The 56,386-nt window shown below is 71.3% G+C and carries 52 protein-coding genes, 1 tRNA gene, 1 other RNA gene and 1 pseudogene (2 of these 55 running past the window's edge); 41 read left to right on the top strand and 14 right to left on the bottom strand.

The features are described from left to right. The 7 genes from ssrA to ACZ6C6_RS05265 all read left to right on the top strand — a co-directional run. Positions 1 to 352: a transfer-messenger RNA gene (gene ssrA, locus ACZ6C6_RS05295) on the top strand; it begins 36 nt to the left of the window's first position. 210 nt (positions 353 to 562) lie between these two features. Continuing rightward, positions 563 to 952, top strand: a complete 390-nt coding sequence (locus ACZ6C6_RS05290) for a hypothetical protein (protein ID WP_469199180.1) — start codon at positions 563 to 565, stop codon at positions 950 to 952. 72 nt (positions 953 to 1,024) lie between these two features. Then, on the top strand, positions 1,025 to 3,151 hold the full coding sequence (locus ACZ6C6_RS05285) for a bifunctional polysaccharide deacetylase/glycosyltransferase family 2 protein (RefSeq protein WP_469199354.1): 2,127 nt from the start codon (positions 1,025 to 1,027) through the stop codon (positions 3,149 to 3,151). Beyond that, positions 3,148 to 4,392 carry an acyltransferase family protein gene (locus ACZ6C6_RS05280; protein ID WP_469199178.1) on the top strand — a complete coding sequence of 415 codons (1,245 nt, stop codon included), beginning with the start codon at positions 3,148 to 3,150 and terminating at the stop codon, positions 4,390 to 4,392. The genes ACZ6C6_RS05285 and ACZ6C6_RS05280 overlap by 4 nt, the downstream gene beginning before the upstream one ends. 129 nt (positions 4,393 to 4,521) lie before the next feature. Then, positions 4,522 to 5,853: a nitrate/nitrite transporter gene (locus ACZ6C6_RS05275; protein WP_469199177.1), complete on the top strand. Its 1,332-nt coding sequence runs from the start codon at positions 4,522 to 4,524 to the stop codon at positions 5,851 to 5,853. Positions 5,854 to 5,982: 129 nt separating this feature from the next. Then, a complete protein-coding gene (locus ACZ6C6_RS05270; RefSeq protein ID WP_469199352.1) occupies positions 5,983 to 7,152 on the top strand; it encodes a uroporphyrinogen-III synthase in 1,170 nt (389 codons plus the stop codon). A gap of 22 nt (positions 7,153 to 7,174) precedes the next feature. Continuing rightward, positions 7,175 to 7,747 (top strand): GNAT family N-acetyltransferase, encoded by a 573-nt coding sequence (locus tag ACZ6C6_RS05265; protein ID WP_469199175.1) that lies wholly within the window; start codon positions 7,175 to 7,177, stop codon positions 7,745 to 7,747. Between the two features lies 1 nt (position 7,748). On the opposite strand, the gene ACZ6C6_RS05260 is transcribed toward ACZ6C6_RS05265, so the two are convergent. Further along, positions 7,749 to 8,288, bottom strand: a complete 540-nt coding sequence (locus ACZ6C6_RS05260) for a GNAT family N-acetyltransferase (protein WP_469199173.1) — start codon at positions 8,286 to 8,288, stop codon at positions 7,749 to 7,751. A gap of 105 nt (positions 8,289 to 8,393) precedes the next feature. Here ACZ6C6_RS05260 and ACZ6C6_RS05255 point away from each other — a divergent pair, with 105 nt between their 5' ends. From ACZ6C6_RS05255 to ACZ6C6_RS05245, 3 genes are all read left to right on the top strand, one after another. Then, on the top strand, positions 8,394 to 10,775 hold the full coding sequence (locus ACZ6C6_RS05255) for a HelD family protein (protein WP_469199171.1): 2,382 nt from the start codon (positions 8,394 to 8,396) through the stop codon (positions 10,773 to 10,775). A 416-nt stretch (positions 10,776 to 11,191) separates the two neighbouring features. Beyond that, positions 11,192 to 12,625 carry an NAD-dependent malic enzyme gene (locus tag ACZ6C6_RS05250; RefSeq protein WP_469199169.1) on the top strand — a complete coding sequence of 478 codons (1,434 nt, stop codon included), beginning with the start codon at positions 11,192 to 11,194 and terminating at the stop codon, positions 12,623 to 12,625. Positions 12,626 to 12,978: 353 nt separating this feature from the next. Beyond that, positions 12,979 to 13,260, top strand: a complete 282-nt coding sequence (locus ACZ6C6_RS05245; RefSeq protein ID WP_017237029.1) for an HU family DNA-binding protein — start codon at positions 12,979 to 12,981, stop codon at positions 13,258 to 13,260. A gap of 93 nt (positions 13,261 to 13,353) precedes the next feature. On the opposite strand, the gene murA is transcribed toward ACZ6C6_RS05245, so the two are convergent. Beyond that, the gene (gene murA / locus ACZ6C6_RS05240; RefSeq protein ID WP_073964959.1) at positions 13,354 to 14,694 is read right to left on the bottom strand and encodes a UDP-N-acetylglucosamine 1-carboxyvinyltransferase; all 1,341 of its coding nucleotides are present in this window, start codon (positions 14,692 to 14,694) and stop codon (positions 13,354 to 13,356) included. 275 nt (positions 14,695 to 14,969) lie between these two features. Between murA and ACZ6C6_RS05235 the strand changes: the two genes are divergently transcribed. From ACZ6C6_RS05235 to ACZ6C6_RS05170, 14 genes are all read left to right on the top strand, one after another. Further along, entirely contained in the window at positions 14,970 to 15,530 is a 561-nt protein-coding gene (locus ACZ6C6_RS05235; RefSeq protein WP_018100784.1) for a YqgE/AlgH family protein, read from the top strand. A gap of 29 nt (positions 15,531 to 15,559) precedes the next feature. Then, positions 15,560 to 15,847: a DUF3039 domain-containing protein gene (locus ACZ6C6_RS05230; protein WP_026171211.1), complete on the top strand. Its 288-nt coding sequence runs from the start codon at positions 15,560 to 15,562 to the stop codon at positions 15,845 to 15,847. A gap of 234 nt (positions 15,848 to 16,081) precedes the next feature. Further along, the gene (locus ACZ6C6_RS05225) at positions 16,082 to 17,386 is read left to right on the top strand and encodes an extracellular solute-binding protein (protein ID WP_469199166.1); all 1,305 of its coding nucleotides are present in this window, start codon (positions 16,082 to 16,084) and stop codon (positions 17,384 to 17,386) included. 2 nt (positions 17,387 to 17,388) lie between these two features. Beyond that, entirely contained in the window at positions 17,389 to 18,336 is a 948-nt protein-coding gene (locus ACZ6C6_RS05220) for a carbohydrate ABC transporter permease (protein WP_469199164.1), read from the top strand. After that, on the top strand, positions 18,333 to 19,169 hold the full coding sequence (locus ACZ6C6_RS05215) for a carbohydrate ABC transporter permease (protein ID WP_469199162.1): 837 nt from the start codon (positions 18,333 to 18,335) through the stop codon (positions 19,167 to 19,169). The genes ACZ6C6_RS05220 and ACZ6C6_RS05215 overlap by 4 nt, the downstream gene beginning before the upstream one ends. Positions 19,170 to 19,173: 4 nt before the next feature. Next, entirely contained in the window at positions 19,174 to 20,808 is a 1,635-nt protein-coding gene (locus ACZ6C6_RS05210; RefSeq protein ID WP_469199160.1) for a beta-N-acetylhexosaminidase, read from the top strand. A gap of 306 nt (positions 20,809 to 21,114) precedes the next feature. After that, positions 21,115 to 22,011 (top strand): FAD binding domain-containing protein, encoded by an 897-nt coding sequence (locus ACZ6C6_RS05205; protein ID WP_469199158.1) that lies wholly within the window; start codon positions 21,115 to 21,117, stop codon positions 22,009 to 22,011. Beyond that, positions 22,008 to 23,549 (top strand): (2Fe-2S)-binding protein, encoded by a 1,542-nt coding sequence (locus ACZ6C6_RS05200; protein WP_469199156.1) that lies wholly within the window; start codon positions 22,008 to 22,010, stop codon positions 23,547 to 23,549. Before ACZ6C6_RS05205 ends, ACZ6C6_RS05200 begins: the two co-directional genes overlap by 4 nt. Then, on the top strand, positions 23,546 to 25,882 hold the full coding sequence (locus ACZ6C6_RS05195) for a xanthine dehydrogenase family protein molybdopterin-binding subunit (RefSeq protein WP_469199155.1): 2,337 nt from the start codon (positions 23,546 to 23,548) through the stop codon (positions 25,880 to 25,882). Before ACZ6C6_RS05200 ends, ACZ6C6_RS05195 begins: the two co-directional genes overlap by 4 nt. 121 nt (positions 25,883 to 26,003) lie before the next feature. After that, the gene (locus ACZ6C6_RS05190; protein ID WP_469199153.1) at positions 26,004 to 26,411 is read left to right on the top strand and encodes a hypothetical protein; all 408 of its coding nucleotides are present in this window, start codon (positions 26,004 to 26,006) and stop codon (positions 26,409 to 26,411) included. Position 26,412: 1 nt separating this feature from the next. Next, positions 26,413 to 28,137, top strand: coding sequence for an alpha/beta hydrolase (locus tag ACZ6C6_RS05185; protein WP_469199151.1), 1,725 nt, complete (start codon positions 26,413 to 26,415; stop codon positions 28,135 to 28,137). Next, positions 28,134 to 28,718: a hypothetical protein gene (locus tag ACZ6C6_RS05180; RefSeq protein WP_469199149.1), complete on the top strand. Its 585-nt coding sequence runs from the start codon at positions 28,134 to 28,136 to the stop codon at positions 28,716 to 28,718. The genes ACZ6C6_RS05185 and ACZ6C6_RS05180 overlap by 4 nt, the downstream gene beginning before the upstream one ends. 8 nt (positions 28,719 to 28,726) lie before the next feature. Beyond that, the gene (locus ACZ6C6_RS05175; protein ID WP_469199148.1) at positions 28,727 to 29,293 is read left to right on the top strand and encodes a hypothetical protein; all 567 of its coding nucleotides are present in this window, start codon (positions 28,727 to 28,729) and stop codon (positions 29,291 to 29,293) included. 38 nt (positions 29,294 to 29,331) lie between these two features. Beyond that, on the top strand, positions 29,332 to 29,868 hold the full coding sequence (locus ACZ6C6_RS05170) for a hypothetical protein (RefSeq protein WP_469199146.1): 537 nt from the start codon (positions 29,332 to 29,334) through the stop codon (positions 29,866 to 29,868). 55 nt (positions 29,869 to 29,923) lie between these two features. Here ACZ6C6_RS05170 and ACZ6C6_RS05165 read toward each other — a convergent pair. Further along, positions 29,924 to 29,995: transfer RNA gene (locus ACZ6C6_RS05165), tRNA-Cys, on the bottom strand. A gap of 184 nt (positions 29,996 to 30,179) precedes the next feature. Here ACZ6C6_RS05165 and ACZ6C6_RS05160 point away from each other — a divergent pair. From ACZ6C6_RS05160 to ACZ6C6_RS05145, 4 genes are all read left to right on the top strand, one after another. Continuing rightward, entirely contained in the window at positions 30,180 to 31,643 is a 1,464-nt protein-coding gene (locus ACZ6C6_RS05160; RefSeq protein WP_469199144.1) for an MFS transporter, read from the top strand. Between the two features lie 179 nt (positions 31,644 to 31,822). Continuing rightward, complete coding sequence (locus ACZ6C6_RS05155; protein ID WP_469199142.1) at positions 31,823 to 33,604, top strand: DEAD/DEAH box helicase; 1,782 nt, start codon at positions 31,823 to 31,825, stop codon at positions 33,602 to 33,604. A 433-nt stretch (positions 33,605 to 34,037) separates the two neighbouring features. Then, the gene (locus tag ACZ6C6_RS05150) at positions 34,038 to 34,679 is read left to right on the top strand and encodes an IclR family transcriptional regulator (RefSeq protein WP_018100771.1); all 642 of its coding nucleotides are present in this window, start codon (positions 34,038 to 34,040) and stop codon (positions 34,677 to 34,679) included. Between the two features lie 102 nt (positions 34,680 to 34,781). Beyond that, the gene (locus tag ACZ6C6_RS05145; RefSeq protein ID WP_469199140.1) at positions 34,782 to 35,555 is read left to right on the top strand and encodes a YlbL family protein; all 774 of its coding nucleotides are present in this window, start codon (positions 34,782 to 34,784) and stop codon (positions 35,553 to 35,555) included. Positions 35,556 to 35,568: 13 nt separating this feature from the next. On the opposite strand, the gene ACZ6C6_RS05140 is transcribed toward ACZ6C6_RS05145, so the two are convergent. Genes ACZ6C6_RS05140 through ACZ6C6_RS05120 form a run of 5 tightly spaced genes read right to left on the bottom strand, consistent with a single transcriptional unit; the run spans position 35,569 to position 39,793 of the window. Then, a complete protein-coding gene (locus ACZ6C6_RS05140; protein WP_469199138.1) occupies positions 35,569 to 36,546 on the bottom strand; it encodes a glycine betaine ABC transporter substrate-binding protein in 978 nt (325 codons plus the stop codon). Beyond that, the gene (locus ACZ6C6_RS05135; RefSeq protein ID WP_469199136.1) at positions 36,543 to 37,418 is read right to left on the bottom strand and encodes an ABC transporter permease; all 876 of its coding nucleotides are present in this window, start codon (positions 37,416 to 37,418) and stop codon (positions 36,543 to 36,545) included. The genes ACZ6C6_RS05140 and ACZ6C6_RS05135 overlap by 4 nt, the downstream gene beginning before the upstream one ends. Next, positions 37,415 to 38,665 carry a betaine/proline/choline family ABC transporter ATP-binding protein gene (locus ACZ6C6_RS05130; protein ID WP_469199134.1) on the bottom strand — a complete coding sequence of 417 codons (1,251 nt, stop codon included), beginning with the start codon at positions 38,663 to 38,665 and terminating at the stop codon, positions 37,415 to 37,417. The genes ACZ6C6_RS05135 and ACZ6C6_RS05130 overlap by 4 nt, the downstream gene beginning before the upstream one ends. Next, complete coding sequence (locus ACZ6C6_RS05125; protein ID WP_018100766.1) at positions 38,658 to 39,305, bottom strand: ABC transporter permease; 648 nt, start codon at positions 39,303 to 39,305, stop codon at positions 38,658 to 38,660. The genes ACZ6C6_RS05130 and ACZ6C6_RS05125 overlap by 8 nt, the downstream gene beginning before the upstream one ends. Positions 39,306 to 39,319: 14 nt before the next feature. Continuing rightward, complete coding sequence (locus ACZ6C6_RS05120; RefSeq protein ID WP_469199132.1) at positions 39,320 to 39,793, bottom strand: Lrp/AsnC family transcriptional regulator; 474 nt, start codon at positions 39,791 to 39,793, stop codon at positions 39,320 to 39,322. A gap of 130 nt (positions 39,794 to 39,923) precedes the next feature. Here ACZ6C6_RS05120 and hppD point away from each other — a divergent pair, with 130 nt between their 5' ends. Then, entirely contained in the window at positions 39,924 to 41,069 is a 1,146-nt protein-coding gene (gene hppD, locus ACZ6C6_RS05115; RefSeq protein WP_161210500.1) for a 4-hydroxyphenylpyruvate dioxygenase, read from the top strand. A gap of 82 nt (positions 41,070 to 41,151) precedes the next feature. On the opposite strand, the gene ACZ6C6_RS05110 is transcribed toward hppD, so the two are convergent. Continuing rightward, a complete protein-coding gene (locus ACZ6C6_RS05110) occupies positions 41,152 to 42,831 on the bottom strand; it encodes a tetratricopeptide repeat protein (protein WP_469199130.1) in 1,680 nt (559 codons plus the stop codon). A gap of 97 nt (positions 42,832 to 42,928) precedes the next feature. Between ACZ6C6_RS05110 and ACZ6C6_RS05105 the strand changes: the two genes are divergently transcribed. Continuing rightward, positions 42,929 to 44,296: an FAD-binding oxidoreductase gene (locus ACZ6C6_RS05105; RefSeq protein ID WP_469199128.1), complete on the top strand. Its 1,368-nt coding sequence runs from the start codon at positions 42,929 to 42,931 to the stop codon at positions 44,294 to 44,296. Between the two features lie 20 nt (positions 44,297 to 44,316). On the opposite strand, the gene ACZ6C6_RS05100 is transcribed toward ACZ6C6_RS05105, so the two are convergent. Further along, positions 44,317 to 44,793, bottom strand: coding sequence for an SsgA family sporulation/cell division regulator (locus ACZ6C6_RS05100; RefSeq protein WP_469199126.1), 477 nt, complete (start codon positions 44,791 to 44,793; stop codon positions 44,317 to 44,319). A 208-nt stretch (positions 44,794 to 45,001) separates the two neighbouring features. On the opposite strand from ACZ6C6_RS05100, the pseudogene ACZ6C6_RS05095 reads away from it, so the two are divergent. Continuing rightward, a pseudogene (locus ACZ6C6_RS05095) lies at positions 45,002 to 45,097 on the top strand (DUF2510 domain-containing protein); the annotation flags it as partial. On the opposite strand, the gene ACZ6C6_RS05090 reads toward ACZ6C6_RS05095, so the two are convergent. Then, entirely contained in the window at positions 45,085 to 45,402 is a 318-nt protein-coding gene (locus ACZ6C6_RS05090) for a hypothetical protein (protein WP_469199364.1), read from the bottom strand. The pseudogene ACZ6C6_RS05095 and the gene ACZ6C6_RS05090 sit on opposite strands and share 13 nt — an antisense overlap. A gap of 190 nt (positions 45,403 to 45,592) precedes the next feature. Here ACZ6C6_RS05090 and ACZ6C6_RS05085 point away from each other — a divergent pair, with 190 nt between their 5' ends. Together ACZ6C6_RS05085 and ACZ6C6_RS05080 are read left to right on the top strand one after the other, a co-directional pair. Further along, entirely contained in the window at positions 45,593 to 46,159 is a 567-nt protein-coding gene (locus ACZ6C6_RS05085; protein WP_469199350.1) for an RDD family protein, read from the top strand. Positions 46,160 to 46,235: 76 nt separating this feature from the next. After that, complete coding sequence (locus tag ACZ6C6_RS05080; RefSeq protein WP_469199124.1) at positions 46,236 to 46,898, top strand: RDD family protein; 663 nt, start codon at positions 46,236 to 46,238, stop codon at positions 46,896 to 46,898. 25 nt (positions 46,899 to 46,923) lie between these two features. Here ACZ6C6_RS05080 and ACZ6C6_RS05075 read toward each other — a convergent pair whose 3' ends face one another. After that, complete coding sequence (locus ACZ6C6_RS05075; RefSeq protein WP_469199122.1) at positions 46,924 to 47,211, bottom strand: hypothetical protein; 288 nt, start codon at positions 47,209 to 47,211, stop codon at positions 46,924 to 46,926. Between the two features lie 369 nt (positions 47,212 to 47,580). Here ACZ6C6_RS05075 and ACZ6C6_RS05070 point away from each other — a divergent pair, with 369 nt between their 5' ends. After that, positions 47,581 to 49,977 (top strand): immune inhibitor A domain-containing protein, encoded by a 2,397-nt coding sequence (locus ACZ6C6_RS05070; protein ID WP_469199120.1) that lies wholly within the window; start codon positions 47,581 to 47,583, stop codon positions 49,975 to 49,977. Positions 49,978 to 50,101: 124 nt separating this feature from the next. Further along, entirely contained in the window at positions 50,102 to 50,440 is a 339-nt protein-coding gene (locus ACZ6C6_RS05065) for a hypothetical protein (protein ID WP_469199118.1), read from the top strand. Between the two features lie 17 nt (positions 50,441 to 50,457). On the opposite strand, the gene ACZ6C6_RS05060 is transcribed toward ACZ6C6_RS05065, so the two are convergent. Together ACZ6C6_RS05060 and ACZ6C6_RS05055 are read right to left on the bottom strand one after the other, a co-directional pair. Then, on the bottom strand, positions 50,458 to 51,042 hold the full coding sequence (locus ACZ6C6_RS05060) for a nicotinamidase (protein WP_469199116.1): 585 nt from the start codon (positions 51,040 to 51,042) through the stop codon (positions 50,458 to 50,460). Between the two features lie 100 nt (positions 51,043 to 51,142). Next, entirely contained in the window at positions 51,143 to 52,471 is a 1,329-nt protein-coding gene (locus ACZ6C6_RS05055; RefSeq protein ID WP_469199114.1) for a nicotinate phosphoribosyltransferase, read from the bottom strand. Between the two features lie 90 nt (positions 52,472 to 52,561). Between ACZ6C6_RS05055 and clpS the strand changes: the two genes are divergently transcribed. The 6 genes from clpS to ACZ6C6_RS05025 form a co-directional block, all read left to right on the top strand. Continuing rightward, positions 52,562 to 52,876, top strand: a complete 315-nt coding sequence (gene clpS, locus ACZ6C6_RS05050) for an ATP-dependent Clp protease adapter ClpS (RefSeq protein ID WP_073964985.1) — start codon at positions 52,562 to 52,564, stop codon at positions 52,874 to 52,876. Between the two features lie 43 nt (positions 52,877 to 52,919). Then, on the top strand, positions 52,920 to 53,504 hold the full coding sequence (locus ACZ6C6_RS05045; RefSeq protein ID WP_469199112.1) for a DUF2017 domain-containing protein: 585 nt from the start codon (positions 52,920 to 52,922) through the stop codon (positions 53,502 to 53,504). Between the two features lie 317 nt (positions 53,505 to 53,821). Beyond that, the gene (locus ACZ6C6_RS05040) at positions 53,822 to 55,270 is read left to right on the top strand and encodes an amino acid permease (RefSeq protein ID WP_469199110.1); all 1,449 of its coding nucleotides are present in this window, start codon (positions 53,822 to 53,824) and stop codon (positions 55,268 to 55,270) included. 92 nt (positions 55,271 to 55,362) lie between these two features. Next, positions 55,363 to 55,794 (top strand): M67 family metallopeptidase, encoded by a 432-nt coding sequence (locus ACZ6C6_RS05035; protein ID WP_469199108.1) that lies wholly within the window; start codon positions 55,363 to 55,365, stop codon positions 55,792 to 55,794. Positions 55,795 to 55,917: 123 nt separating this feature from the next. After that, the gene (locus ACZ6C6_RS05030; protein WP_265547502.1) at positions 55,918 to 56,043 is read left to right on the top strand and encodes a putative leader peptide; all 126 of its coding nucleotides are present in this window, start codon (positions 55,918 to 55,920) and stop codon (positions 56,041 to 56,043) included. A 125-nt stretch (positions 56,044 to 56,168) separates the two neighbouring features. Then, positions 56,169 to 56,386 carry the 5' portion of a MoaD/ThiS family protein gene (locus tag ACZ6C6_RS05025; RefSeq protein WP_018105612.1) on the top strand. It continues 61 nt past the right edge of the window, so the window shows 218 of its 279 coding nt (coding positions 1-218); the start codon lies at positions 56,169 to 56,171; the stop codon falls past the right edge of the window.

Raw genomic sequence — 56,386 nt, 5'->3', positions numbered from 1 at the left:
GGGAAGCGAGTCGAGGAAGCGGCAATGATCTCGTAAACCATATGTCGCAACCAATAATCGCCAATTCCAAGCGCGATTCCTCCGCCTTCGCCCTCGCTGCCTAATTAGCAGCTAAGCGAAGACTCTGCGGAGTGTCAGCCCGGGGGTGATCCCGACCCGGATCCTGGCATCATCAAGGGATCTAAACTTCTGAGTCCGGTCACGGGTCTCAGAAGGAAATCAAACAGTGACTGGGCCTGTCGGAGGCTTGTCCGCGTGACCTCCGAGGCCGAGAAAAGCGTAGCGGACTGCACTCGGAGAAGCCCTGGTTCTGCACCGTTGGACGCGGGTTCGATTCCCGCCATCTCCACAAATTCCCATGTGAGCGAGGACCCCGCTGCCACCGGCAGCGGGGTCCTCGCTGTTTGTGCCGCCGGGTGTGCCCGGAGGCCGGGGGTGCGCTACATTCATGGCCCGGGTGCACTGTGGTAGGGGGCGCGTGGACGAGTGGGGGCCCGTCCTGCGACACACGACAGGGGCAGTTGCGCGCACCCGTTCCTGAGTGGGGGAAGTGCGTACACCAGTGGAAACTTGGCGTGAAGGTGCCCATGCGGGGCACACACACGAGCCGAACGAAGTAACGATCCAGCTGGACGGAATCGGACGGCAGCTCTCCGAGCTGCTACCGGAACCATCCGCTCCGGACGACTCCGACGGCCCCGTCTTCGTGGACGAGAGCGGCCGGCGCGGCAAGACGCTGCGACGGCTCGGCTGGGTGCTGGCCGCGGTCTTCGTCTGTTACGCGGTGACCCTGGTCGTCGCCGTGCTCGGCGGCAACTCCAGCGCCCCCTTCCTCCCGCTCTCCAACCAGGAACAGCAGGACACGGGCAGCACCGATCCCACGGCTCCGGACGCCGGGCTTCCCGCCGGCGGGTCCCCGGCCCCCGCGCAAGAACAAGAAGGCGCCAACTAGATGACCACCCCTGCCCCCCGGGGCAGGCGCAACTCCCACCGGAAGAAGCAGACCCGCCGGCGCAGACTCCCCATGCGCTACATGCTGCCGCTCCTCTTCCTCGTTGCCCTGCTCGCCATGCTGATGCTGCGTGGCTACGTGCACAGCGAAATCATGGCCGACTTCCGCGTCCGGCCCCCCGTCGCGACCGACCGGGTGCCCGAGCAGGTACTGGAGGGCGGGCCGGTCATCGACGCGCGCTCCACCACCGAGCCCGCGAAGACCCTGCGCATCCCGGACCACCGGATCGTGCTGACCTTCGACGACGGCCCGGACCCGGAGTGGACGCCGAAGGTGCTGGACGAGCTGAAGAAGTACGACGCCCACGGCGTCTTCTTCGTCACCGGCACCATGGCCTCGCGCTACCCGGACCTGGTCGAGCGCATGGTCGAGGAGGGGCACGAGGTCGGGCTGCACACCTTCAACCACCCCGACCTCTCCTACCAGTCCACCGGCCGCATCGACTGGGAGCTGTCCCAGAACCAGCTGGTGCTGGCCGGTGCGGCGGGCATCCGCACCTCGCTCTTCCGGCCGCCCTACTCCTCGTTCGCCGACGCCATGGACAACAAGTCCTGGCCGGTCACGCAGTACATCGGCAGCCGCGGCTACCTCACCGTCGTCAACAACACGGACAGCGAGGACTGGAAGCGGCCGGGCGTCAAGGCGATCATCGACCGGGCCACGCCCAAGCACGGCAAGGGCGCGATCATCCTGATGCACGACTCCGGGGGGAACCGGTCCCAGACCGTCACCGCCCTGGGGAAGTTCCTGCCGAAGATGCAGAAGCAGGGATACACGTTCGACAACCTCACGCGCGCCCTCGGCGCGCCCAGCGCGCACACCCAGGTCACCGGTTTCGACCTGTGGAAGGGCAAGGCGTTCGTCTGGGCGGTCGGCGTCTCGGAGCACATCACCGATGTGATGGTGGCCGGGCTCGCCGTGATCGGCGTGCTGGTCTTCGCCCGCTTCGGGCTGATGCTGGTGCTGTCCTTCATCCACGCGCGCCGGGTCCGCGGAAGCGGCTTCCGCTGGGGCGAACCCGTCACCGGCACGGTGACCGTCCTGGTGCCCGCGTACAACGAGAAGAAGTGCATCGCGAACACGGTGCGTTCGCTCCTGGCAAGTGACTATCCGGTCGAAGTCATCGTGATCGACGACGGTTCCACGGACGGCACCGCGGACATCGTCCAGCGGATGCGGCTGCCCAACGTCCGGGTGGTGCGCCAGCGCAACGCGGGCAAGCCCGCCGCCCTGAACAACGGCATCGCGCACGCCCGCAACGACATCATCGTGATGATGGACGGCGACACGGTCTTCGAGCCGACGACCGTCCGCGAGCTGGTGCAGCCCTTCGGCGACCCGCGCGTCGGGGCCGTCGCCGGCAACGCCAAGGTCGGCAACCGCGACTCGCTGATCGGCGCCTGGCAGCACATCGAGTACGTGATGGGCTTCAACCTCGACCGCCGCATGTACGACGTGCTGCGCTGCATGCCCACCATCCCCGGCGCGGTCGGCGCCTTCCGGCGCGAGGCCCTGGAGCGGGTCGGCGGCATCAGCGAGGACACCCTCGCCGAGGACACCGACGTCACGATGGCCCTGCACCGGGACGGCTGGCGCGTCGTCTACGCGGAGAACGCCCGCGCCTGGACCGAGGCTCCGGAGACCGTGCAGCAGCTCTGGTCGCAGCGCTACCGGTGGTCGTACGGCACCATGCAGGCGATCTGGAAGCACCGCCGCGCGGTCATCGAGCGCGGGCCCTCGGGCCGGTTCGGCCGCGTCGGACTGCCGTTCGTCTCGCTGTTCATGGTCGTCGCCCCGCTGCTCGCCCCGCTCATCGACGTCTTCCTGTTGTACGGGCTCGTGTTCGGGCCCACCGAGAAGACCGTCGGCGCGTGGCTCGGCGTCCTCGCGGTGCAGCTGGTCTGTGCCGCGTACGCCTTCCGGCTCGACCGGGAGCGCATGACCCATCTGCTCTCGCTGCCCCTCCAGCAGGTCCTGTACCGGCAGCTCATGTACGTGGTGCTGCTCCAGTCCTGGATCACCGCTCTCACCGGCGGCCGGCTGCGCTGGCAGAAGCTGCGCCGTACCGGGGTCGTGGACGCACCCGGTGCGATGCCGTCCCAGCGGGCGCGCACCCACGAGCGGAGGCCCGTCGCATGACGTACCCGGAACAGTCGTACGGAAAGCCGCACGCGGACGACCGGACCATGGCGCTGCGCGTGGTGCTGCCCGCCCCCGCCGCCGAGCCCGTCCCGGCCGACGAGCCGGCCCCCGCGCCCGCCAGGGCGGGCCGGGACCGCTATCTGGACCTGCTGCGGGCCATCGCGCTCGTCCGGGTCGTCGTCTTCCACCTCTTCGGCTGGGCCTGGCTCACCGTCGTGTTCCCGTCCATGGGCGTCATGTTCGCCCTGGCCGGATCGCTGATGGCCCGCTCGCTGGCCCGGCCCGCCTGGAGCGTGATCCGCTCCCGCGTACGCAGGCTGCTGCCGCCCATGTGGGCGTTCGCGGCCGTCGTCGTGCCCGTGGTCTTCGCGCTCGGCTGGAAGCCGGTGCGCGAGGAGGGCATCTGGTGGTTCCTCAAGCTGGGCTGCTACATCCTGCCGGTCGGCACCCCGCCCTTCCCCTGGGAGAACGGCTCCGAGGGCGGCTGGCTGGAAACCTCCTGGGCCGAGCAGGGCATAGGGCCGCTCTGGTACATCCGCGCCTACCTGTGGTTCGTGTTGGCCTCCCCGCTGCTGCTCAAGGCGTTCCGGAAGCTGCCGTGGGTGACACTGCTCGCCCCGATCGGGCTCACCGCCGTCATCGGCACCGGACTCGTCACCGTGCCGGGTGCGACCGGTGAGGGTCTGGTCGACTTCGCGGTGTTCGGCTCCTGCTGGATCCTCGGCTTCGCGCACAACGACGGGCTGCTGAAGACCGTCCCGCGCTACCTCGCGGTGTCGCTGGCCGCGATGCTCATGGCCTTCGCGCTGTGGTGGGGCGCCCACCACCTCACCGAGGAGGGCTGGAACCTGGACGAGATCCCGCTCGCCCAGGCCACCTGGTCGCTCGGGTTCTGCATGATCCTGCTCCAGTACGCCCCCTCCTGGCGGGAGCTGCCGGGCCGGCTGGCCGGGTGGGACAGCCTGGTCACCCTCGCCAACAACCGGGCGGTGACCATCTACCTCTGGCACAACATGCTGCTGATGGCCACCTTCCCGATCATCGACCTGCTGTGGGACGTGCCCTGGGTCGGCGACCACCTCGGCACGTACATCGACCGCGCGGACAACGCCCTCGCGCTGATCATCGTCTGGCCGCTGATCGGACTCATGATCCTCGCCGTCGGCTGGGTCGAGGACCTCGCCGCAAGGCGTCGTCCCAGGCTCTGGCCCAACGGCGCCTCCCGCGTCCGTACATGACCACGCTCTCACCGGGCCGCACCCGGCCCGGTGAGAGCAAGGTTGCCCACAGGTCACCTCGCGGCACGGCACCGAAACGCGCGCTTCCTAGGTTCGGGACGACACCCCGACCACCCGTGGAGGCGCGTGATGGCAGGCCGTTGGATCGAGCACTGGGACCCGGAGGACGAGACCTTCTGGAGGGACACCGGCGAGCGCATCGCCCGCCGCAACCTCTGGTTCTCCGTCCTCTCCGAGCACATCGGCTTCTCCATCTGGACCCTGTGGTCGGTGATGGTGCTCTTCATGGGGCCCGAGTACGGGGTCGACCCGGCCGGGAAGTTCTTCCTGATCTCCACCGCGACCCTGGTCGGCGCCGTCGTCCGGGTGCCGTACACCTTCGCGGTCGCCCGGTTCGGTGGCCGGAACTGGACGGTGTTCAGCGCGCTCACCCTGCTCGTGCCGACGATCGCCGCCCTCGTCGTGATGGAGCCGGGCACCTCGTACGGCACCTTCCTCGCCGTGTCCGCGCTCACCGGCATCGGCGGCGGCAACTTCGCCTCGTCCATGACGAACATCAACGCCTTCTTCCCGCTCCGCCGGAAGGGCTGGGCGCTCGGACTCAACGCGGGCGGCGGCAACATCGGCGTACCCGTCGTGCAGCTCGCCGGGCTCCTGGTCATCGGGACGGCGGGGGCCACGCATCCCCGGATCGTGCTCGCCGCGTACATCCCGCTGATCCTGCTCGCCGCCTGGTGCGCCGCGCGCCACATGGACAACCTGGCGCCGGTGCGCAACGACACCGGGGCCGCGAAGGAGGCGGTGCGCGACCGGCACACCTGGATCATGGCCGTCCTCTACGTCGGCACCTTCGGCTCCTTCATCGGCTACAGCTTCGCCTTCGGGCTCGTCCTCCAGACCCAGTTCGGAAGGACCCCGCTCCAGGCGGCCTCGCTCACCTTCATCGGCCCGCTGCTCGGCTCGCTGATCCGCCCGGCCGGCGGCTGGCTCGCCGACCGGTACGGCGGGGCCCGCATCACCCTCGTCAACTTCGCCGCCATGGCCGCCGCGACCGGCGTCGTCGTATACGCCTCCGAGATCGCCTCGCTCACGGTCTTCCTCATCGGCTTCACCGCCCTGTTCGCGCTGTCCGGGCTCGGCAACGGGTCGACGTACAAGATGATCCCGGGCATCTTCCACGCCCGGGCCATCGCCCAGGGGCTGCGCGGCGAGGAGGCGGCGGCCCGGGGGCGGCGGATCTCCGGCGCCGCGATGGGGCTGATCGGAGCGGTCGGCGCGCTCGGCGGCCTCGCCATCAACCTGGCCTTCCGGCAGTCCTTCCAGACCTCGGGCACGGGCACGGCGGCCTTCTGGTCCTTCCTCGCCTTCTACGCGGTGTGCTCGGCGCTCACCTGGTCGGTATATCTCCGCCGCGCCGCGGCCCTGCCGGCGCAGCCCCGCCTCGGCCATGCCGGGGTGTGATGATGGACGGCCGGTGCCGGGCGACGTAACGAGCGGGAAATACAGCCGAACCGGGTCTGTCACGCGGCGTTGGCAGGCTCGGTCCTCCGCACCATCGAGCAGCAGCGGGACGAGAGCCGGGTAGACCTCATGCACGACGGACAGCACGACGACCGACAGCACGACGACGCGGCGCACGGGCCCCTCGCGGGCTTCACGGTCGGGGTCACCGCCGCACGCCGGGCGGAGGAGCTGGGCACGCTGCTGCGGCGCCGGGGCGCCACCGTGGTGCACGCGCCGGCCCTGCGGATCGTGCCGCTCGCCGACGACGGCGAACTGCTCGCCGCCACCGAGCAACTGGTCACCGACAGGCCCGACGTGGTCGTCGCCACCACCGCGATCGGCTTCCGCGGCTGGATCGAGGCGGCCGACGGCTGGGGCATCGGCGACCGGCTCCTGGAGACCCTGCGGGGCGTCGAACTCCTGGCGCGCGGCCCCAAGGTGAAGGGCGCGGTCCGCGCCGCCGGGCTGACCGAGGCGTGGTCCCCGGCCTCCGAATCCATGGCCGAGGTCCTGGAACGGCTCCTGGAGGAGGGCGTACGGGGCCGCCGCGTCGCGCTCCAGCTGCACGGCGAACCCCTCCCCGGCTTCGTGGAGTCGCTGCGCGAGGCCGGTGCCGAGGTGGTCGGCGTCCCCGTCTACCGCTGGATGCCGCCGGAGGACCTCGCACCCCTGGACCGGCTCCTCGACCTCACCGCCGCCCGCGCCCTGGACGCGCTGACCTTCACCAGCGCCCCGGCGGCGGCCTCGCTGCTCGGCCGCGCCGAGGAACGCGGACTGCTCACCGAGGTCGTCGCGGCGCTGCGCGGCGACATCGTGCCGGCCTGCGTCGGTCCGGTCACCGCCGTGCCGTTGCAGGCCCGCGGCATCGACACCGTCCAGCCCGAGCGCTTCCGGCTCGGCCCGCTCGTCCAGCTGATCTGCCGCGAGCTGCCCGCCCGCGCCCGTACGCTGCCCGTCGCCGGACACCGCGTCGAGATCCGCGGCCACGCCGTCCTGGTGGACGACGAGCTGCGCGCGGTCCCGCCCGCCGGGATGGCCCTTCTGCACGCCTTGGCCCGGCGTCCCGGCTGGGTGGTCTCGCGCGCCGACCTGCTGCGCGCCCTGCCCGGCAGCGGCACCGACGAGCACGCGGTCGAGACGGCCATGGCCCGGCTCCGCACCGCGCTCGGGGTGCCCCGGCTGATCCACACGGTCGTCAAGCGCGGCTACCGGCTGGCGCTCGACCCGGCGGCGGACGCCAAGTACGCGGGGGCCTGACCGGGCGGATAGCGTGCCGGACATGATCCTCGATGCTCATCCGCTCCACGCCGGGATACGGCTGCGCCCCACGACCATGGCCGACGCCGCCTCCCGCGCCGAGGCGCTGACCCGCAGCCGTGCGTACATGCGGCCGTGGGAGCCCGTGCGCCCCGATTTCTTCTACTCCGAGGAGGGCCAGCGCGAGCGGCTGGCGGGGCTGCTCGCCGACCGGGAGACGGGGCGTGCGATGCCCTGGGTGCTGAGCGACGCCGAGGACCGGGTGGTCGGCGGGTTCGACCTCAACACGATCGTGCTCGGCCCGTTCCGCAGCGCCTCCCTGGGCTACTGGGTGGACGTGGAGTACGCGGGCCGGGGCCTGGCGACGGCCGCCGTGCGCCGGATCTGCGAGCTGGCCCGCGACGGACTGCGGCTGCACCGGATCGAGGCGAGCACCGTACTGCACAACACGGCGTCCCAGCGCGTCCTCGCCAAGTGCGGGTTCGAGCAGTTCGGGGTGGCGCCGCGCTACCTCCACATCGACGGCGAGTGGCGCGACCACCGCCTCTTCCAGCGCATCCTGCACGACGGCCCGGTGACCGGGGCGGAGGACTGAGCTAAGCGGGGCGCGTGTGGCGGTGGCCCTCGCGCGGCCACGGCGGGGACGGCGGCAGCACCCCGGTGAGCGCGTACCCGGCCTTCTCCGCGACCCGGCACGACGCCGTGTTGTCGACCTGGTGCAGCAGTTCCAGGCGTACGAGCCCGGCCTCGGCGAACACCTCGGACGCCCAGCCGGACAGCGCTTCGAGGGCGCGCGGGGCGATGCCCCGGCCCCGGGCGGGTGCGACCGTCCAGTACCCCACCTCGGCCGAGGGCGCGCCCGGCTCCGGGAACGACAGGGCGACGTTGCCCACCGGGCCCGGTCCGAGTTCCGTGTCCACCACCGCGAAACTGTGCCGCAGTCCGGTCGCCCGGCCCTCCTCCTGGGCCCGCAGCCAGTGCGCGGCCGCCTCCTCGTCCGCCACCGGCGCCCGCGAACCGGCCTGGACGGCGGGGTCGCGGTACGCGTCGAGGAGCACTCCCAGGTCACCCGGCTGCCAGGGGCGCAGCACCAGGGAACCGGCCGACAGACGGGCAGGGCGCGTGTGGGCGTTCACCCGCTCATCGTACGAGTGGGTTCGAACGGCCCCCCGCCAGGTGCGCGAAGGCCCCCCGTCGCATAGGGTTGACGGCTGCCCAGTGCACGTCAGAAGGGGGCCTCGGTGGCCGCGCAGGATGCCGCTGTCGATTCGCTGCGGGACCGGGAAATCGGTGTCGAGCAGGAACATCTCGACCGGGTGTACCACCGCCTTGAGGAGAAGATCCACGAGGCGGAATTTCTCATGGACGACGCCGTCAAACGCGGCCAGGTCGGGACGCCGGGGGCGCTCGCCGAGCGCGACGCCCAGGTGTTCCGCGCCGGAATCCACCTCAACCGGCTGAACAGCGAGTTCGAGGACTTCCTCTTCGGGAGGATCGACCTCCTGCTCGGCAAGGACGGTGAACGCGGCCCGGACGGCGCGTACACCTCCGTCGAGCCGGCCGACGACGTCGTGCGCGAGGACGGCACCGCGGACATCGCCGAGACGCTGCACATCGGCCGGATCGGGGTCCTCGACTCCGACTACGCGCCGCTCGTCATCGACTGGCGGGCCCCGGCCGCGGCCCCGTTCTACCGCTCGACCCCCAAGGAGCCGGGCCGGGTGGTCCGCCGCCGCGTCATCCGCTCCAAGGGCCGCCGGGTCCTCGGCGTCGAGGACGACCTGATGCGCCCCGAGCTGACCGCGTACCTGGACGGCGAGAAGCTCCCGGTCGTCGGCGACGGCGCCCTGATGGCCGCGCTCGGACAGGCCCGCAGCCACACCATGCGGGACATCGTCTCGTCCATCCAGGCCGAGCAGGACCTCGTCATCCGGGCCCCCGCCGCCTCCGTCACCGAGGTCTCCGGGGGCCCCGGCACCGGCAAGACCGCGGTCGCCCTGCACCGCGCCGCGTACCTGCTCTACCAGGACCGGCGGCGGTACGCGGGCGGCATCCTCGTCGTCTCGCCGACGCCCCTGCTGGTGGCCTACACCGAGGGTGTGCTGCCCTCGCTCGGCGAGGAGGGCCAGGTCGCGATCCGCGCGGTCGGCTCGCTTTCCGACGACGCGGCGGGGCCCGACGGCGCCACTGCCTACGACGAGCCCGCCGTCGCCCGGATCAAGGGTTCCTCGCGGATGCTCCCGGTGCTCCGCAAGGCGGCCCGCGGTGCGCTGGAACAGCCCGCGCCCCAGCCCGCCCCCGCCGGCGGACAGCTGGAGTTCGGTGCGGCCGAGGAGGCGCCGCAGCAGCCCGCCGGGACGCCGACCCGGCTGCGCGTGGTCGCCTTCGGCGCCCGGGTCGAGCTCCAGGAGGACGAGCTCCGGCGCATCCGCAACAACGTCCTCGGCGGGACCGCCCCGGTCAACCTGCTGCGCCCGCGCGCCCGCCGGCTGCTGCTCGACGCGCTGTGGAACCGCTCCTCCGGCCGGGGCCGCTACACCGACCCGGAGCTGGCGCAGGAGCTGCGCAGCTCCTTCGACGAGGACGTGTCCACGGAGACCCCGTTCATCGAGTTCCTGAACGCCTGGTGGCCCGAGCTGACCCCGCGCGGGGTGCTCGCCGCGATGGCCGACGAGAAGCGGCTCGCCCGGTGGGCGCGGCGCACGCTCAACCAGGGGGAGGTGCGCCGGCTCGCGCGCTCCCTCAAGCGCCTGGACGCCGCCGGGCAGGGCCCGCTCTCCGTGCACGACGTGGCGATCCTGGACGAGCTGCACACGCTGCTCGGCACCCCGAGCCGCCCCAAGCGCAAGCGCGAGGCGGACCCGCTGGACCAGCTCACCGGCCTGGAGGAGCTGATGCCCCGCCGCGAGGAGACCCAGTGGGAGCGCGCCGAACGGCTCGCCGCCGAGCGCACCGAGTACGCCCACGTCATCGTGGACGAGGCTCAGGACCTCACGCCCATGCAGTGGCGGATGGTCGGCCGGCGCGGCCGGCACGCCACCTGGACGATCGTCGGGGACCCGGCGCAGTCCTCCTGGTCCGACCCGGACGAGGCGGCCGCCGCCCGTGACGAGGCGCTGGGCAGCCGCCCCCGCCGGAACTTCACGCTGACCGTCAACTACCGCAACCCGGCCGAGATCGCCGAGCTGGCCGCGAAGGTGCTGGCCCTCGCCATGCCCGGCATGGAGTCCCCGGCCGCCGTCCGCTCGACGGGCGTGGTCCCGCGCTTCGAGACCGTACGCGGCGACGACCTGGCCGGGACCGTGCGCGAGGAGGCCCGGCGGCTGCTCGCCGAGGTGGACGGGACGGTCGGCGTCGTCGTGGCGATGAACCGGCGCGCCCAGGCCCGGGAGTGGCTGGCGGAGCTGGGGGGCCGGGTGGTGGCGCTCGGCAGCCTGGAGGCCAAGGGGCTTGAGTACGACGCGACGGTGGTCGTCTCGCCGGCCGAGATCGCGGACGAGTCCCCGGCCGGGCTGCGCGTGCTGTACGTGGCGCTGACCCGGGCGACCCAGCAGCTGACCGTGGTGTCGGGGGAGCGGGACCTGCCGGACGAGAACGGGGTGCCGGACCTGCTCAGGGACTGAGAGGGGGAGCGCGAGGGGGCCGATTCCGGTCAACCCGCGCTGCGGGAATCGCTTTTCCAGGTGATTTGTTAGCCTGGGTGTGGCACCGGCTCGATCCAAGCCCCCGGGCCCAACCTTAGTCGCTTCGAGCGACCACTTGCCGCGAGGCGAGCATGGCGGGCCGGTGTCGTCAACGTAAGAAGAGGCCCGCGTCACCTTCCGGTGGCGCGGGCCTCTTCGCGTTCCCGGGACGTTCCCGGGGAGGGGTTCCGCTGTGCCGCACTCTCTCGTATGGTGGAAAAAACTTTCCGCGCTGCGACAGTCATTAACGGCTACTCGTCGGTAGGTGCGAATATCGGAAGGCGTGTCCGCTGCCGGGCCTGCTCGGGCTTCGGACGCGCGTAGCAATGAAGCTAAGGAAAGCGAAGGACTCGGCCATGGCAACGGCGCCCAGCGTCTCGTACTCGATGACGGTCAGGCTGGAGGTGCCCGCGAGCGGCACCGCGGTCTCCCAGCTCACCACGGCCGTGGAGTCCTCCGGCGGGTCGGTCACCGGCCTCGACGTGACCGCTTCCGGCCACGAGAAGCTGCGGATCGACGTCACGATCGCCGCTTCATCCACCGCGCACGCCGACGAGATCGTCAAGGGGCTGCGCGACATCGACGGCGTCGTGCTCGGCAAGGTCTCCGACCGTACGTTCCTCATGCACCTCGGCGGCAAGATCGAGATGGCGTCCAAGCACCCCATCCGCAACCGGGACGACCTCTCGATGATCTACACCCCCGGTGTGGCCCGGGTCTGCATGGCGATCGCCGAGAATCCCGAGGACGCCCGCCGCCTCACCATCAAGCGCAACTCCGTCGCAGTCGTGACGGACGGCTCCGCGGTGCTCGGCCTCGGTAACATCGGCCCGAAGGCCGCGCTGCCCGTCATGGAGGGCAAGGCGGCCCTCTTCAAGCGCTTCGCCGGCATCGACGCGTGGCCGATCTGCCTGGACACCCAGGACACCGACGCCATCGTCGAGATCGTCAAGGCCATCGCGCCCGGCTTCGCCGGGATCAACCTGGAGGACATCTCCGCGCCGCGCTGCTTCGAGATCGAGGCCCGGCTGCGCGAGGCCCTGGACATCCCCGTCTTCCACGACGACCAGCACGGCACGGCGATCGTCGTCCTGGCCTCGCTGACCAACGCGCTGCGCGTGGTGGGCAAGGCCATCGGGGACGTGCGCGTCGTCATGTCCGGCGCCGGAGCGGCCGGTACGGCCATCCTGAAGCTCCTCATCGCGGCGGGCGTCAAGCACGCCGTCGTCGCCGACATCCACGGCGTGGTGCACTCCGGCCGCGAGGACCTGCGGTCCGCCGACCCGGACTCGCCGCTCTGCTGGATCGCCGACAACACCAACCCGGAGGGCATCACCGGCACCCTCAAGGAGGCCGTGGTCGGCGCCGACGTCTTCATCGGCGTCTCCGCCCCCAACGTGCTGGACGGGGACGACGTGGCGGCCATGGCGGACGGCGCCATCGTGTTCGCGCTCGCGAATCCGGACCCCGAGGTGGACCCGGCGATCGCCCGCCGCACCGCCGCCGTCGTGGCCACCGGCCGCTCGGACTTCCCGAACCAGATCAACAACGTGCTGGTCTTCCCCGGCGTCTTCCGGGGCCTGCTCGACGCCCAGTCGCGCACGGTCAACACGGACATGATGCTCGCCGCCGCGCGGGCCCTGGCCGGCGTGGTCGCCGAGGACGAGGTGAACGCGAACTACATCATCCCGTCGGTCTTCAACGACAAGGTCGCCGGTGCGGTCGCCGGAGCCGTCCGGGACGCCGCGCGGGCCGCCGGAGTCACTGTGACGGCGCCCACGTCCGTCTGAACACGGCGCGTCGCGGGTCGCGGCGCCCCAAACGCCCCTTTAGGGTGGGCGGGCGACGCGTCCCGCAGAGCCCCGCACCCGCTGCGGCAGGCTCTGGGGGAGTCGACGGGACGTCACCACGACGAGGCAGTGGTGCTGTTCGCGCGGCTCCCGGAGGGTGCCGGATTGGCTTTCCCGCCGCAGGTGGGGGCAGGATGCTTCCTCAAGGACTACGTCCAGGGGAGACCCCACAGGGCGCGAGGTCTACCGGACCCTCTCAAGGGCGGACCCGGGTACGGGGACTGTCCGAGGGCCCTGGCAGCATCGGCTTCGATCTCACGCCTCACAGGCAAGAAGAACACGGGAGTAACAACATGAACCGCAGTGAGCTGGTGGCCGCCCTGGCCGACCGTGCCGAGGTGACCCGCAAGGACGCCGACGCCGTGCTGGCCGCTCTCGCCGAGACCGTCGGTGAGGTCGTCGCCAAGGGCGACGAGAAGGTCACCATCCCCGGTTTCCTGACCTTCGAGCGCACCCACCGTGCCGCTCGCACCGCTCGTAACCCGCAGACCGGCGACCCGATCAACATCCCGGCCGGCTACAGCGTGAAGGTCTCCGCGGGCTCCAAGCTCAAGGAAGCCGCCAAGGGCAAGTAAGACCCCTGGGTACGACGAAGGGCGGCCACCCCACCTGGGGTGGCCGCCCTTCGGCATTCGGCCCTCCAGCGGCCGCTGAGGCCGCTCGGCCGGTCAGACCAGCGAGCCGCCCGGCAGCTCCACCTTGGCGCCCAGCTTCTCCAGCTTGTCCATGAAGTTCTCGTAGCCCCGGTTGATCAGGTCGATGCCGTGCACCCGGGAGGTGCCCTGGGCCGCGAGGGCGGCGATCAGGTACGAGAAGCCGCCGCGCAGGTCCGGGATGACCAGGTCCGCGCCCTGGAGCTTCGTGGGGCCCGACACGACCGCGGAGTGCAGGAAGTTGCGCTGTCCGAAGCGGCAGTCCGAGCCGCCCAGGCACTCGCGGTAGAGCTGGATGTGCGCGCCCATCTGGTTCAGCGCGGAGGTGAAGCCGAGCCGGGACTCGTACACCGTCTCGTGGACGATGGAGAGGCCCGCGGCCTGCGTCAGCGCGACCACCAGCGGCTGCTGCCAGTCCGTCTGGAAGCCGGGGTGCACGTCCGTCTCCAGCGCGATCGCGTTGAGCGCGCCGCCCGGGTGCCAGAAGCGGATGCCCTCGTCGTCGATCTCGAAGGCGCCGCCCACCTTGCGGTAGGTGTTCAGGAACGTCATCATCGAGCGCTGCTGCGCGCCCCGGACGTAGATGTTGCCCTCGGTCGCCAGCGCGGCGGACGCCCAGGAGGCGGCCTCCAGGCGGTCCGGGATGGCGCGGTGGGTGTAGCCGTCGAGGCGGTCCACGCCGGTGATCCGGATGGTCCGGTCGGTGTCCATCGAGATGATCGCGCCCATTTTCTGCAGGACGCAGATCAGGTCCTCGATCTCCGGCTCCACGGCCGCGTTGGACAGCTCCGTGACGCCCTCGGCGAGCACCGCGGTCAGCAGCACCTGCTCGGTGGAGCCCACCGAGGGGTACGGCAGCCGGATCTTGGTGCCGCGCAGCCGCTGCGGGGCCTCCAGGTACTGCCCGTCCGCCCGCTTCTCGATGGTCGCGCCGAACTGGCGCAGCACGTCGAAGTGGAAGTCGATCGGACGGCCGCCGATGTCGCAGCCGCCGAGCCCCGGGATGAACGCGTGGCCCAGGCGGTGCAGCAGCGGACCGCAGAACAGGATCGGGATGCGCGAGGAGCCCGCGTGGGCGTCGATGTCGGCGACGTTGGCGCTCTCGACGTGCGTGGGGTCCAGGACCAGTTCGCCCGGCTCCTCGCCGGGGCGGACCGTCACGCCGTGCAGCTGGAGCAGCCCGCGCACCACGCGTACGTCGCGGATGTCGGGCACGTTGCGCAGCCGGCTGGGCCCGCTGCCGAGCAGCGCGGCGACCATCGCCTTGGGCACCAGGTTCTTGGCGCCTCGGACGCGGATCTCGCCCTCCAGCGGGGTTCCGCCGTGGACAAGCAGGACATCGTCTGTGCCGGTCATGAATCTCGCGTTCCGGAGTGGTCGGGCAGGGGGCCAAACGAAAGGGTAATGGCCCCGCACCCCCGTTCCGTAGGGGAACGGGTGGTGTACGAACGTCATGAATCCGCCACAACACGCTCTGCTGCGCGGGACTTGCGGAGGGTCACCGTCCGGATCGCCGGCCGGGCCGTGCGCTCCTCGTGCACCCGTGCGCCCTGAGCTGCGCTCGGGCACCGAGCGCGACGAGCACGTCACTTGGCCCCCGCCGCGGCCGGAGATGCGGGATCATTTCTGCCATGACCGAGGTGTCCTCGCTCACAGGGCGGCTGCTCGTGGCCGCGCCCGCCCTGGCGGACCCGAACTTCGACCGCGCGGTCGTGCTGCTCCTCGACCACGACGAGGAGGGCTCCCTCGGCGTGGTCCTCAACCGCCCCACGCCGGTGGGCGTCGTGGACATCCTGGCGGCCTGGGCCGGGCTGACCGGAGAGCCGGAGGTCGTCTTCCAGGGCGGACCGGTCTCGCTGGACTCCGCCCTCGGGGTCGCGGTGATCCCGGGCGGCGAGGGCCCCCTCGGCTGGCGCCGGGTGTACGGGGCGATCGGCCTGGTCGACCTGGAGGCGCCGCCCGAGCTGCTGGCGGCGGCCGTGGGATCGCTGCGGATCTTCGCGGGGTACGCGGGCTGGGGGCCGGGACAGCTGGAGCGCGAGCTGTCCGAGGGTGCCTGGTACGTCGTGGAATCGGAGCCCGGTGACGTCTCCTCGCCGCGCCCGGAGGGGCTGTGGCGTGCGGTCCTGCGCCGGCAGCGCAGCGAACTGGCCATGATCGCCACGTATCCGGACGACCCTTCGCTGAACTGATGTCCCGTTCTTCAGTACGCTTGGCCTTTATGAGCACTCTTGAGCCCGAGCGCGGGGCAGGTACCGGAACCCTCGTGGAGCCGACGCCGCAGGTGTCGAACGGGGACGGCGACCACGAGCGCTACGCCCATTACGTCCAGAAGGACAAGATCATGGCGAGTGCCCTGGAGGGCACCCCCGTGGTCGCACTGTGCGGCAAGGTCTGGGTACCGGGGCGCGACCCCAAGAAGTATCCGGTCTGCCCGATGTGCAAGGAGATCTACGAGTCCATGGGCGCCGGCGGCGACAAGGGCAAGGGCGGCAAGGACAAGAAGTAGCGGCCACCGGTACGGCCCGCAGCTGAAGGTCCGGGAGACCCCCGGGGTGCGCGTCCGCGCGCCCCGGGGGTCTTTCGCGTGCCGTTGCACGGGCTGCTCCGCCAGGTCACAGAGTGGTGCAGACGTGGTTCAGACCACTTGTCGCCGCCCCGGACCCCGCCTACTCTCCTGCCTGTTGTGCAGAACGAAATGTGCGTTGCACATTCTGCAACGCTGACCGGTAGGGGTTCCCGGATGAAGTTCTCTGCCCGAATCGCCGCCCCGGCCGCGGCGCTCGTCCTGGCGGGCCTCACCGCCACCGCCTGCGCGCCGCAGACCTCCGACACCGGAGCCAAGGGCGACGAGAAGACCGGCACGCTGCGTGTCTGGCTGTTCCAGGAGGTCGGCAACAAGCCGAAGGAGAAGGTGGTCGACACCGCCGTCGCCGCCTTCAGGAAGGCCCACGAGGGTGCGGAGGTCGAGATCGAGTACATCCCGGTCGAGACCCGCGCCCAGCGCGTCAAGGCCGCCTTCAACGACCCGAAGAGCGCCCCCGACCTCATCGAGTACGGCAACACCGACACCGCCGGGTACGTCAAGGACGGCGGACTCGCCGACATCAGCTCCGAGTTCGGCGCCTGGGCCGACGCCAAGGACACCGACCCGGCCGCCAGGCAGTCCGTGACGGTCGACGGCAAGGTCTACGGCGCCCCGCTCTTCGTCGGCGTACGCGCGCTCTACTACCGCACCGACGTCTTCGCGGACCTGGGCATCGAACCGCCCAAGTCCCAGGCCGAACTGATCTCCACCGCCAAGAAGATCCATCAGAAGAAGCCGGACCTGTACGGGCTCGCCGTCGGCGGTGCCTACACCTACGGCGCGATGCCGTTCATCTGGGCCAACGGCGGCGAACTGGCCGGCCGGGACGGCTCCTCGTACAAGTCCGCCATCAACAGCGCGAAGGCCCGCAAGGGCATCGAGGCGTACACCTCGCTCTTCGGCGCCGGCAACTGCCCGCCCGCCAAGTGCGCGGCCATGGGCGGCAACGCGACCGTCACCGCCTTCGCGTCCGGCAAGGCCGCCATGGCCATCGGCGGCGACTTCAGCCACGCGGCCGTCGAGGCCGGCAGCGTCAAGGGCAAGTACGCGGTGGTCCCGCTGCCGGGCGTCGCCGAGGGCTCCATAGCGCCCGCGTTCGCGGGCGGCAACAACATCGGCGTGCTGAAGAGCAGCGGCCACCGCACCCTGGCCGTCGACCTGATGAAGGAGCTGACCGGCAAGGCGTCCCAGGCCCGCATGTTCGACGCGATGGGCTTCCTGCCGACCTACACCGACGTCCGCGCCGCCGCCGCGGAGCGCGAGCCCTTCGTGGAGCCCTTCGTCAAGACGCTCGGCGCCGGGGCCAAGTTCGTCCCCGCCTCCCCGGCCTGGGGCCAGATCGACTCCTCGCTGATCCTGCCCACGATGTTCCAGGAGATCGTCAGCGGCCGTAAGGACGTGGCGAAGGCGGCCGACGACGCCGCGCAGAAGATGGACGCGGCGTTCGCCGAAGCGGGCTGACGATGACCGCGAACAGCACGGCGTACAAAGCGTCCCCCACGCCCCGCCCGCGCCGCCGGCCCGCATCCCCGGCCCGGCGGCCGGGCTGGACCCCCTGGCTCTATCTGCTGCCCGCGCTCGTCCTGCTCGGCGGGCTGCTGGTCTACCCGATCTACCAGCTCGGCCTGATCTCCTTCCTGGAGTACACCCAGGCCCAGGTCAGCGGCGGCGAACCGGCCACCTTCCAGGGGTTCGGCAACTACACGACCCTCTTCGGCGACAGCCAGTTCTGGCAGGTCCTCCTCGCCACCGTGGTCTTCGCCGCCGCCTGCGTCCTGGCCACCCTGCTCGTCGGCTGCGCCCTCGCCGTCCTGCTGACCCGGATCCGGGCCGTGCCCCGGCTCGCCCTCATGCTCGCCGCGCTCGGCGCCTGGGCGACGCCCGCGATCACCGGGTCGACCGTCTGGGTCTTCCTCTTCGACGCCGACTTCGGCCCGGTCAACCGGATCCTGGGGCTCGGCGACCACTCGTGGACGTACGGGCGCTACAGCGCCTTCACGCTGGTGCTCCTCGAAGTCCTGTGGTGCTCGTTCCCGTTCGTGATGGTCACCGTGTACGCGGGCATCCGGGCGATCCCCTCCGAGGTCCTGGAGGCGGCCGCCCTGGACGGGGCCTCGCAGTGGCGGACCTGGCGCTCCGTCACCGCGCCGATGCTGCGGCCGATCCTGACCGTCGTCACCATCCAGTCGGTCATCTGGGACTTCAAGGTGTTCACCCAGATCTACGTCATGACCAACGGCGGCGGGATCGCCGGGCAGAACCTGGTGCTCAACGTGTACGCGTACCAGAAGGCGTTCGCCTCCTCGCAGTACAGCCTCGGCTCCGCGATCGGCGTCGTGATGCTGCTGATCCTGCTCGCCGTGACGCTCGTGTACCTGCGTCTCGTACGCCGTCAGGGGGAGGAACTGTGAGGCTGTCCGTCCGCCGGCCCGGCCGGCTCGCCGCCGAGGCGGCCGCGCTGCTCATCGCCGCCGCCGTCGCCTTCCCGCTGTACTGGATGGTGCTCTCCGCCCTCAAACCGGCGGGCGAGATCCAGTCCGCGCACCCCAGGCCGTGGACCCTCGCGCCCTCCCTGGACTCCTTCCGGCGGGTCTTCCAGCAGGAGGACTTCGGGCGCTACTTCCTCAACAGCCTGCTCGTCGCCGGGACGGTCGTCGTCGCCTCCGCGCTCATCGCGTTCCTGGCGGCCACGGCGGTCACCCGGTTCCGGTTCCGCTTTCGGACCACGCTGCTGATCATGTTCCTGGTCGCGCAGATGGTGCCGGTCGAGGCGCTGACGATCCCGCTGTTCTTCCTGATGCGGGACTTCGGCCAGCTCAACACGCTGGGCTCGCTGATCCTGCCGCACCTGGCGTTCTCGCTGCCGTTCGCGATCTGGATGCTGCGGGGCTTCGTACGGGCCGTGCCGGACGCGCTGGAGGAGGCCGCGTACATCGACGGGGCGAGCCGCACCCGCTTCCTGTGGCAGATCCTCTTCCCGCTGGTCTTCCCCGGCCTGGTGGCGACGAGCGTCTTCTCGTTCATCTCCACCTGGAACGACTTCCTGTTCGCGAAGTCGTTCATCATCAGCGACACCTCCCAGTCGACGCTCCCGATGGCGCTGCTGGTCTTCTTCAAACCCGACGAGAACGACTGGGGCGGGATCATGGCAGCCTCGACGGTGATGACCGTGCCCGTGCTGGTCTTCTTCGTACTCGTACAGCGACGCCTGGTCTCCGGACTCGGCGGAGCGGTTAAGGACTGACGTCATGGCCATGGAACTGATCCCGGCGCCCCGGAGCGCCGACGACCGGGGGCGCTGTGGATTCGTCCTCGACGCGTCCACCGTCATCGCGGCGGCCCCCGGCACCGGGACCACCGAGCGCTGGCTGCGCGCCACCCTGGGCGCCGCCTTCGGCCTGTCCCTCGCCCCCGGCCCCGAGGACGCCCCGCGCGCCGTCGTGCTGCGCACCGACGCCACCCTGCCCCCCGAGGGCTACCGGCTGACCACCACGTCCGACGAGGGCGTCGTCATCACCGGCGGCAGCCCCGCCGGGGTCTTCTGGGGCGCCCAGACCCTGCGCCAGCTGCTGGGACCCGAGGCGTTCCGCCGGGCGCCCGTGGGCGGGGCCGCCGTCCACGGCTTCGGGTTCACCGACATCGAGGACGCGCCCCGCTTCGGCTGGCGCGGTCTGATGCTCGACGTGGCACGGCACTTCATGCCCAAGGACGACGTCCTGCGCTACCTCGACCTGCTCGCCGCGCACAAGCTGAACGTCTTCCACTTCCACCTCAGCGACGACCAGGGCTGGCGCGTCGAGATCAAGCGGTACCCGCGCCTCACCGAGGCCGGCGCCTGGCGTCCCCGTACCAAGTACGGGCACCGGGCCTCCGAGCTGTGGGACGAGACCCCGCACGGCGGTTACTACACCCAGGACGACATCCGCGAGATCGTCGCCTACGCCGCGGCCCGGCACATCCGGGTCGTCCCCGAGATCGACATCCCCGGCCACTCGCAGGCCGCGATCAGCGCCTACCCGGAGCTCGGCAACACCGACGTCATCGACACCTCTGCGCTCGGCGTCTGGGACAACTGGGGCGTCACACCGAACGTCCTGGCCCCCACCGACCACGTCCTGCGCTTCTACGAGGGCGTCTTCGAGGAGCTCCTGGAACTCTTCCCGCCGGAGACCTCGCCGTTCGTCCACGTCGGCGGCGACGAGTGCCCCAAGGACCAGTGGAAGCAGTCGCCCGCCGCGCAGGCCCGCATCAAGGAGCTCGGCCTGGCGGACGAGGACGAGCTCCAGTCCTGGTTCATCCGCCACTTCGACACCTGGCTCACCGAACGCGGCCGCCGCCTCATCGGCTGGGACGAGATCCTGGAGGGCGGCCTCGCGCCCGGCGCCGCCGTCTCCTCCTGGCGCGGCTACGCGGGCGGCATCGCGGCGGCCGAGGCCGGGCACGACGTGGTCATGTGCCCGGAGCAGCAGGTCTATCTGGACCACCGTCAGCACGGCGGCCCCGACGAGCCGATGCCCATCGGGTACGTCCGCACCCTGGAGGACGTCTACCGCTTCGAACCCGTGCCGCCGTCCCTGAGTGAGGAGGCGGCCCGGCACGTCCTCGGCACCCAGGCCAACGCCTGGTCCGAGGTCATGCAGAACCGGGCCCGCGTCGACTACCAGGTCTTCCCCCGCCTCGCCGCCTTCGCCGAGGTCGCCTGGTCCGCCCTGCCCGCCCCGGACGACCGGGACTTCGCCGATTTCGAGCGCCGCATGACCGCCCACTACGCCCGGCTCGACGCCCTCGGCGTCGGCTACCGGCCGCCGTCCGGACCGCTGCCCTGGCAGCAGCGCCCCGGCATCCTCGGACGCCCGATCGAGGGGGCACCCCCGAACGTGTGAGCCCGGCCCCGACCCGCTCTCCCGCCACCACGGCCCCTGCGACCGTGGTGGCGGCGGCGTTTTCCGAGTGCCGCCCCTGGCAACGGAGAAAGCCGTACGGACATGAGGAAGACCGGCAAAGGGTGCGCACCCCCGAACTGGCCTGAAACCGGGACCATTACCCTGAACCTTGACCGATACGCCCTTCGCGGACCTGCGCGTCGGGCCGGTCCGAAGATGTGCCAGAGTTGCCACGTCCGGGCTTCGAGCACGTACCGTACGGCGAAACAGGCGGGAGCGCCGGGACACCGGGAAGGGGCAGCTGGGTTGACCACGCACGCACCGCAGGCGACGCAGTCCGTGACGCTGCCTGCCTCGCTGGACGAGGCGGTGGCGGCACTCGGCGCCATGCCGGCCGCCGTCCCCGTGGCAGGCGGCACGGACCTGATGTCGGCCGTCAACAAGGGGCTCCTGCGCCCCTCCGGTCTGGTCGGACTCGGCCGGATCAGCGAGCTGCGCGGCTGGCACTACCAGGACGGGCACGCCCTGCTGGGCGCCGGCCTGACCCACGCCCGCATGGGGCGGCCCGACTTCGCGGCCCTCATCCCCGCACTCGCCGCCTCCGCACGCGCCGCCGGACCCCCGCAGATCCGCAACGCCGGCACGCTCGGCGGCAACATCGCGACCGCCGCCCCTACCGGGGACGCGCTGCCGGTGCTCGCCGCGCTGGAGGCCGAGCTCGTCGTCGCCGGACCCGGCGGCGCCCGCCGCGAGATCCCCGTGTCCCACCTGCTGGCCGGCCGCGAGATGCTGGAGCCCGCCGAGCTGATCGGCTTCGTCCGGGTGCCCCTGCTGCACGCCCCGCAGGTCTTCCTCAAGGCCACCGGCCGCACCGGCCCGGGCCGCGCCACCGCCTCCGTCGCGGTCGTCCTCGACCCGGCCCGGCGCGGGGTGCGCTGCGCGGTCGGCGCCATCGCCCCGATGCCGCTGCGCCCCCTGGAGGCGGAGCACTGGATCGCCTCGCTGATCGACTGGGACGGGGCGCGCGGCCTCGCACCCGACGCGCTGGCCGCCTTCGGCGAGTACGTCGCGGCAGCCTGCATCCCGGACCAGGAACCACCCGCCGACGGGGGAGAGGCGCCACCGCTGCCCCCCGCCGTACTGCACCTGCGGCGCACCGTCGCCGCGCTCGCCCGACGCGCGCTGGGGAGGGCACTGTCGTGAGCAAGGAGAACCCCGCCGAGCAGCAGCACGGCGGCTGGCAGCCGACCCCGCAGGGCGGCGACTACGACGGCGAGGCGACCGCCTTCGTCCAGCTGTCTCCGGAGGACCTGGCGGACATCCCGCTGGCCGCGCCCGGCCACGGCTACACCCCGCCGATGATCCTGCCGCTGACCCCTGCCGCCGACCGCGACCCGGCGGCCGCCGGCAACTGGGTCGTCCGGACCCCGGAGCAGCAGCCCGGACAGCCCGCGCCCGACGCGGTCCACTGGCCCGACCCGAACCAGCAGTCCGGCTACGGCTACCCGCACCCCGAGGAACAGCAGCACACCGGCTCGTACCAGGAGCCGTACGGTACGGACCCGGCAGCCACGGGCCAGTGGGCCGTGGACACCTCGTCCTGGCCGGCCCCGGCCGCCCCGCTGTCCGACGACTCCGGCGAGCTGTACACCCCGCCCCCCGTCGCCGACTGGTACGCGGACCGCCCGGCCACGCTGCCGGGCGGCGCCCCGGCGCCCTGGGCGGTGCCGGACGCGGCCGGGGCCGCGGAGCCGCAGGCGGGTGACCCCGCCGATGCCGCGGGCGACGCGGGCGCCGGCGTCCCGGCCGATGGGCTGTCAGGCGTACCGGCCGATGGAACGGTGGGCGTCACGGCCGACGCCCTGGCCGGAGGCCCGGCCGACACGCCCGCCGGTGCCCCTGCCGAGAGCGCTCCCGAGGCGGCGGAGCCCGCCGACGGCGAGCGGCCCGCCCCCGGCCCGGAGGCGGAGGACGTCGCGGCGGCGCCCGGCGCCGAGCCGGTCTCCGAGCCCGTGCGGGCGGCTCCCGACCTGGAGGGCCAGGACGAGGAGCCCGTCGCGGACGCGGGCGCCGAGGCCGACGCGGACCACGGCACAGCGGCGCCCCCGGCGCCCGACGCCCCGGAGGGGCCCCCGCTGCCCAGCGAGCACCCCGCCGCCTCGTACGTGCTGCACGTCAACGGCGTCGACCGGCCGGTCGCGGACGCCTGGATCGGCGAGTCCCTGCTCTACGTGCTGCGCGAGCGCCTCGGCCTCGCCGGGGCCAAGGACGGCTGCTCGCAGGGCGAGTGCGGTGCCTGCAACGTCCAGGTGGACGGGCGGCTCGTCGCCTCCTGCCTGGTCCCCGCCGCCACGACCGCCGGCAGCGAGGTGCGTACGGTCGAGGGCCTGGCCGTCGACGGCGAACCGTCCGACGTGCAGCGGGCGCTGGCGGACTGCGGCGCCGTCCAGTGCGGCTTCTGCATCCCCGGCATGGCGATGACCGTCCACGACCTCCTGGAGGGCAACCACCGCCCCAGCGAGCTGGAGACCCGGCGGGCGCTGTGCGGCAACCTCTGCCGCTGCTCCGGCTACCGGGGCGTCCTGGACGCGGTCAACGAGGTCATCGCGGGCCGCGCCGCAGCCGCCGAAGCCGCCGAGGAGACGGGGGCCGGCGAGTCCGAGGAGCCCCGCATCCCGCACCAGGCGGCTCCGGGCGCCGGTAGTGTGCAGGCCCACCAGCAGGACGGAGGCATGGCGTGAGCAACGACGCGGCCGGCGCCACCCCCACGACGATCAGCATCCCGTCGCCGGCCGGCCCGGGCGGACCCGAGGCCGAGCGGCCGCGGCTCGGCATCGGCGCCTCGCTGCCGCCGGCCGACGCCCGCGCCAAGACCGAGGGCACCTTCCCGTACGCCGCCGACCTGTGGGCCGAGGGCCTGCTCTGGGCGGCCGTCCTGCGCTCCCCGCACGCGCACGCGCGCATCCTCTCCATCGACACCTCGGCCGCCGCCGAGATGCCCGGGGTGCGCGCGGTCGTCACCCACGAGGACGTCCCGGGCGAGGCGCTGTACGGCCGCAGGGTCGTGGACCGCCCCGTCTTCGCCGCCGACCTGGTCCGCCACCACGGCGAGCCGATCGCCGCCGTCGCCGCCGACCACCCGGACACCGCCCGGCTCGCCGCCGCCGCGATCGCCGTCGAGTACGAGGTGCTGGACCCGGTCACGGACCCGGAGAAGGCGTTCGAGGCCGAGCCCCTGCACCCCGACGGCAACCTCATCCGCCACATCCCGCTGCGCTACGGCGACCCGGAGGCGGCCGGCGAGGTCGTCGTGGACGGGCTGTACCGCATCGGCCGCCAGGACCCCGCCCCGATCGGCGCGGAGGCCGGGCTCGCCGTGCCCCGCCCGGACGGCGGCGTCGAGCTGTACACCGCGTCCACGGACCCGCACACCGACCGCGACCTGGCCGCCGCCTGCTTCGGCCTCGAACCGGAGCGGGTCAAGGTCGTCGTCACCGGAGTGCCCGGCGCGACGGGCGACCGCGAGGACCCCGGCTTCCAGCTGCCGCTGGGCCTGCTCGCCCTGCGCACCGGCTGCCCGGTCAAGCTCGCCGCCACCCGCGAGGAGTCCTTCCTCGGCCACGGCCACCGCCACCCGACCCTGCTGCGCTACCGCCACCACGCCGACGCGGAGGGCCGCCTCGTCAAGGTGGAGGCCCAGATCCTGCTGGACGCGGGCGCCTACGCGGACGCCTCCTCGGAGTCGCTGGCCGCCGCGGTCGCCTTCGCCTGCGGCCCGTACGTCGTCCCGCACGCCTTCATCGAGGGCTGGGCCGTCCGCACGAACAACCCGCCCTCGGGCCATGTCCGGGGCGAGGGCGCGATGCAGGTCTGCGCCGCCTACGAGGGCCAGATGGACAAGCTGGCCGCGAAGCTGGGGATCGACCCGGCCGAGCTGCGCATGCGCAACGTGCTGGCCACCGGCGACATCCTGCCGACCGGGCAGACCGTGACCTGCCCCGCCCCCGTCGCCGAACTGCTCACCGCCGTCCGGGACCACCCGCTGCCCGCCCTGCCCAAGGACGCCCCGGAGGACGACTGGCTGCTGCCGGGCGGCCCCGAGGGCGCGGGCGAACCGGGCGCGGTGCGGCGCGGCGTCGGATACGCGCTGGGCATGGTCCACATGCTGGGCGCGGAGGGCGCCGACGAGGTGTCCACGGCTACGGTCCGGGTCCAGGATTCGGTCGCCACCGTCATCTGCGCCGCCGTCGAGACGGGCCAGGGCTTCTCCACGCTGGCCCGGCAGGTCGTCCAGGAGACCCTGGGCGTCGAGGAGGTGCACGTCGCCTCCGTCGACACCGACCAGCCCCCGGCGGGCGCGGCCACCCACGGCCGGCACACCTGGGTCTCCGCCGGTGCGGTCGAACGCGCCGCGAAGATGGTCCGCACCCAGCTCCTCCAGCCCCTGGCGCACAAGTTCGGGATGTCCACGGAGCTGCTCCAGATCACGGACGGCAAGATCACCTCGTACGACGGGGTGCTCTCCACGACCGTGGCCGAGGCGCTGGACGGCAAGGAGCTGTGGGCCACCGCCCAGTGCCGCCCGCATCCCACCGAGCCCCTGGACGGGTCCGGGCAGGGCGACGCCTTCGTGGGCATGGCGTTCTGCGCGGTCCGCGCGGTGGTGGACGTCGACATCGAGCTGGGCTCGGTCCGGGTGGTCGAGATGGCCGTCGCCCAGGACGTCGGCCGCGTCCTCAACCCGTCCCAGCTGGCGACCCGTATCGAGGCGGGCGTCACCCAGGGCATCGGCGCCGCCCTCACCGAGAACCTCCGCACCGCCCGCGGCCTGGTCCGCCACCCGGACCTCACCGGCTACGCCCTGCCGACCTCGCTGGACGCGCCGGAGATCCGCATCGTCAAGCTGGTCGAGGAGCGGGACGTGGTCGCCCCGTTCGGCGCGAAGCCCGCGTCGGCGGTCCCGGTCGTGACCTCCCCGGCCGCGGTGGCGGCGGCCGTCCGCGCCGCGACCGGCCGCCCGGTCAACCGCCTCCCGATCCGCCCCCAGGCGGCGGTCGCGGCCCCGAAGGGCTGACGCGGCGCCGTTCCCTTGCCTCCAACCCCCGGTGGCGTGCGCTGAGTTGAGTACGCGTACTCAACTCACCGCACCCCACCGGGGGTTAGTGTGTGGCGCACCTGCGACCGAGGGGGGAAGCATGGCCACGCCGATCACCGGCGGCACGCAAGGACTCTGGATCGACCCAGACCAGGTGGGAAAGGCGGCAGCCGCCGCCGACAAGGTCGCCGAGGACATACCCGGCGACATCAAGGGCCTGTTCGCATCGACGGACGTGGCGGTGGCGGGGCTGGCGGGCTTCGAGTCCGCCCCCGCGCTCGACGAGTGCCTGGAGGCGTGGACGAAGGCGTTGCGCGCGCTGGCGGGCCTGGTGGGGGGCGCCGCGGACGCGGTCCGCGGCTCGAACAACGGCTTCGCGGACGACGACCGGCAACGACGGGACGCGTTCCTCGGCCCCTACGCGCCGGGCGCCGCGCCGCCGGACATGTACTACACGCCGCACACCCCGGACCTCACCACGCCGCCGTCGGCGAACGGGGGGCGCTGAGATGCGGCTTCCGGAACTCCGTGACGCGGAGCCCCTGCTGATGACCGGCGCGGGCGACTCCTGGGCCGCGCTGGCGGACAAGATCACCACACGGGCCGGTGAGTTCGGCGCGTATCTCCACCGCCCCCTCGTGCAGGAACAGGTGTGGGGCGGGCTCACCGCCGAGACCGCCGCCGAACGGCTCGGCCGGATCCGGTGGTACATGAACATCGCCACGACGGAGCTCGACAGCGTTTCCACGGTGCTGCGGGCCTGCGGTGAGGAACTACTGAACCAGCAGGACCTGCTGAAGGCCGCGCTCGCGGACGCGTCGGGCGCCGGCTACAAGGTCGCCGACGACGGCACGGTCACGGCCCCGGCCGTCGACACCGCCCACATGGCCCCGGGCGATGTCGGGATGATGCACCGCGACCAGGCGGCCCGGGCCCAGGAGTACGCCGACCGGATCGCCGAGGCGTGGCACGGGGCGCAGGCGGCGGACAAGGAGTACGCGGCGAAGATCAGGCTCTTCACGGCCGCGGCCAACCGGTGCGCCAAGGGCGACTGGTCCCACCTCGCGGTCGAGCTGGCGACGGTCGGCGGGATCGAGAACGAACTCCTGACACACCTCGGCATGCCGGACGCGAAGGCCCCGGCCGACGCCGTCCACACCTGGTGGACCTCGCTCTCGCCCGCCCTGCGCGGCGAGCTGATCGAGGACTACCCGCAGCTGCTCGGCAACCGCGACGGCATCCCGGCGGCCGACCGGGACCGGGCCAACCGCTTGTACCTGCCGACGCTGCTGGACAGCCTGGAGACCGACTACGCGGGGTCCTCGGGGGACGAGGCGGCGGCGCTGAAGGACAAGATCGAGGGGGTGAAGGGGATCCAGCAGCAGCTCAGCCTGGAGCGTGAGTATCCCCTGTTGCTGCTGGGCCTCGGCGACGAGGGCAACGGCCGGGCCATCGTGTCGTTCGGCAACCCGGACACGTCGCAGAACGTGTCGGCGTACGTGCCGGGGCTGAACACGAAGCTGAGTGGTCATTTCGCCTCGTCGGACGTGGAGCGCGCCTGGAACGTGGCGAGGGTCGCGAACGGGGAGTACCCGGGGTCCTCGACCGCCTCCGTCGTCTGGCTCGGCTACGACGCGCCCCAGCTGGACGGCTTCCAGTGGTCGTCCACCGATGTCATGCGCGAGGGCGATGCCAAGGCCGGCGCTCCGGCCTACAACAGCTTCCTGAGCGGCATCCATGCCACGCATGAATCCGGGTCGCCGCATGTGACGGCCATCGGCCACTCGTACGGCTCCCTGACCGTGGGCCAGGCCACCCAGCTACCCGGTGGAATCCCCGCCGACGACGTGGTCCTCGTGGGTAGTCCGGGCACCGGCGTCGACCACGCCAGGGATCTGGGCGTGGGCGCCGAGCACGTCTACGTCGGTGCGGCGAAGAACGATCAGGTCACCCATCTGCCTTCGCAGGAGGATGTGATGTTCTCCGGTCCTTTGAACAAGGAGGTCGGATCCGGTTCCAACTGGTTCGGCACCGACCCGGCCGGAAGAGACTTCGGAGGGCACCACTTCAGCGTCGCCGACGGCCCGGACACCGGACTCGTGGGGCTCGTGACCGGAAATCTTCCGGCTCATTCCCTCTACTTCAGTGACACGGAGGGCGGCGATTCCTTGTACAACATCGCGAGTGTCGTGGCCGGTCACGGCGACGCGATCAAGACGACGGTGCCGAGGTGACGCGTACGAGCGGCGCGGTGCGGCTGTTGGTGTGTGTGCTCCTGACCATGGTGCTCACCGCTTGTCAGGGCGGCAGGGAGAAGGAAGAACCCAAGATGGACATGCAGCAGGCGGGGGAACGCGCCGAGGAGATTCTGGACGGCACGATAGGCGCGATCCAGCCAGCAGTGAAGTGGGCTCGCGGCCTCACGGGGGAAACGGCATGCGACGCAGGCTTCAGTGAGCCGACCGGCACGACGAGCATCACCCGGAGCAGGAACGTACTCACCGTGGTTTCCCGGCAGCGGCGCGGAGAGCTGTTCGAAATGATCCAGCGGTACTGGGAACGGCAGGGCTTCCGGGACTTCGACGTCGACTCCGCCGAGGACATGCCGCGGACCCGCGCCAAGTCCCCCGACGGGCTTATCGTCATCCTCTCCGCCGGTGAAATCGGCAACGTTTCCGTCACCGCCGGTTTCGCTTGCGCGAAGGACTCGCCGATGACCTATCCGAAGGGGACACCGAGTCGCCCCGGGGGGCCGACCAAGTCGGAGCGAATCCCTCACGAACACTCGTCCTACTGGTCCGCCACCGGCTCATGAGGAGGTCGGTGTGGCTGCTGCTCGGGTGCGTGCTTCTGGCCGTGGCACTCACCGCGTGCTGGGGCGGCGCGGGCAGGGAAGAACCCAAGATGGACATGCAGCAGGCGGGGCAGCGCGCGGAGGAGCTCCTCGATGACACGATGGAGGCCATCCAGCCACCGGTGAAATGGGTGCGAGGGTCGACGTTTGAATCGCCGTGCAGCACCGGCCTCAATGAGCCGACCGGAACGACGACCGTCGTGCGAAGCAGGAACATTCTCACCGCGGTCTCCGAGCGGCGACGTGATGAATTGCTGAAGATGGTGCAGCGGCACTGGGAAAAGCGAGGAGCCGGGGACTTCGACATCCGCTCCGGCGAGAAGAGGCCACAGATCCGGGCCACGACTGCCGACGGGCTGACCGTGACGCTTTACGTCGGCAATGTGGGCAATGTGTATATCCGTGCCGGATTCGGGTGTGCGCAAGACTCCGCGATGACGTATCCGGAAGGGACGCCCGGCCACCCCGGAGGGCCGGACGAGCCGGAGCGGATACCCCACGAGCATTCGGCCTACTGGTCCGCCACCGGCTCATGAAGGGACCGGTGCGGCTGCTCGGGTGTGTGCTCCTGGCCATGGTGCTCACCGCATGCTGGGGCGGCGTGGGCAGGGAAGAACCCGAGATGGACATGCAGCGGGCGGGGGAGCGCGCGGAGGAAATCCTGGACGGCACGATGGCGGCGATCCAGCCGTCGGTGAAATGGGTCCGCGGTACGCCATCGGAATCGACGTGCAGCACGGGCCTCAATGAGCCGACCGGGACGACGACCGTCATGCGCGGCAGAATCATCCTCACCGCAATATCAAAACACCGGCGCGGCGCATTGCTGGCGATGATCCAGCGGTACTGGGAGAGGCAAGGGTTCCGGGACTTCGACGTCGACCGCGACGAGAAGATGCCGCAGATCCGGGCGACAGCTGCCGACGGACTCACCGTGGCCCTGGGCGTCGGCGATATCGGCAATGTCTACATCGATGCCGGGTACGGATGCGTGCGGGACTCCGAGATGACCTACCCGAAGGACACACCCGGTGTGCCCGGGTCGTCGGCGACGACGGTGGGGATTCCCCGGGAGTACTCGGCCTACTGGTCCGAGACCGCACCGCACTGACCCCGCAACGACGAACCGCCCGCCCCCTGGAGCAAGGGGGCGGGCGGTTGTCCGGAGACCGTGACCGGATTCGAACCGGTGTAACTCGAGTTGCAGTCGAGCCCCTGAGCCTCTCGGGCACACGGTCCTGCGTGGTGTCGCTGAACCGACCGTAGGCCCGGCCGCGCGGGGCGCTCAAGGGTTCCGGCGGGCGTGCAACGCGACTGCCATACGCCGTTCACGATCGCGGCAGCCGTCCTAGGTCCAACGGCCGAGGGCAGGGCCGACCACCGACAGGGTTCATCAGGGGTTTCGCCCCTTACCCTTGGCTCATGACCGCCCTGGAACCGCGCGACGCCGATGTCCCGCGCCTCATCGAAGACGTCGACGTCCCCGCCCCGGAGGGGCCCGTGCTGCCGGAGGGCATTCTCGGGCGGACGTACCGGGCGCTCAGCATCGGCATCGTCTCCGTGGTGTTCCTGATCGCCTTCGAGGCGACCGCCGTGGGGACCGCGATGCCGGTCGCCGCGCGTGAGCTGCACGGCATCCCGCTGTACGCGTACGCGTTCTCGGCGTACTTCACCACCAGCCTCTTCGCCATGGTGCTGTCCGGGCAGTGGGCCGACCGGCGCGGGCCGCTCGCCCCGCTCGCCACCGGGATCAGCGCCTTCGCGGCGGGGCTGCTGCTGTCCGGGACCGCGGGCTCGATGTGGATGTTCATCGCGGGCCGCGCCGTCCAGGGGCTCGGCGGCGGGCTGGTGATCGTCGCGCTGTACGTGGTGATCAGCCGCGCCTACCCGGAGCACCTGAGGCCGGCGATCCTGGCCGCGTTCGCCGCGAGCTGGGTCATCCCCTCGGTCGTCGGGCCGCTCGCCGCCGGAAGCGTCACCGAGCACCTGGGCTGGCGCTGGGTCTTCGTCGGCATCCCGGTCCTGATCGTCTTCCCCCTCGCGCTCGCGCTCCCGGAGATCCGGCGCATGGCGTCCGGCCCGGCGGACCCGGAGGCGCCGGTGGAGGCGTACGACCGCCGGCGCATCGCGCTCGCGCTGGGCATCTCGCTGGGCGCCGGGCTGCTCCAGTACGCCGGCCAGGAGCGGAACTGGCTCTCGCTGCTGCCGGTCGCCGCCGGGGTCGCGCTGCTCGTCCCCGCGATCCGGGGGCTGCTGCCCGGGGGCACGTGGCGCGCGGCGCGCGGGCTGCCCGCGGTGGTGCTGCTGCGGGGCGTCGCGGCCGGGTCGTTCATCGCCGCCGAGTCGTTCGTCCCGCTGATGCTGGTCACCCAGCGCGGCATGTCCCCGACCCTGGCGGGCCTCTCCCTGGCCGCCGGCGGCGGCACCTGGGCTCTGGGCTCGTACGTGCAGTCCCGGCCCCGCCTGGAACCGCACCGCGAGCCCCTGATGGTCGGCGCCATGGTCCTGGTCGCCCTGTCCATCGCGGCGGCCCCGGCCGTGCTCATCACCTCCGTGCCGGTCTGGACCGTGGCCGTCGCCTGGGCCTTCGGCTGCTTCGGCATGGGCGTGGTGATCGCCTCCACCAGCGTGCTGCTCCTGAAGCTGTCCGCCCCCGAGGAGGCCGGGGCCAACTCGGCCGCCCTCCAGATCTCCGACGGCCTCTCCAACGTCCTCCTGCTGGCCGCGGGCGGCGCCGCCTTCGCGGCCCTGGGCGGCGGCACGATGGACGTCACGGAGAAGGCCGCCACCACCTCCCACCCGTCAGCCTTCGCGGTCGTCTTCTTCCCGATGGCGGCGGTGGCCCTGGCGGGGGCGTGGGTGGCGGGACGGGTGCGGGAACGGTGACCGGGCGCCGTACGGCAGCCGCCGTGTGAGAGCCGTCGCACTTGCGTGTGCGGTGGCGCGGTACGCCGTGGTGCGGGGCAGTCGCACCGGTAGGGTGGCCCGGTTGTCGTATCGCGTGCGGAGCCGCTCCGGCCCGCGCGGACAGCGCCCACGTACCCGAGAGACCCGAACCGGAGACCGTGACTACTACCGCCTCCCACCACCTCTCACCCGCCTTCCCCGGCCGCGCCCCGTGGGGCACTGCCGGAAAGCTGCGAGCCTGGCAGCAGGGGGCCATGGAGAAGTACATCCAGGAGCAGCCGCGCGACTTCCTCGCCGTCGCCACCCCCGGCGCGGGGAAGACCACCTTCGCGCTGACCCTCGCGTCCTGGCTGCTGCACCACCACGTCGTGCAGCAGGTCACCGTCGTCGCGCCCACCGAGCACCTGAAGAAGCAGTGGGCCGAGGCGGCCGCCCGGATAGGGATCAAGCTGGACCCCGACTACAGCGCCGGTCCGCTGAGCAAGGAGTACCACGGGGTCGCCGTCACCTACGCGGGCGTCGGCGTCCGCCCGATGCTGCACCGCAACCGGTGCGAGCAGCGCAAGACCCTGGTCATCCTGGACGAGATCCACCACGCCGGTGACTCCAAGTCCTGGGGCGAGGCGTGCCAGGAGGCCTTCGACCCGGCGACCCGGCGGCTCGCCCTCACCGGCACCCCCTTCCGGTCGGACACCAACCCGATCCCCTTCGTCGTGTACGAGGAGGGCAACGACGGCATCCGGCGCTCCTCCGCCGACTACACCTACGGCTACGGAAACGCCCTGGCCGACGGCGTCGTGCGCCCGGTGATATTCCTCAGCTACAGCGGCAACATGCGCTGGCGCACCAAGGCCGGCGACGAGATCGCGGCCCGGCTCGGCGAGCCGATGACCAAGGACGCCATCGGGCAGGCGTGGCGCACCGCCCTGGCGCCCACCGGCGACTGGATCCCCAATGTGCTGAGCGCGGCCGACAAGCGGCTCACCGAGGTCCGCAAGGGCATCCCGGACGCGGGCGGGCTCGTCATCGCCACGGACCAGGAGTCGGCACGCGCGTACGCCAAGATCCTGAAGAAGGTGACCGGCGAGTCGGCGACCGTCGTCCTCTCCGACGAGAAGGCCGCCTCGAAGAAGATCGACAAGTTCAGCCAGGACGACTCCCGCTGGATGGTCGCCGTCCGCATGGTGTCCGAGGGCGTCGACGTGCCGCGCCTGGCCGTCGGGGTGTACGCGACCACCATCTCGACCCCCCTCTTCTTCGCCCAGGCCGTCGGCCGCTTCGTGCGCTCCCGCAGGCGCGGCGAGACCGCGTCCGTCTTCGTCCCCACCATCCCGATGCTCCTTGAGTTCGCGAACGAGATGGAGGTCGAGCGGGACCACGTCCTCGACAAGCCCAAGAAGGGCAGCGACGAGGAGAACCCGTTCGCCGAGGAGGACAAGCTCCTCGCCGACGCGGAGAAGCTGGAGGACGAGGAGACCGAGGAGCAGCTGCCCTTCGAGGCCCTGGAGTCCGACGCGGTCTTCGACCGGGTGCTCTACGACGGCGCCGAATTCGGCATGCAGGCGCACCCGGGCAGCGAGGAGGAGCAGGACTACCTGGGCATCCCCGGGCTCCTCGAACCCGATCAGGTCCAGCTGCTGCTCCAGAAGCGGCAGACCCGGCAGATCGCGCACAGCCGGCAGAAGCCCGCGTCCGAGGCCGACCTGCTGGAGAAGCCCGCCCAGGACCGCCCGGTCGTCACGCACAAGCAACTCCTCGGCCTGCGGAAGCAGTTGAACACCATGGTCTCCGCCTACACCCACCAGAGCGGCAAGCCGCACGGCGTGATCCACACCGAGCTGCGCCGCGTCTGCGGCGGACCGCCGAGCGCGGAGGCCACCGCCGGGCAGATCGAGCAGCGGATCAAGAAGGTCCAGGAGTGGGCCACCCGGATGCGCTGACCCGCGTACGGCGTACAACCGGCCCCGGCACCCTCGCGCAAGGGTCCCGGGGCCTTGTCGATCAATGAATCGGCCGAAAAATTTTCACGGTGAGTTAACCGTGGTTCACATCCGGTCTACGGAGCGTCGCGGGAGAGTCGGCCGACATGGACGCGCGTAGATGTGCGACGAACCGCCCGCGCGCCGCTGACCGGCACTTATGCTCGTACGGCGCAACCGGGTTTTTGAGGCAGACCGGATTCTGGACGAGGGCTTCCGCTGAGCGGACTCGCTCGCTACTGTCCAAAAAATGTGAACGCCCCGTGGCAACGCCGCCGCGGAGCGCAGCCGGTGCCTTGGCCAGGCCGGCGGCCTCTCCGTGCGTCGCCCCGGGACCGGTGGCGCACATCCCACGAGACCAGCCGCGGCCGCTCACCACGGAGGAGGGGGCGTCGTGACCGCGGAGACCTCCCAGACGCTCGACAGAGGACTGCGTGTCCTCAAACTGCTCGCCGACACCGACCACGGCCTGACGGTCACCGAGTTGTCCAACAAACTCGGTGTGAACCGCACCGTGGTCTACCGCCTGCTCGCCACGCTGGAGCAACATGCCCTGATCCGCCGCGACTTGGGCGGCCGGGCGCGAGTCGGCCTCGGCGTCCTGCGCCTGGGCCGCCAGGTCCACCCGCTCGTCCGGGAGGCGGCGCTTCCGGCGCTGCGCTCGCTGGCCGAGGACATCGGGGCCACCGCCCACCTCACCCTGGTCGACGGCTCCGACGCGCTGGCGGTCGCGGTGGTCGAACCGACCTGGACCGACTACCACGTGGCCTACCGGGCGGGCTTCCGCCACCCGCTGGACCGGGGCGCCGCAGGCCGGGCCATCCTCGCCGCCCGCCAGAAGCCGGTGGGCGAGACCGCCTTCACCCTCACCCACGGCGAACTCGAAGCGGGCGCGAGCGGTGCGGCGGCCGCGCTCATGGGCGTGACGGGGGTGGAGGGCAGCGTCGGCGTCGTCATGCTGGCGGACTCCGTCCCCGAGCGGGTGGGGCCCCGGGTGGTGGACGCGGCCCGGGAAGTCGCCGACGCGTTGCGCTGAGAAACCCAGCCCGTCCGGCGTTCGAGGACGGAACCGGTTGGCCGGGGGCCGGCGCCCCCGGTGGCCGGGAGCGGCGGGCGGGCCGCACGTTAGATTGGACCGGTGTCCAGACAGCGCCTCGCCCTCGCCGCCCTCCCCGTAGTCGCCCTCCTCGGCGCAGCCGCCTTCGCGCCGCTGCCGTTCACGCTGGCGCAGCCCGGGACGACCGCGGACGTGCTCGGGGACGACCAGGGCACCCCCGTGATCAGCATCGAGGGCACGCCCACCCGCCCCACCAAGGGCGAGCTTCGGATGACGACGATCGTGGCGACGGGCCCGAAGACGGACGTCGGCATCGGGGACGTCGTGGACAGCTGGTTCCGTACGGACCGGGCCGTGCTGCCCCGCGACTCCGTCTATCCGACGGGCGGCTCCGAGAAGGAGATCGAGAAGCACAACCTGGACGACATGACGAAGTCCCAGGACGCCGCCGTCGACGCCGCCCTGAACTACCTGGACCGCAAGCCCGGCTCGGTCGACGTCACCCTGCACCTGGCGGACGTCGGCGGCCCCAGCGCCGGGCTGTTCTTCGCGCTCGGCATCGTGGACAAGCTGGACGGCGACGGCTCGGGCGGCGACCTCACCGGCGGCCGCACCATCGCGGGCACGGGCACCATCGACGCGGACGGCAAGGTCGGCGCGGTCGGCGGGGTCTCGCTCAAGACGCAGGCCGCCCGGCGGGACGGGGCGACCGTCTTCCTCGTACCGAAGGCGGAGTGCTCCGAGGCGAAGTCCGAGCTGCCGAAGGGCCTGCGCCTGATCCCGGTCACCACGCTGAAGGACGCCGTGAACTCGCTGCGGGCCCTGGACCACGGCGGGCGCATCCCCAGCTGCTGACCCGGCGGGGCCGTCAGCCCTCCTTGATGAACCCCTCCTCGATCAGCCAGTCCTTCGCCACCTCGTGCGGGTCCTGCCCGTCGACGTCCACCCGGGCGTTCAGCACCTGGGCGACCTCCGTGTTCAGCCGTTTGCTGAGCGGATCGAGGAGGCCCGCGATCTCCGGGTACCTCTCCAGCGTCGGGGTGTGGACGACGGGCGCCGCGTTGTAGTTGGGGAAGAAGTGCTTGTCGTCCTCCAGCACCTCCAGGTTCATCGCCTTGATCCGCCCGTCCGTGGTGAAGACCTCGCCGAGCAGGCAGGAGTCGGACTTGGAGACCTGGGTGTAGATGATCCCGGCGTCCATCTTCTTGATGTTGGACGCCGGCAGGGACATCCCGTACGCCTTCTCCATGCCGGGCAGCCCGTCGTCGCGGGAGGCGAACTCGTTCTCGACGCACACCGTCACCGCCGACGGGTTCTTCTTCGCCAGGGCGGCGACGTCGGAGAGCGTCTTCAGGTGGTACTTGGCGTTGTTCCTGGCGCTGATGGCCAGCGCGTACGTGTTGTTGAGGGTGGACGGCCGGAGCCAGGTCACCCCGTTCTTCAGGTCCGCGTCGCGCACCGCCTTCCACTGCTCCATCGGGTCCTTGATCGGCTTGGCGTGCCCGAGGTACGTGATCCAGCCGGTGCCCGTGTACTCGTACTCGGCGTCCGCGTCGCCCTGGATGACCGCCTCGCGGGCGCTGATCGAGCTCGGCAGGTTCGTCCGGTCCAGGACCTCCGCCCCGGCCGCCTTGAAGATCAGCCCGATCATCTGGCCCAGGATGATGTTCTCGCTGAAGTTCTTCGAGGTGACGGTCAGCGACGCGCCGTCCAGCGGCTGCCCCTGCCCGACCGACCCGGGCACCACGTCGTCCACCATCGGCGACCCGCTCTTCAGCCCGCACCCGGCCAGCACCAGGGACAGCGCCGCCCCTGCCGCGAGCGTCCCACGCGTCCGCGTCCTCATCGCCCCACCTCCAGTCCGCGCGGGGTCAGCGCCACCTCGGCCAGCGAGGCCAGCCAGTCCACCAGCAGCGCCAGCACCACCGTCAGGACCGAGCCCAGGACCAGGACCGGCATGCGCTGGGTCTGGATGCCCGAGGTGATCAGGTCACCGAGCCCGCCGCCGCCCCCGAAGGTCGCCAGGGTCGCCGTGCCCACGTTCAGTACGAGCGCGGTCCGGACCCCGGCGAGGATCAGCGGCACGGCGAGGGGCAGCTCGACCCGGGTCAGCGTGCCCATGGCCGACATCCCGATGCCGCGCGCGGCCTCCACCATGTTCGGCTCGATCGCCTTGAGACCGGCGACCGTGTTGGACAGCACCGGCAGCACCGCGTAGATCACCATGCCGGTGATCGCGGTCGAGGGGCCGATGCCGAGCCAGATCACCAGCAGCGCCAGCAGACCGATCGCCGGGGTCGCCTGCCCGATGTTGGCGATCGCCGTCACCACGGGGGCCGCCCTGCTCAGCCCGCGCCGGGTCAGCGCGATGCCCAGCGGAATGGCGATGATCAGCACCCAGAAGGTGGAGATCGCGGTCAGCTTCACGTGCTGCCACCAGCGCACCTCGACGGTGTCACCGGCGATCGAGTTCTCCGCGATCGAGTCCAGGTGCACGTTCTCGATCCAGACGTACGTGAGGACGAGGACGACCGCGAGGACCGCCGGGAGGACCACCAGCTTCCGCCAGGTGATCCGCCGCGCCGGCTTCGTCGCCCGCGGGGCGGGCTGCTGTTCCGCCTCCGCGTCCGCCTCCTCGTCGCGGAAGGCATGCCCCTTCACATCGTGCTCGCCCGGCGGCCGTGCGCGGGAGGAGCCGGAGGGGGAGTCGGGGGTCATGCGCCCGCACCGCCCTCCAGCTCCTCGGCGGTCTGGTGGACGCGCAGCTCCTCCAGGTCGTGCTGGTGCTCGATGGCGGCCAGCCGGTCCGCCTCCAGGAGCTCGTGCACCGAGTTCATCAGGGTGTGCATGTCCACGACCCCGGTGAACTCACCGCGCCGCCCGGTCACCGCGACCCGCCCGCCGCTGTCGGTGAGCACGGCCTCCAGCGCGTCGTGCAGGGTCGCGTCCCGGGTGACCGTGTCGTGGACCAGCTGCCCGGCGCGCGCCAGGGAGCCCCGCGCCCGCATCAGGTCGCCGCGCCGCAGCCACTTGTACGGGCGGCCCCGGCGGTCCAGCATCAGCAGCTCGTTGTGCGAGCCGCTGCGCAGCTTGTTGAAGATCGACTGGAGCGGGTCGTCCACGGTCACGGTCGGGAAGTCCGCGATCTCCACCTCCCGGACCCGGGTCAGGTTGAGCCGCTTCAGCGCCGCGCCCGCGCCGACGAATCCGGAGACGAAGTCGTCGGTCGGGTTGGTGAGGATGGCCTCCGGTGTGTCGAACTGCGCGATGTGCGAGCGCTCGCGCAGCACGGCGATCCGGTCGCCCAGCTTGATCGCCTCGTCGAAGTCGTGGGTGACGAAGACGATCGTCTTGTGCAGCTCGTGCTGGAGCCGGATCAGCTCGTCCTGGAGGTGGTCGCGGGTGATCGGGTCGACCGCGCCGAACGGCTCGTCCATCAGCAGCACCGGCGGGTCGGCGGCCAGGGCCCGGGCCACGCCCACGCGCTGCTGCTGCCCGCCGGAGAGCGCGCGCGGATAACGGCCGTGGAACTCGCGGGGGTCGAGCCCGACCAGGTCGAGCATCTCCTCCACCCGGTCCTTCACCCGGGACTTGGACCAGCCCACCATCTTCGGGACCAGGGCGATGTTCTCGGCGACCGTCATGTGCGGGAAGAGCCCGGACGACTGGATCGCGTAACCGATCTTCCGGCGCAGCTTCACCGGGTCGATGTCGGTGACGTCCTCGTCGTCGATCCGGATGCGGCCCGAGGTGGGCTCGATCAGCCGGTTGATCATCTTCAGCGTGGTGGACTTCCCGCAGCCGGACGGGCCCACGAAGATCACGGTCTCGCCGGCCTTGATCTCCATGGAGACGTTCTCCACGGCCGGGTTCGGGTTGCCCGGGTAGCGCTTGGACAGGTTCTCCAACTGGATGGCGGCGCCGGAGGTGGCCACCGGCTCCGGCAGGGTCTGGGTCTCAGACACGGATCCCCCTCGGGATGGTGAGCCGGCCCAGCAGGACGTACGCGGCGTCGAAGAGCAGGGCGAGGATGACGATGCCGAGCGTGCCCGCGAGCACCTGGTTGATCGCGTTGGCGCTGCCCAGCGAGGCGATGCCCCGGAAGATCTCGTTGCCGAGGCCGGGCCCGGAGGCGTACGCGGCGATGGCGGCGATCCCCATCAGCATCTGCGTGGAGACCCGGATGCCGGTCAGGATCGGCGGCCAGGCCAGCGGCAGCTCCACCTTGAACAGCCGCGCGGTCCGCGACATGCCGATGCCCTTGGCCGCGTCGACCAGGGCCGGATCGACGCCGCGCAGGCCCACGATCGCGTTGCGGACGACGGGGAGCAGCCCGTACAGCGTCAGCGTGATCACCGTCGGGGCGACGCCCAGGCCGACCAGTGGGATGAGCAGGCCGATGGCGGCGAGCGACGGGATGGTGAGCACGGTCGCCGTCGAAGTGATCGCCACCGAGGAGCCCCAGCCGCTGCGGTAGCTGACGACTCCGATCAGGACCCCGAGGACGGTGGCGATGACCATGCACTGGAAGACCGCGCTGACGTGCTGGAAGGCGTCGGTGAGCAACTGCTGATGACGGTTGGCCACGTACTCCCAGAAGCTCACCCGTCCTCCTCTGCTCAGTCGGTGTCCCGCGCCGCCTGTTCCACGAGCGGGATGACGCGCAGCGGCACGGGGTTCTCCATCACGATGGCCGTGGAGGCCCGGACAATGCCATCAAATCCGACAACCCGGTCGATCACCCGCTGGAGATCCGCGTTGGAACGGGCCACGAGCCGGCACAGCATGTCCCCGTGCCCGGTGGTGGTGTGCAGTTCGAGGACCTCCGGGACGCCGCTCAAGTGGGCCCGTACGTCGGCGCCTTGGCCCTGTTTGATCTCCAGCGTCGCGAACGCGGTGACCGGGTAGCCGAGGGCCGCCGGATCGACGTCCGGGCCGAATCCGCGGATGGCGCCATCCGACTGAAGGCGGTCCAGGCGCGCCTGCACCGTCCCGCGCGCCACGCCCAGCCTGCGCGATGCCTCCAGGACACCGATCCTGGGCTCACGCGCGAGCAGCACGATGAGCCGTCCGTCGAGTCGGTCGATCCCCATGTCGGCCTCCGGGTCGGTGTGATGGGCACCATGTACAGATAGTCCGGCCATCATGGCCAACCGCTGTACACATTGACCAGTGATTATGCGAACTGTTGCGCACCTTGCGGAGTGGCGGGAACCTCTGGGCATGACAGAGACGATGCACAGCACCCCCGAGACGTCCCGGCAGGCCGACCCCTTCCCCGTCAAGGGGATGGACGCCGTCGTCTTCGCCGTGGGCAACGCCAAGCAGGCCGCGCACTACTACTCGACCGCCTTCGGCATGAAGCTGGTGGCCTACTCCGGCCCCGAGACCGGCAGCCGCGAGACCGCGAGCTACGTGCTGACCAGCGGCTCCGCCCGCTTCGTCCTCACCTCCGTCGTGAAGGCGTCCTCCGACTGGGGCCACTTCCTGGAGGACCACGTCACCGCGCACGGCGACGGCGTGATCGACCTCGCCATCGAGGTCCCGGACGCCCGCGCGGCGTACGCGTACGCCGTCGAGCACGGGGCCACCGGCATCGAGGAGCCGTACGAGACGAAGGACGAGCACGGCACCGTCGTGCGCGCCGCCATCGCCACCTACGGCAAGACCCGCCACACCCTGGTCGAGCGCTCCGGTTACGACGGCCCGTACCTGCCCGGCTACGTCGCCGCCAACCCGATCGTCGAGCCGCCGGCCAAGCGCTTCTTCCAGGCCATCGACCACTGCGTCGGCAACGTCGAGCTCGGCAGGATGAACGAGTGGGTCGCGTTCTACAACAAGGTGATGGGCTTCACGAACATGAAGGAGTTCGTGGGCGACGACATCGCCACCGAGTACTCCGCGCTCATGTCCAAGGTCGTCGCCGACGGCACGCTCAAGGTCAAGTTCCCGATCAACGAGCCGGCCATCGCGAAGAAGAAGTCTCAGATCGACGAGTACCTGGAGTTCTACGGGGCCGCCGGTGTCCAGCACATGGCGCTCGCCACGAACGACATCGTCGCCTCGGTCAAGGCGATGCGCGCCGCCGGTGTGCAGTTCCTGGACACCCCGGACTCCTACTACGACACGCTCGGTGAGTGGGCCGGGGAGACCCGGGTGCCGGTCGAGACCCTGCGCGAGCTGAAGATCCTCGTGGACCGCGACGAGGACGGCTACCTGCTCCAGATCTTCACCAAGCCGGTCCAGGACCGCCCGACCGTCTTCTTCGAGATGATCGAGCGCCACGGCTCCATGGGCTTCGGCAAGGGCAACTTCAAGGCCCTGTTCGAGGCGATCGAGCGCGAGCAGGAGAAGCGCGGCAACCTCTGACGCGTTCGGACCCGAGCGAGGGGCGGGCCGCTTCCCGGCCCGCCCCTCCGTCCGTACGCCGCCCCGGACGGCCGCTGCTTCGTCAGCGAACGGCCGCCGCCGGTGCCGCTGACGGCTGTACGGGGGCCTGCGCGACGGCCGCCGCGGGCGCCGGACCCCCATCGGGCGCGGGCTGCTGCCCTGGCCCGGGATCCTGCGGTGCGGGGGCCTCGGGTGCGGGAGCCTCGGGTGCGGGAGCCGGGGGCTCGGGGGCCGGGGGCGGCCGCATGTCCGCCGGGCCGCCCGCCGGGGGCTCGCCCAAGGCGTCCAGCGCCTCCCGGGCCAGCGGCGCGTCCAGCGGCGAGAACTTCGGGTTGGTCCGCAGCGCCCCCTCCAACTGGCGGCGCGCCGAGCCGTAGTCGCCCAGCGCGCGCTGCACCATGCCCAGGTGGTACGCGTACGAGGCGTTCTGCCCGCCCGAGTCCACCGCCCGCTGCGCGTACTCCAGCGCCCCGTCCGAGTCGCCCGACCGGTGCAGCGCCCAGCCCAGCGCGTCCGCCACCGCCGGGCTGCGGTGGCCCCGCTGCCACTCGGCCCGCAGCAGCTCCACCGCCGCGTCCGCGTCGCCGTGCGCGGCCTCGAAGCGGCCCAGGAGCAGTGACTCGTCCACGCCCCGCGCCTTGCCCCGCTCCAGGGCCGCCCGCAGCTTCTCGTACTGGCCCACCGAGTCGCCGTCGAGCCCCAGCGACTCGTAGAGCTCGCCCAGTTCGAGGAGATGGTCCGGGCGCGGCGACTTCGCCAGGGCGGCCTGGTAGTCCCGTACGGCCTCGTCGGTGCGTCCGAGGGCCGCCAGCGCGCGGGCCCGCCCGGCGAGCGAGGGCTGGTGGCCCTTCTCGACGCGCAGCGCCGCCCCGTACTGCGCCACGGCCTCCTTCGGCTCGCCCCGCTCCCAGGCCAGGTCGCCCAGCCTGGACAGGCAGGCGGCCTTCTCGGCGGGCGTCTTCGCCCGGTTCGCCGCGTCCTGCGCGGTGGCGAGGGCGTCCTCTCGCCAGCCCCGGTCGCGGTACATCTCGGCGGCCCGGCCGAGAGCCGGGACCCCGGCCCGCAGCTCGGTGAACCGCTCGACCGCCGTGATCGCGGACTTCTGGTCGCCGAGGCCGTTGTAGGCGTCGATCAGCTGCGGGTAGACCGTCCACTCCTTCGGCCGCCGGGCCCGGACCGTCTCACCCCACTTCTTGGCGGTCACGAAGTCGCGGCGGGCGTTGGCCAGGGACGCGAGGCCCACCCAGGCGGCCGTGTTGCCGCTCTCGCCGGGGCGCACGTCCAGCGACCGCTTCAGCGCCTGCTCGGCCCGGGTGTAGTACGCCGGATCGGCGGCCCGCTGCCCCGCCTCCACGTACGCCGACCCGAGCACCGCCCAGGAGTCCGCGTCCGAGGGGTGCGTGCCCACCCACTTCTGCCGGTCCCCGATGAGCGCCGTCAGGTCGGCGAGCGAGGCGGGGGAGCCCGCGGCCGTCGCGGACATCGCGCGCGAGACCGGGCCGGCCACGGGCGGTGCCGCGTCCTTGTCGTCGTCGGGCACCGCGACCACCGCGCCCGTCACCAGGACGGCGCCGGCCACCATGCCGAAGGCGGCCCGGCGCAACGTCGTACGCATCGTGGGGGGTGGCGGTTCGGCCAGGGACGCGGGGTCCGGCGGGGACGCGTCAGGGGCGGGCCAGTCGGTGTCGAAGGAGTACTCGGGCCCGGAGGCCCCCGGGGGCTGCTGAGGCGTGAGATCCATGCCGCTCACTCTGCGTCAGTATGAAGATCACACCGAGCCTTGGGAACGCCGCCGCAGCCGGGTTCACACCAATGGGCCCGGGTGCCACGCTTGGATCATGGACGATCTCCTCGAACAGCTGCGGGCGGGTCTTCCCGCCGATGCCCTGATCACCGACCCGGACGTCACCGCCTCCTACGCCCACGACATGGCGGGCTTCTGCGAGGCGGGCGCCCCCGCCGTCGTCGTGCTCCCGCGCACCGTGGAGCAGGTCCAGCACGTCATGCGCACCGCCACCGCGCTGCGCGTCCCGGTCGTCCCGCAGGGGGCCCGCACGGGCCTGTCGGGCGCCGCCAACGCCACGGACGGCTGCATCGTGCTCTCCCTGGTGAAGATGGACCGCATCCTGGAGATCAACCCCGTCGACCGGGTCGCCGTCGTCGAGCCCGGTGTGATCAACGCCGTGCTGTCCCGGGCGGTGGACGAGCTCGGCCTGTACTACCCGCCGGATCCCTCCAGCTGGGAGATGTGCACCATCGGCGGCAACATCGGCACCGCGTCCGGCGGTCTGTGCTGCGTGAAGTACGGGGTCACCGCCGAATACGTCCTCGGTCTCGACGTCGTCCTCGCGGACGGGCGCCTGCTCACCACCGGCCGCCGCACCGCCAAGGGCGTCGCCGGATACGACCTCACCCGCCTCTTCACCGGCTCCGAGGGCAGCCTCGGGATCGTCGTGAAGGCGGTCCTCGCGCTCAAGCCCCGGCCGCCCCGGCAGCTCGTCCTGGCCGCCGAGTTCGCCGGCACGGCAGGCGCCTGCGACGCGGTCTGCCGGATCATGGAGAGCGGCCACACCCCGTCACTCCTCGAACTGATGGACCGTACGACCGTCCAGGCGGTCAACCGCATGGCGAACATGGGCCTCCCCGAGACCACGGAGGCCCTGCTGCTCGCCGCCTTCGACACCCCGGACCCCGCCTCCGACCTCGCCGCCGTCGCCGCCCTGTGCACCGCCGCCGGTGCCACCGAGGTCGTCCCGGCGGAGGACGCGGCCGAGTCCGAGATGCTGCTCCGGGCCCGGCGGATGTCGCTGACCGCGCTGGAGACCGTCAAGCCCGCGACGATGATCGACGACGTGTGCGTACCGCGCTCGCGGCTCGGCGCGATGCTGGCGGGCACGGCGGAGATCGCCGAGAAGTACGGCCTCACCATCGGCGTCTGCGCCCACGCGGGCGACGGCAACACCCACCCCGTCGTCTGCTTCGACCCCGCCGACGCCGACGAGTCCCGGCGGGCCCGGGAGTCCTTCGACGCGATCATGGAGCTCGGCCTCGCCCTCGGCGGCACGATCACCGGTGAGCACGGGGTGGGCGTGCTGAAGAAGGAGTGGCTGGCCCGCGAACTCGGCGAGACCGGCGTGGAGCTGCACCGGGCCATCAAGCAGGCGTTCGACCCGCTCGGGCTGCTCAACCCGGGCAAGGTGTTCTGACCGGCCCCGGCCCGCGCTCCTCAACCCTCCCCGTCCTGCGACTCGTCCGACGGCCACGGGTCGCTCATCCACAGGTCGTCGGCCGGGAGCGGCGCGAGGAGTTCGGCCAGCCCCTCGTCGATGCCGAGCCGTTCGGTCTCCGTACCCGGCGGCACCACGCGCAGCGTCCGCTCCACCCAGACCGCGACGGCCGCGGACGGCACCTCCAGCAGCGCGTTGCCGTCCGGGGAGGTCAGCGCCACGCAGATGACACTGGCCCCGTCCACCTTGGTGGGCCAGATCCGCACGTCCCCCTGCCCGCACGGCCGGAACACGCCCTCCACCAGCAGGTCCCGGGCGAACGTCCAGTACACCGGCGCGTCCGAGGTGATGTGGAAGGTGATGTGCACCGCGTACGGGTCCTCCGTGCGGTACGTCAGCCTGGCCGGTACGGGGATGCTGCGCTCCGGCGACAGGATCAGCTTGAGCTCCAGCTCGCGTTCCACGACGGTGTGCATGACGGCGTCCTTCCGTTGTCCGGGGCCGGTCCCACGACCGGCCCGCACAGGTGAGAGCGCCTTGCACGCCATCCATTACGCGACTTCCCAGAAAAAGTTCGCGTGACCGGAAAGGGGGTCAAACATCCGGACCGGCCCGGGAGCACGCGCCCGTCTGGTAGATGTGGACCCCTGTATTGAGGCCGCGAAGAGATACGGGACCACGGTGATGAGCGCCCCAACCCCGGCACCCGGTGACGAGAGCCCCCGCGAGGGGTACTACCCCGACCCGTCCATCCCCGGCTATGTCCGCTACTGGAACGGCGGCTCCTGGGTGCCGGGCTCCAGCCGCCCGGCCCCGAAGCCGGGGCCGGCGGAGCCGGCGGTGGTCGAGGAGACCGGGCCGGTGTTCCTGGACGAGGAGGGCCCCGAGGACGGCCGCCCCGAACCCGCCACGGCCTGGCAGGCCGACGCCTCCCACCAGTCCGGCTTCGCCGGTGACCGTGTCTCCTGGGGCGGGGCGGAGGCCCCGGAGCCCCCGGCCCCCGAGGACGCGACGCCCCCCGCGCAGAGGGTTCCGTCCTCAAGCGCCGGACGGGCTGGGTCGCCCGAGGCCGCCACGCCTCCCACGCCAAGGGTTCCGTCCTCAAGCACCGGACGGGCTGGGTTGCCCGAGCCTGACCGGCCGCATCAGCCCGCTCAAGCCCGTCGAGGGGGTACCTCCCATGCCGTTCAAGCCATGGGGGAGATTGAGGACGGAACCGGTGAGCCGGACCCGGCCGAAGGTACGTTGACCCTCCGCACGCGCCCCGCGAATCCCGTGCCGCAAGCACGCCCCGCACCGGCCACACCGTGGAAGCCCCCCGTCAACGACCCCTTCCAGGCGCTCGTCGCGGCGCGGACGTCCGGTCGCCCCGCCTCGCTCGGCAAGCGGTTCGCCGCCCGGCTCATCGACACGGCCGTGCTGGGCGCGCTCACCGCCGTGGCCGCCGTGCCGCTGGCCGGCCGGGCCGTGGACCACATCGACGGGAAGCTCGACGCGGCCAGGCAGACCGGCGAGACGGTCACCGTCTGGCTGCTGGACTCCACCACGGCCGCGCTGGGCGGCGCGCTGCTCGGGGTGTTCCTCGTGCTGGGCGTACTCCTCGACGCGCTGCCGACCGCGAAGTGGGGCCGTACGCTCGGCAAGCAGCTGTGCGGCATCGACGTACGGGACATCGAGTCCCACGAGACCCCCGGCTTCGGCGCCGCGCTGCGCCGCTGGCTGGTGTACGGCGTGCTGGGTGTCCTGGTCGTCGGGATCGCCGACGTGCTGTGGTGCCTGGTGGACCGGCCGTGGCGCCAGTGCTGGCACGACAAGGCGGCGCGCACCTTCGTCGCGGGCTGACACCATCCGCCGAACGCCGTCCCCCGAACGCACCTGAGCCGTTGCGGGGCCCCGGGCCCCGCGATGCACTGCCCCCATGAGCAACGATCAGCCGCCGCCCGGTCAGCCGCCCGAGGACGACCCGTTCAGGAAGCAGCCGCCCGGGGACCAGCCGCCGCCGTCGTCCGGCTCGCCCTACGGCGCACCGCCGCCGCCTCCGCCGTACGATCCGGGGCCCTACGGGGGAGGCGGCCCGTACGGCGGTGCGGACCCGCTGGCGGGGATGCCGCCGCTCGCGGAGCCCGGCAAGCGCATCCTGGCCCGGCTGATCGACTTCCTGATCATCTCGATCCCGCTGTACCTGATCTCGCTGCCGTGGGGCGGCGCGGTCGAGGTGTCGGACAGCAACGGCAACGACGACGTCAGCGATGTCTTCGCCCAGACCTACAGCGGGCATCAGCTGCTCTGGTCACTGATCGGGCTCGTCTGCTACGTCGCGTACGACACGTACTTCACGCACAAGGACGGCCGCACGCTCGGCAAGCGGCTGCTGAAGATGCGGGTCGCCATGCTCAACGACGGCAGGGTGCCGGACACCGGAGCGGCGTTCCTGCGGGCCGTGGTGCTGTGGCTGCCGGCGCTGCTGTGCTGCCCGTGCCTGTGGTGGCTGATCAACATCGTGCTGATGTTCACCGACAAGCCCTACCGGCAGGGGCTCCAGGACAAGGCGGCCAAGACAGTGGTGGTCACCGTCAACTGAGGCTCGACCCGGACGCCGCCCGGACTCAGCGCAGGCTCTGGGCGGAGACCGGCGAGCGGTCCTCGTCGCGGGCGGCGGGCGCGGGGCCACGGTGTGCGGACACCGGGGCGGCCGTCCTCGCCGCCTTCGCCGTGTACCGGCGGGACTTCGCGGGGACGGTGAGGGACACCGCGAGTCCGAGGGCGAGCGCGACGGTGCCGACGGCGGCGATGCCGATGCCCGAACTGGTCCGGAACAGCAGCAACATGGCCAGGGTCGAGAGGACGACGGTGACCGAACCGAAGGAGAGCTGTGCGGCAGTAGGACGCGGCATGGCGTTTTCCGTCCTCGGGACGTCGGATGGGCGGTCTCTCAACACGGTCGCGCTGTCAATCGACTCTATGACGGTGGATGCCCTGGAGGAACGGGTGGTAAGCGTAACCTAACCCACAGTACCGGTGCATGGGGGGCGCACGGAGTCATCTCCCGCGCCCCTGCGGGGGGTTGACGCGCCGGTGGGTCGCGAACGTCTCGTCCGCATAGCGGAATGGTGCTCCTGCATAGTGCACCTGCTCCGTACAAGTCAAGGTCTGTCTTTTCTTCCGTAACTCCGGTCGAATGTCGTCACTTGTGACGCGTTTCCGCGCGCGGCCTCTCCACACTCCCGGGCCGTCGCCGCGGGCGCCGGGGAGGACTGCATCACGTGATCATTAAGAGACGGGCGCTTCGGACCGGAGCGGTTGTCGTGGCCATGGCCGCGACCGCCGCGACCGCATCCGCCTTCGCCACCGCTCAGGCAGATGACCAGGCGTCAGGCACCGCTGCCTCGATCGACCGCCGGGACCCGGGGTCGGCCAAGGGCAACGACCACGACCTGGAGGGCCCGTTCAGCAAGCAGCAGGCCGCTCAGCGCCAGGCTGCCCTGGAACAGGTCATATCCGGCGACAAGAAGGTTTCGTCGCGCGGCGGCTCCAAGGTCGTCAAGCTCGACAGCAACAAGTACGTCGAGCTCGGCCGTGAGAAGACCGACAAGATCTTCACCGTGCTGGTGGAGTTCGGCGACAAGGTCGACGACACGACCATGTACGACCCGGACGGCGCGGGCCCCAAGCCCCCCGTCAAGAAGTACGGCGGCACGCCGGGACCGCTGCACAACCAGATCGCCCAGCCGGACCCGAAGAAGGACAACAGCACCGCCTGGCAGGCCGACTACAACCAGGCGCACTTCCAGGAGCTGTACTTCGGCGAGGGCGCCGGCAAGCACTCCCTGAAGACGTACTACGAGAAGACCTCGTCCGGCCGTTACTCGGTCGACGGTGAGGTCTCCGACTGGGTCAAGGTCCCCTACAACGAGGCGCGCTACGGCTCGAACTACTGCGGTTCGACCAACTGCGCCAACGCCTGGGACATGATCAAGGACGGCGTCAACGCCTGGGCCGCGGACCAGAAGGCCAAGGGCCGCACGCAGGAGCAGATCAAGACGGACCTGGCGCAGTACGACCAGTGGGACCGTTACGACTACGACAACGACGGCAACTTCAACGAGCCCGACGGCTACATCGATCACTTCCAGATCGTGCACGCGGGCGAGGACGAGTCGGCCGGCGGCGGCGTCGAGGGCACCAACGCCATCTGGGCGCACCGCTGGTACGCGTACGGCACCAACGCCGGCGCCACCGGCCCGGCCGACAACAAGGCCGGCGGCACCGAGATCGGCGACACCGGCATCTGGGTCGGCGACTACACCGCGCAGCCCGAGAACGGCGGCCTGGGCGTCTTCGCCCACGAGTACGGCCACGACCTCGGTCTCCCGGACCTCTACGACACGACCAACACCGCCGAGAACTCGGTCGGCTTCTGGTCGCTGATGTCGGCGGGCTCCTGGCTCGGCACCGGCAAGAACAGCATCGGGGACATGCCCGGTGACATGACCGCCTGGGACAAGCTCCAGCTGGGCTGGCTGAACTACGCCGAGGCCAAGGCCGCGACGAAGTCCACCCACAAGCTGGGCGTGTCCGAGTACAACACCAAGGACAAGCAGGCGCTCGTCGTCGAGCTGCCGAAGAAGGCCGTCACCACCGCCGTCACGACGCCCGCCGAGGGCGCCAAGCAGTGGTGGAGCGACATGGGCGACAACCTCAGCAACACGCTGTCGCGCTCCGTCGACCTGACCGGCAAGTCCAAGGCGTCCCTGGACCTCCAGGGCTGGTGGGACATCGAGAAGGACTACGACTACCTCTACACCGAGGTGTCCACCAACGGCGGCACCAGCTGGACCGCGATCGACGGCACCGCCGACGGTCAGCCGATCCCGCGCGACGCCAGTGACAAGCCGGCCCTGACCGACGTCTCCGGCAAGTACCAGAAGCTGTCGTACTCGCTGGACGCCTACGCGGGCCAGAAGATCGACATCCGCTTCCGCTACGCCACCGACGGCGGCGCGGGCGGCGTGGGCTTCGCGGCCGACACCATCTCGGTCACCGCCGACGGCACCGCGCTCTTCACGGACAACGCCGAGGGCGACGACAACGGCTGGACCAGCAAGGGCTTCTCGCGGGTCGGCAAGTCGTTCGAGAAGGACTACCCGCAGTACTACCTCGCGGAGAACCGTCAGTACGTCAGCTACGACCAGACGCTCAAGACGGGCCCGTACAACTTCGGGTTCTCCACGACCCGTCCGGACTGGGTCGAGCACTTCCCGTACCAGAACGGTCTGCTGGTCTGGCTGTGGGACACCTCCCAGAAGGACAACAACGTCTCGCAGCACCCGGGCCAGGGCCTGATCCTGCCGGTGGACGCGCACGCCAAGCCGCTGAAGTGGGCGAACGGCGCGGTCATCCGCAACAAGATCCAGCCCTTCGACGCGCCGTTCAGCTGGTACCCGACGGACGGCTTCACGCTGCACCTGGCCGACCAGGCCGTGAAGATCAAGCCGCAGCTCGGCGTCCCGGCCTTCGACGACCACAAGGGCACCTACTGGTACGCGGAGAACCCGACCGGAAGCGTCAAGGTTCCTGACACCAACACCAAGATCTCGATCGTCAGTGAGCCGCTCAGCGGCGACACGATGACGGTCCAGGTCGGTGCCTCGAAGAAGTAGAACCGCATCACCGCAGGTCACAGCATGATCGGCCGTCGCCCTCTAGCGGGCGGCGGCCGATCGTGTTTAGGTGCCCCTGTTCACTTTCTTATTGACACGATGTCTCACGGGGGAGCTCGTACACATGGCAGGCGGAGGATTCAGCAAATTGCCGAACGGCAGTGTGGTCGTCGCGATCACCCTGCCGGCCCCGGCGGACGGCCCCGGTCCGGGCGCTCCCGTCCGGGTCCTGGTGCACGCGGCGAACCGGCCCCGCGCCCTGACCCGGCTGCGGAACCTGGGCCTGCGCGCCGTCTATCTGCGGGGCAACGCCGAGCCGCCCACGCCGGACGAGATCACCGCCGTCCTGCACCACCCGGACGGCGTCCTGTGGCGCGCGAGACCCGGCTGCGCGCAGGAGCTCTGGCACCCCATCCGCGCCCTGCTGAAGCCCGCACCAGCGGTCCCGGCCGGCCGGGGCTGACCCCGGCCCCGGGGCGCTCAGACGACCGGCTTGCCGGTCAGTGTCACGCCCGCGCCGCGCAGCTCGGCCAGCGCCCGGTCCGTCGTCGCCTCGGCGACACCCGCGGTCAGGTCCAGCAGCACCTGGGTGGCGAAGCCCTCGCGGACGGCGTCCAGCGCGGTCGCGCGCACGCAGTGGTCGGTCGCGATGCCGACCACGTCGACCTCGCGGACGTCCCGCTCGCGCAGCCACTCGGCGAGCCCGGTGCCGTTCTCGTCCAGACCCTCGAAGCCGCTGTACGCCGCCGCGTGGGCGCCCTTGTCGAACACCGTGTCGATGGCCCCGGAGGCGACCGCGGGGGCGAAATTGGGGTGGAAGCCCACGCCCTCCGTACCGGCCACGCAGTGCGGCGGCCAGGAGTGCTCGAAGTCGGGCGCCGACGAGAAGTGGTCCCCGGGATCGATGTGGTGGTCCCGGGTGGCCACCACGTACCGGTAGGCGGGCCGGCTCTCGCCGATCAGGTCGGTGATGGCGGCGGCGACATCGGCACCTCCCGACACGGCGAGGCTCCCGCCCTCACAGAAGTCGTTCTGAACGTCCACGACGATCAAGGCGCGGTGCATGGTGGCTGTCCTTCGGGGAGTGGGGGAGCGGTACGGGGATGGCTTCGAGCCTAGAGTCTCCCCGGAGGCAATCAAGCCCGTCAGGGCCTCGGGTCCCCCGTCACACGTACTCCGTGGGGATGACCGCCTCGCCGCGCGAAAGTTGCATCGCCGACAACGGCAGCCCCGCCCGCGCCGCGATGTGCCGGTCCCGCGCCGCGTCCAGCGGCTCCCGGGCCACCACCTCGCCGCCCCGGACCAGCTCCACCAGCAACTGCCGCTCGGCCAGACCGGCGGGCACCGGCCCGGTGCCGATCACCTCGGCCTCGGCCACGCCCTCCTCGTCCAGCCGGCGCGCCGCCCACTTGCGGCCGCCCTTGGAGGACTTCGCGCCCATCGACTTCTTCGCGACCGGCCGCAGCTCGTCGCCCGGGTCGCCGGACCCCGCGCGGGCGACGAGCTTGTAGACCATCGAGCAGGTGGGGTGCCCGCTGCCCGTGACGAGCTGCGTGCCCACCCCGTACGCGTCCACCGGCGCGGCGGCCAGCGAGGCGATGGCGTATTCGTCCAGGTCCGAGGTCACCACGATCTTCGTCCCGGTGGCGCCCAGCTCGTCCAGCTGCTGGCGTACCCGGTGGGCGACGAGCAGCAGGTCGCCCGAGTCGATGCGTACCGCACCGAGCTCCGGCCCGGCGATCCCGACCGCCGTCCGCACCGCCTCGGCCACGTCGTACGTGTCCACCAGCAGCGTCGTACCGCGCCCCAGCGAGTCCACCTGGGCCTGGAAGGCGTCCCGCTCCGTGTCGTGCAGCAGGGTGAAGGCGTGGGCGCTCGTGCCGACCGTCGGGATGTTGTAGCGGAAGCCGGCCGCCAGGTCGGAGGTGGTGTCGAAACCGCCGATGTACGCGGCACGGGCCGAGGCGACCGCCGACAGCTCGTGCGTACGGCGCGCGCCCATCTCGATCAGCCGCCGCCCGCCCGCCGCCGCCGACATCCGGGAGGCCGCCGCGGCGATGGCCGAGTCGTGGTTGAGGATCGAGAGGATCACCGTCTCCAGGAGCACGCACTCGGCGAACGAGCCCTCCACCCGCAGAATCGGCGAGCCAGGGAAGTACACCTCGCCCTCCGGGTAGCCCCAGATGTCGCCGCCGAACCGGTAGTCCGCCAGGTAGTCCAGCGTCGGCCCGTCCACGATCGCCTGGTCCCGCAGGAAGCCGAGCATCTCCTCGTCGAAGTGGAAGTTCTCCACCGCGTCCAGGACCCGCCCGGTGCCCGCGACGACGCCGTAGCGCCGCCCCTCCGGCAGCCGGCGGGTGAACGCCTCGAAGACCGAGTGCCGTCCGGCCGTCCCGGCCTTCAGCGCGGCCTGCACCATCGTGAGCTCGTACTGGTCGGTGAAGAGCGCTGTCGAGGGCACACCGACCCGTCGCCCAAGGTCCGCAGAGTTCATGCCGGGGATGCTACCCCTATTTCGTCAAAGTGACGAGATGGGGGTGCCGGGGTGGGGCCGTTTGTGCGAGAGGCCCCTGCGGGTGGCAGCATGGGACAGGTGAGCGTCGCCCCTACAGAGATCGAACGTCCCGAATCGGCCGAGGACCACCTCGTCGTCCCCGAGCCCGACGTCCCCTGGGTGACGCTGGTCCACAACGACCCGGTCAACCTCATGAGCTATGTGACCTATGTGTTCCAGGCGTACTTCGGCTACTCCAAGGACAAGGCGCACAAGCTGATGCTGGACGTCCACCAGAAGGGCCGCGCCGTCGTCTCCAGCGGCAGCCGCGAGGAGATGGAACGCGACGTCCAGGCCATGCACGGCTACGGGCTGTGGGCCACGCTCACCCAGGACCGCAACTAGCACGGCCCACCCCGCCCCGCCCGACCATCATCGGAGAGAACCCATGGCCGGCCACTTCGAGGCCACTCCCGGCGGCGGCGCGGCCGTCGCGCTCGACGAGGTGGAGATCGCGATCCTGCGCTCCCTCGCCGTCCAGCTGCTCGAACTCATCGGCCCCGGCGACGAGCCCGCCGAGGGCGATGACCCGCTCGCCGCGCTCTTCGCCGAGGGGCCCAGTGAGCCGCCCAGCGACCCGGCGCTGGCCCGCCTCTTCCCCGAGGCGTACGGCGACGAGGACGACGAACTGCGCGCCGCGTCCGCCGAGTTCCGCCGCTTCACCGAGAACGACCTGCGCACCCGCAAGCGCGAGGACGCGCTCGTGGTCGTCCGGACGCTGGACGCGCTGACCCCCGCCGGTGACAAGGGTGCCGTGCTCACCCTTACCGCCGACGAGTGCCGCAACTGGCTCGGCTCGCTCAACGACCTCCGGCTCACCATCGGCACCCGCCTGGAGGTCGGCGACGAGGAGGAGGACGAGCAGAGTTCGCTCTACCGGCTTCCGGACAGCGACCCCCGAAAGCCCATGGTCATGGCCTATCTCTGGCTCGGGGCGCTCCAGGAAACCCTGGTCGAGACCATGATGCCGTGACACCGGGTGTACGCCCGGTCACCGTGTTCGCTCAACGGACACTCAAATCCGAATAACGATCGCGTCACCTGAACGGTCTTTTTTGCAGCGCCCGTTCCGCCTTGTCCGCTTTTACTTGTGGTGTGCGCCACAGAACGTCCGCCGGATCGCCGTTGCGCCCGTGATAAATCTTCACGACCACCCGGGAACACCACCCACGTTCCCGGGTAGGCGCTATCAGCCGGTAACCACCGGCGGCACTCCATCCGTATCCGGGGGGATCAGGACCTGATCCGCGGCCGAAAGGCGCGGATCGGCGTGGAGAAAGGCGCAACCACATGACATCGGCGCAGATCGACGACAAGGGGCCGGACGGCCCGCACGCCGCGGCCGCGGATGCCACCACGTCCGCCGAGGGCTATCAGAGAGCACTCGGAGCCCGCCAGATCCAGATGATCGCGATCGGCGGCGCCATCGGCACCGGGCTCTTCCTCGGCGCCGGAAAGGCCATCGCCAAGGCCGGACCCAGCCTCATCCTGGCCTACGCCATCGCGGGCCTGGTCATCTTCTTCATCATGCGCGCGCTCGGCGAACTCCTCATGTACCGCCCGGTCTCGGGCTCCTTCTCGGAGTACGCACGCGAATTCATCGGCCCCTTCGCGGGCTTCGTCACCGGCTGGACGTACTGGCTCTTCTGGGTCGTCACCGGAATCACCGAAGTCACCGCGGCCGCCCAGTACATGACGTTCTGGTTCGAGATTCCGCAATGGGTCTCGGCCCTGGTCTTCACCATCATTCTGTACGGCGTGAACCTCATCTCCGTAAAGCTCTTCGGCGAGCTGGAGTTCTGGTTCTCAATGGTCAAGGTCACCGCCATCGTCGGCATGATCCTCATCTGCGCCGGAATCCTCACCCTCGGATTCTCCGACGCCGGGGACACCGCGAGCGTCACCCATCTGTGGTCCGACGGCGGCTTCTTCCCGCACGGCATCAAGGGCACCCTGATGACCCTGCAGATCGTGATGTTCGCCTTCCTCGCCGTCGAACTCGTCGGCGTCACCGCCGGTGAGTCCAAGGACCCCAAGACGGTCCTGCCCAAGGCCATCAACACCGTTCCCTGGCGCATCGCCGTCTTCTACATCGGCGCGCTGATCATGATCCTCTCGGTGGTGCCCTGGACCGAGTTCTCGCCCGGCGTCTCCCCGTTCGTGGAGGCCTTCAAGAAGATGGGCCTCGGCGTCGGCGCCGGGATCGTCAACTTCGTCGTCCTCACCGCCGCGCTCTCCTCCTGCAACTCCGGGATGTACTCCACCGGCCGCATGCTGCGCGACCTCGCGCTCAACGGCCAGGGCCCGAAGTTCTTCACCCGGCTCACCCGCAGCGGCACCCCGCTCATCGGCACCACGTTCTCCGCCGCGCTCATGCTCGTCGGCGTGTGGGTCAACTACCAGTGGCCCGGCGACGCCTTCACCTACGTCGTCTCCTTCGCCACGATCTCCGGCATGTGGGCCTGGATCATGATCCTGGTCAGCCAGATCCGCTACCGCCGCCTCGCCGATCGCGGACTGCTTCCGCAGTCCTCCTTCCGGGCCCCCGGAGCGCCGTACACCAGCGGCTTCGCGCTCGCGTTCATCGCCGTGGTCATCGTCATGATGGGCATCGACAAGGACGCCAGGATCTCGCTCTACTGCGCCCCGCTGTGGGCCCTGCTCCTCGGCGTCTCCTACCTGGTCCTGAAGTCCAGGAACCCGGACGGCAAGGCGTTCGCGGAGCGCGTCAAGCGCTGAGGCGTACGCCCCTGAACAGCTGCGTTTCACGATGCGGGCCCCCACGTACCACTCCTCGGTACGCAGGGGCCCGTCGTCCTATCCTGGGCGCCATGCTGACCATCACCCAGACGCTCTACGACCGGATCGTCGCGCACGCCCGCGCCGACCACCCCGACGAGGCGTGCGGCGTCGTCGCCGGACCCGCCGGCAGCGGCCGCCCCGAGCGCCACATCCCCATGCTGAACGCCGCGCGCTCGCCCACGTTCTACGAGTTCGACTCCGCCGACCTGCTCAAGCTGTACCGCGAGATGGACGACCGCGACGAGGAGCCGGTGATCGTCTACCACTCGCACACGGCGACCGAGGCCTACCCCTCGCGCACCGACGTCACGTACGCCAACGAGCCCGGTGCCCACTACGTGCTGGTCTCCACCGCGGACACGGACGAGGCGGGCCCCTTCCAGTTCCGCTCGTACCGGATCGTGGACGGCGAGATCACCGAGGAGGAGGTCCGGGTCGTGGAGGCGTACCCGGCGGCCTGACCACCCCGGCAGCGGTGCGACAGGGCCGTGCGGGCCCCGGCCCTGTCCGCCCACCGAACGCCAACCATCCACCAGGTGAGATCACACTCCGAATCCCCGACCGGGAATCGATACGATGACCGCATGGTTCCCCATGACGTGAGTGACAAGACGCCGGGCTCGCTGCTCGTGGCGCGCCTGCACGTCGACCTGTGCCGCCTCTCCAGCGCGATCTGTACGAACCACCGGTCCGCCGGCCGCGCGGCCTGAGCGGGCCGCACCCCGGCGCCGCCGACCGGCCGCGCGCCCACGCACCACGTACCGACCCCGCGCGGGGGCAGAGCCGCACGCCCCACGCCCACCGCCACCACTCCGCTTCGACAGGAGCCCACGCCATGGCCATCGAGGTCCGCATCCCGACCATCCTCCGCACCTACACCGACGGCGCCAAGGCCGTCGAGGGCCAGGGGGACACCCTCGCCGACCTCTTCACGGACCTGGAGAGCCGCCACACCGGCATCCGGGAGCGGATCGTGGACGGCGACCAGCTGCGCCGCTTCGTCAACGTCTACCTGAACGACGAGGACGTCCGCTTCCTGGACGGCATCTCCAC

The organism is Streptomyces sp. NPDC041814 (assembly GCF_055590565.1).
This window is presented reverse-complemented; position numbering and strand designations above follow the sequence as displayed.

What these genes read in the sequence shown, in the direction of transcription:
- ACZ6C6_RS05285 (WP_469199354.1), top strand. Translation starts at nt 1,025, where the DNA reads ATGCGCTACATGCTGCCGCTCCTCTTCCTCGTTGCCCTGCTCGCCATG.
- ACZ6C6_RS05280 (WP_469199178.1), top strand. Translation starts at nt 3,148, where the DNA reads ATGACGTACCCGGAACAGTCGTACGGAAAGCCGCACGCGGACGACCGG.
- ACZ6C6_RS05275 (WP_469199177.1), top strand. Translation starts at nt 4,522, where the DNA reads ATGGCAGGCCGTTGGATCGAGCACTGGGACCCGGAGGACGAGACCTTC.
- ACZ6C6_RS05270 (WP_469199352.1), top strand. Translation starts at nt 5,983, where the DNA reads ATGCACGACGGACAGCACGACGACCGACAGCACGACGACGCGGCGCAC.
- ACZ6C6_RS05265 (WP_469199175.1), top strand. Translation starts at nt 7,175, where the DNA reads ATGATCCTCGATGCTCATCCGCTCCACGCCGGGATACGGCTGCGCCCC.
- ACZ6C6_RS05250 (WP_469199169.1), top strand. Translation starts at nt 11,192, where the DNA reads ATGGCAACGGCGCCCAGCGTCTCGTACTCGATGACGGTCAGGCTGGAG.
- ACZ6C6_RS05245 (WP_017237029.1), top strand. Translation starts at nt 12,979, where the DNA reads ATGAACCGCAGTGAGCTGGTGGCCGCCCTGGCCGACCGTGCCGAGGTG.
- murA (WP_073964959.1), bottom strand. Translation starts at nt 14,694, where the DNA reads ATGACCGGCACAGACGATGTCCTGCTTGTCCACGGCGGAACCCCGCTG.
- ACZ6C6_RS05235 (WP_018100784.1), top strand. Translation starts at nt 14,970, where the DNA reads ATGACCGAGGTGTCCTCGCTCACAGGGCGGCTGCTCGTGGCCGCGCCC.
- ACZ6C6_RS05230 (WP_026171211.1), top strand. Translation starts at nt 15,560, where the DNA reads ATGAGCACTCTTGAGCCCGAGCGCGGGGCAGGTACCGGAACCCTCGTG.
- ACZ6C6_RS05225 (WP_469199166.1), top strand. Translation starts at nt 16,082, where the DNA reads ATGAAGTTCTCTGCCCGAATCGCCGCCCCGGCCGCGGCGCTCGTCCTG.
- ACZ6C6_RS05220 (WP_469199164.1), top strand. Translation starts at nt 17,389, where the DNA reads ATGACCGCGAACAGCACGGCGTACAAAGCGTCCCCCACGCCCCGCCCG.
- ACZ6C6_RS05210 (WP_469199160.1), top strand. Translation starts at nt 19,174, where the DNA reads ATGGCCATGGAACTGATCCCGGCGCCCCGGAGCGCCGACGACCGGGGG.
- ACZ6C6_RS05190 (WP_469199153.1), top strand. Translation starts at nt 26,004, where the DNA reads ATGGCCACGCCGATCACCGGCGGCACGCAAGGACTCTGGATCGACCCA.
- ACZ6C6_RS05185 (WP_469199151.1), top strand. Translation starts at nt 26,413, where the DNA reads ATGCGGCTTCCGGAACTCCGTGACGCGGAGCCCCTGCTGATGACCGGC.
- ACZ6C6_RS05170 (WP_469199146.1), top strand. Translation starts at nt 29,332, where the DNA reads ATGGTGCTCACCGCATGCTGGGGCGGCGTGGGCAGGGAAGAACCCGAG.
- ACZ6C6_RS05160 (WP_469199144.1), top strand. Translation starts at nt 30,180, where the DNA reads ATGACCGCCCTGGAACCGCGCGACGCCGATGTCCCGCGCCTCATCGAA.
- ACZ6C6_RS05140 (WP_469199138.1), bottom strand. Translation starts at nt 36,546, where the DNA reads ATGAGGACGCGGACGCGTGGGACGCTCGCGGCAGGGGCGGCGCTGTCC.
- ACZ6C6_RS05135 (WP_469199136.1), bottom strand. Translation starts at nt 37,418, where the DNA reads ATGACCCCCGACTCCCCCTCCGGCTCCTCCCGCGCACGGCCGCCGGGC.
- ACZ6C6_RS05120 (WP_469199132.1), bottom strand. Translation starts at nt 39,793, where the DNA reads ATGGGGATCGACCGACTCGACGGACGGCTCATCGTGCTGCTCGCGCGT.
- hppD (WP_161210500.1), top strand. Translation starts at nt 39,924, where the DNA reads ATGACAGAGACGATGCACAGCACCCCCGAGACGTCCCGGCAGGCCGAC.
- ACZ6C6_RS05110 (WP_469199130.1), bottom strand. Translation starts at nt 42,831, where the DNA reads ATGGATCTCACGCCTCAGCAGCCCCCGGGGGCCTCCGGGCCCGAGTAC.
- ACZ6C6_RS05105 (WP_469199128.1), top strand. Translation starts at nt 42,929, where the DNA reads ATGGACGATCTCCTCGAACAGCTGCGGGCGGGTCTTCCCGCCGATGCC.
- ACZ6C6_RS05100 (WP_469199126.1), bottom strand. Translation starts at nt 44,793, where the DNA reads ATGCACACCGTCGTGGAACGCGAGCTGGAGCTCAAGCTGATCCTGTCG.
- ACZ6C6_RS05080 (WP_469199124.1), top strand. Translation starts at nt 46,236, where the DNA reads ATGAGCAACGATCAGCCGCCGCCCGGTCAGCCGCCCGAGGACGACCCG.
- ACZ6C6_RS05075 (WP_469199122.1), bottom strand. Translation starts at nt 47,211, where the DNA reads ATGCCGCGTCCTACTGCCGCACAGCTCTCCTTCGGTTCGGTCACCGTC.
- ACZ6C6_RS05065 (WP_469199118.1), top strand. Translation starts at nt 50,102, where the DNA reads ATGGCAGGCGGAGGATTCAGCAAATTGCCGAACGGCAGTGTGGTCGTC.
- ACZ6C6_RS05060 (WP_469199116.1), bottom strand. Translation starts at nt 51,042, where the DNA reads ATGCACCGCGCCTTGATCGTCGTGGACGTTCAGAACGACTTCTGTGAG.
- ACZ6C6_RS05055 (WP_469199114.1), bottom strand. Translation starts at nt 52,471, where the DNA reads ATGAACTCTGCGGACCTTGGGCGACGGGTCGGTGTGCCCTCGACAGCG.
- clpS (WP_073964985.1), top strand. Translation starts at nt 52,562, where the DNA reads ATGGGACAGGTGAGCGTCGCCCCTACAGAGATCGAACGTCCCGAATCG.
- ACZ6C6_RS05045 (WP_469199112.1), top strand. Translation starts at nt 52,920, where the DNA reads ATGGCCGGCCACTTCGAGGCCACTCCCGGCGGCGGCGCGGCCGTCGCG.
- ACZ6C6_RS05040 (WP_469199110.1), top strand. Translation starts at nt 53,822, where the DNA reads ATGACATCGGCGCAGATCGACGACAAGGGGCCGGACGGCCCGCACGCC.
- ACZ6C6_RS05035 (WP_469199108.1), top strand. Translation starts at nt 55,363, where the DNA reads ATGCTGACCATCACCCAGACGCTCTACGACCGGATCGTCGCGCACGCC.
- ACZ6C6_RS05030 (WP_265547502.1), top strand. Translation starts at nt 55,918, where the DNA reads ATGGTTCCCCATGACGTGAGTGACAAGACGCCGGGCTCGCTGCTCGTG.